Origin of the sequence: Candidatus Acidulodesulfobacterium ferriphilum (assembly GCA_004195035.1) — a bacterium.
In the GTDB taxonomy this organism is placed as follows: domain Bacteria; phylum SZUA-79; class SZUA-79; order Acidulodesulfobacterales; family Acidulodesulfobacteraceae; genus Acidulodesulfobacterium; species Acidulodesulfobacterium ferriphilum.
Genome location: SGBD01000001.1, coordinates 634076 through 690517, shown reverse-complemented (window position 1 = coordinate 690517; position 56442 = coordinate 634076). Strand labels below are relative to the sequence as shown.

General features: G+C 38.9%; 63 protein-coding genes (2 of these 63 only partly in view). 39 read left to right on the top strand and 24 right to left on the bottom strand.

From position 1 onward, the window contains the following. From EVJ47_03540 to EVJ47_03530, 3 genes are all read left to right on the top strand, one after another. Positions 1 to 213, top strand: the 3' portion of a protein-coding gene (locus EVJ47_03540) for a hypothetical protein (protein RZD15357.1). Its footprint begins 246 nt before the window's first position; 213 of the gene's 459 nt are visible here — the last part of the coding sequence; its start codon lies beyond the left edge, outside the window; it ends in the stop codon at positions 211 to 213. A gap of 103 nt (positions 214 to 316) precedes the next feature. After that, positions 317 to 2017: a mercury(II) reductase gene (gene merA, locus EVJ47_03535; GenBank protein ID RZD15356.1), complete on the top strand. Its 1701-nt coding sequence runs from the start codon at positions 317 to 319 to the stop codon at positions 2015 to 2017. 26 nt (positions 2018 to 2043) lie between these two features. Beyond that, on the top strand, positions 2044 to 2307 hold the full coding sequence (locus tag EVJ47_03530; GenBank protein ID RZD15355.1) for a hypothetical protein: 264 nt from the start codon (positions 2044 to 2046) through the stop codon (positions 2305 to 2307). Positions 2308 to 2333: 26 nt separating this feature from the next. Here the strand turns inward: EVJ47_03530 and EVJ47_03525 are convergent, their stop codons facing one another. Continuing rightward, positions 2334 to 4535 carry a copper-translocating P-type ATPase gene (locus tag EVJ47_03525; protein ID RZD15554.1) on the bottom strand — a complete coding sequence of 734 codons (2202 nt, stop codon included), beginning with the start codon at positions 4533 to 4535 and terminating at the stop codon, positions 2334 to 2336. Positions 4536 to 4657: 122 nt separating this feature from the next. Beyond that, entirely contained in the window at positions 4658 to 5728 is a 1071-nt protein-coding gene (locus tag EVJ47_03520; GenBank protein ID RZD15354.1) for an NAD(P)/FAD-dependent oxidoreductase, read from the bottom strand. Positions 5729 to 6041: 313 nt separating this feature from the next. Here EVJ47_03520 and EVJ47_03515 point away from each other — a divergent pair, with 313 nt between their 5' ends. The 9 genes from EVJ47_03515 to EVJ47_03475 all read left to right on the top strand — a co-directional run bounded on the left by EVJ47_03515 (position 6042) and on the right by EVJ47_03475 (position 13568). Next, on the top strand, positions 6042 to 6572 hold the full coding sequence (locus tag EVJ47_03515; protein ID RZD15353.1) for a type 1 glutamine amidotransferase: 531 nt from the start codon (positions 6042 to 6044) through the stop codon (positions 6570 to 6572). A gap of 159 nt (positions 6573 to 6731) precedes the next feature. Then, the gene (locus EVJ47_03510) at positions 6732 to 7064 is read left to right on the top strand and encodes a transcriptional regulator (GenBank protein RZD15352.1); all 333 of its coding nucleotides are present in this window, start codon (positions 6732 to 6734) and stop codon (positions 7062 to 7064) included. Between the two features lie 41 nt (positions 7065 to 7105). Then, a complete protein-coding gene (gene arsD / locus EVJ47_03505; protein ID RZD15351.1) occupies positions 7106 to 7432 on the top strand; it encodes an arsenite efflux transporter metallochaperone ArsD in 327 nt (108 codons plus the stop codon). Between the two features lie 38 nt (positions 7433 to 7470). Beyond that, complete coding sequence (locus tag EVJ47_03500) at positions 7471 to 9225, top strand: hypothetical protein (protein ID RZD15350.1); 1755 nt, start codon at positions 7471 to 7473, stop codon at positions 9223 to 9225. 87 nt (positions 9226 to 9312) lie between these two features. Beyond that, on the top strand, positions 9313 to 10602 hold the full coding sequence (locus EVJ47_03495; protein ID RZD15553.1) for an arsenic transporter: 1290 nt from the start codon (positions 9313 to 9315) through the stop codon (positions 10600 to 10602). A gap of 11 nt (positions 10603 to 10613) precedes the next feature. Continuing rightward, entirely contained in the window at positions 10614 to 11039 is a 426-nt protein-coding gene (locus tag EVJ47_03490; protein RZD15349.1) for an arsenate reductase ArsC, read from the top strand. Positions 11040 to 11100: 61 nt separating this feature from the next. Beyond that, entirely contained in the window at positions 11101 to 12168 is a 1068-nt protein-coding gene (locus EVJ47_03485; GenBank protein RZD15348.1) for an acetyl-CoA synthase subunit gamma, read from the top strand. Continuing rightward, entirely contained in the window at positions 12165 to 12458 is a 294-nt protein-coding gene (locus EVJ47_03480; GenBank protein ID RZD15347.1) for a ferredoxin family protein, read from the top strand. Before EVJ47_03485 ends, EVJ47_03480 begins: the two co-directional genes overlap by 4 nt. Positions 12459 to 12539: 81 nt before the next feature. After that, positions 12540 to 13568 carry an alcohol dehydrogenase gene (locus EVJ47_03475; GenBank protein RZD15346.1) on the top strand — a complete coding sequence of 343 codons (1029 nt, stop codon included), beginning with the start codon at positions 12540 to 12542 and terminating at the stop codon, positions 13566 to 13568. A 37-nt stretch (positions 13569 to 13605) separates the two neighbouring features. Here the strand turns inward: EVJ47_03475 and EVJ47_03470 are convergent, their stop codons facing one another. The 9 genes from EVJ47_03470 to bfr all read right to left on the bottom strand — a co-directional run bounded on the left by EVJ47_03470 (position 13606) and on the right by bfr (position 20054). Then, entirely contained in the window at positions 13606 to 14010 is a 405-nt protein-coding gene (locus tag EVJ47_03470; GenBank protein ID RZD15345.1) for a DUF2784 family protein, read from the bottom strand. Positions 14011 to 14091: 81 nt separating this feature from the next. Then, entirely contained in the window at positions 14092 to 14487 is a 396-nt protein-coding gene (locus EVJ47_03465) for a YjbQ family protein (GenBank protein ID RZD15344.1), read from the bottom strand. Positions 14488 to 14518: 31 nt separating this feature from the next. Continuing rightward, positions 14519 to 15574 carry an aldo/keto reductase gene (locus EVJ47_03460; GenBank protein ID RZD15343.1) on the bottom strand — a complete coding sequence of 352 codons (1056 nt, stop codon included), beginning with the start codon at positions 15572 to 15574 and terminating at the stop codon, positions 14519 to 14521. 40 nt (positions 15575 to 15614) lie between these two features. Then, a complete protein-coding gene (locus EVJ47_03455; protein RZD15342.1) occupies positions 15615 to 16247 on the bottom strand; it encodes a cysteine hydrolase in 633 nt (210 codons plus the stop codon). Between the two features lie 168 nt (positions 16248 to 16415). Then, entirely contained in the window at positions 16416 to 17021 is a 606-nt protein-coding gene (locus EVJ47_03450; GenBank protein RZD15341.1) for a TetR/AcrR family transcriptional regulator, read from the bottom strand. A gap of 12 nt (positions 17022 to 17033) precedes the next feature. After that, positions 17034 to 17282: a sulfurtransferase TusA family protein gene (locus EVJ47_03445; GenBank protein RZD15340.1), complete on the bottom strand. Its 249-nt coding sequence runs from the start codon at positions 17280 to 17282 to the stop codon at positions 17034 to 17036. A gap of 54 nt (positions 17283 to 17336) precedes the next feature. Then, positions 17337 to 18008: a hypothetical protein gene (locus EVJ47_03440; GenBank protein ID RZD15339.1), complete on the bottom strand. Its 672-nt coding sequence runs from the start codon at positions 18006 to 18008 to the stop codon at positions 17337 to 17339. Between the two features lie 390 nt (positions 18009 to 18398). After that, positions 18399 to 19520, bottom strand: coding sequence for a radical SAM protein (locus tag EVJ47_03435; protein RZD15338.1), 1122 nt, complete (start codon positions 19518 to 19520; stop codon positions 18399 to 18401). Between the two features lie 66 nt (positions 19521 to 19586). Further along, complete coding sequence (gene bfr, locus EVJ47_03430) at positions 19587 to 20054, bottom strand: bacterioferritin (GenBank protein RZD15337.1); 468 nt, start codon at positions 20052 to 20054, stop codon at positions 19587 to 19589. Between the two features lie 104 nt (positions 20055 to 20158). Here bfr and EVJ47_03425 point away from each other — a divergent pair, with 104 nt between their 5' ends. Continuing rightward, on the top strand, positions 20159 to 21007 hold the full coding sequence (locus EVJ47_03425) for a deoxyribonuclease IV (protein ID RZD15336.1): 849 nt from the start codon (positions 20159 to 20161) through the stop codon (positions 21005 to 21007). 14 nt (positions 21008 to 21021) lie between these two features. On the opposite strand, the gene EVJ47_03420 is transcribed toward EVJ47_03425, so the two are convergent. The 5 genes from EVJ47_03420 to lexA form a co-directional block, all read right to left on the bottom strand. Next, positions 21022 to 21270, bottom strand: a complete 249-nt coding sequence (locus tag EVJ47_03420; GenBank protein ID RZD15335.1) for a hypothetical protein — start codon at positions 21268 to 21270, stop codon at positions 21022 to 21024. Between the two features lie 70 nt (positions 21271 to 21340). Beyond that, the gene (locus EVJ47_03415; protein ID RZD15334.1) at positions 21341 to 22309 is read right to left on the bottom strand and encodes an ADP-glyceromanno-heptose 6-epimerase; all 969 of its coding nucleotides are present in this window, start codon (positions 22307 to 22309) and stop codon (positions 21341 to 21343) included. Positions 22310 to 22499: 190 nt separating this feature from the next. Continuing rightward, positions 22500 to 23237: a hypothetical protein gene (locus EVJ47_03410; protein RZD15333.1), complete on the bottom strand. Its 738-nt coding sequence runs from the start codon at positions 23235 to 23237 to the stop codon at positions 22500 to 22502. Further along, the gene (locus EVJ47_03405; GenBank protein ID RZD15332.1) at positions 23234 to 24211 is read right to left on the bottom strand and encodes a site-specific DNA-methyltransferase; all 978 of its coding nucleotides are present in this window, start codon (positions 24209 to 24211) and stop codon (positions 23234 to 23236) included. Before EVJ47_03405 ends, EVJ47_03410 begins: the two co-directional genes overlap by 4 nt. A gap of 223 nt (positions 24212 to 24434) precedes the next feature. Then, positions 24435 to 25157, bottom strand: coding sequence for a transcriptional repressor LexA (gene lexA, locus EVJ47_03400; protein RZD15331.1), 723 nt, complete (start codon positions 25155 to 25157; stop codon positions 24435 to 24437). A 178-nt stretch (positions 25158 to 25335) separates the two neighbouring features. On the opposite strand from lexA, the gene EVJ47_03395 reads away from it, so the two are divergent. Continuing rightward, a complete protein-coding gene (locus tag EVJ47_03395) occupies positions 25336 to 25713 on the top strand; it encodes a hypothetical protein (GenBank protein ID RZD15330.1) in 378 nt (125 codons plus the stop codon). A 44-nt stretch (positions 25714 to 25757) separates the two neighbouring features. Here EVJ47_03395 and rsmG read toward each other — a convergent pair whose 3' ends face one another. After that, complete coding sequence (gene rsmG / locus EVJ47_03390) at positions 25758 to 26507, bottom strand: 16S rRNA (guanine(527)-N(7))-methyltransferase RsmG (protein ID RZD15329.1); 750 nt, start codon at positions 26505 to 26507, stop codon at positions 25758 to 25760. 128 nt (positions 26508 to 26635) lie between these two features. On the opposite strand from rsmG, the gene EVJ47_03385 reads away from it, so the two are divergent. Together EVJ47_03385 and EVJ47_03380 are read left to right on the top strand one after the other, a co-directional pair. After that, a complete protein-coding gene (locus EVJ47_03385; GenBank protein RZD15328.1) occupies positions 26636 to 27055 on the top strand; it encodes an archease in 420 nt (139 codons plus the stop codon). Positions 27056 to 27074: 19 nt separating this feature from the next. Next, positions 27075 to 28535, top strand: coding sequence for an RtcB family protein (locus tag EVJ47_03380; protein RZD15327.1), 1461 nt, complete (start codon positions 27075 to 27077; stop codon positions 28533 to 28535). Here EVJ47_03380 and thpR read toward each other — a convergent pair. Both thpR and EVJ47_03370 read right to left on the bottom strand, forming a co-directional pair. Continuing rightward, the gene (gene thpR, locus EVJ47_03375) at positions 28502 to 29137 is read right to left on the bottom strand and encodes an RNA 2',3'-cyclic phosphodiesterase (GenBank protein ID RZD15326.1); all 636 of its coding nucleotides are present in this window, start codon (positions 29135 to 29137) and stop codon (positions 28502 to 28504) included. The genes EVJ47_03380 and thpR overlap by 34 nt on opposite strands. Positions 29138 to 29205: 68 nt before the next feature. Next, the gene (locus EVJ47_03370) at positions 29206 to 29547 is read right to left on the bottom strand and encodes a hypothetical protein (GenBank protein ID RZD15325.1); all 342 of its coding nucleotides are present in this window, start codon (positions 29545 to 29547) and stop codon (positions 29206 to 29208) included. 238 nt (positions 29548 to 29785) lie between these two features. On the opposite strand from EVJ47_03370, the gene EVJ47_03365 reads away from it, so the two are divergent. Both EVJ47_03365 and EVJ47_03360 read left to right on the top strand, forming a co-directional pair. Then, a complete protein-coding gene (locus tag EVJ47_03365) occupies positions 29786 to 30553 on the top strand; it encodes a ParA family protein (GenBank protein ID RZD15324.1) in 768 nt (255 codons plus the stop codon). A gap of 102 nt (positions 30554 to 30655) precedes the next feature. Then, positions 30656 to 31561, top strand: a complete 906-nt coding sequence (locus tag EVJ47_03360; GenBank protein ID RZD15323.1) for a ParB/RepB/Spo0J family partition protein — start codon at positions 30656 to 30658, stop codon at positions 31559 to 31561. Between the two features lie 8 nt (positions 31562 to 31569). On the opposite strand, the gene EVJ47_03355 is transcribed toward EVJ47_03360, so the two are convergent. After that, on the bottom strand, positions 31570 to 32301 hold the full coding sequence (locus EVJ47_03355; protein ID RZD15322.1) for a PilZ domain-containing protein: 732 nt from the start codon (positions 32299 to 32301) through the stop codon (positions 31570 to 31572). A 208-nt stretch (positions 32302 to 32509) separates the two neighbouring features. Between EVJ47_03355 and EVJ47_03350 the strand changes: the two genes are divergently transcribed. The 15 genes from EVJ47_03350 to EVJ47_03280 all read left to right on the top strand — a co-directional run bounded on the left by EVJ47_03350 (position 32510) and on the right by EVJ47_03280 (position 46358). Then, positions 32510 to 32935: a hypothetical protein gene (locus EVJ47_03350; protein ID RZD15321.1), complete on the top strand. Its 426-nt coding sequence runs from the start codon at positions 32510 to 32512 to the stop codon at positions 32933 to 32935. A 28-nt stretch (positions 32936 to 32963) separates the two neighbouring features. Further along, entirely contained in the window at positions 32964 to 33440 is a 477-nt protein-coding gene (locus tag EVJ47_03345; protein ID RZD15320.1) for a hypothetical protein, read from the top strand. Positions 33441 to 33563: 123 nt separating this feature from the next. Next, positions 33564 to 34124, top strand: a complete 561-nt coding sequence (atpH, locus tag EVJ47_03340; protein RZD15319.1) for an ATP synthase F1 subunit delta — start codon at positions 33564 to 33566, stop codon at positions 34122 to 34124. Continuing rightward, positions 34114 to 35625, top strand: a complete 1512-nt coding sequence (locus EVJ47_03335; GenBank protein ID RZD15318.1) for a F0F1 ATP synthase subunit alpha — start codon at positions 34114 to 34116, stop codon at positions 35623 to 35625. The genes atpH and EVJ47_03335 overlap by 11 nt, the downstream gene beginning before the upstream one ends. A gap of 1 nt (position 35626) precedes the next feature. Then, the gene (atpG, locus tag EVJ47_03330) at positions 35627 to 36502 is read left to right on the top strand and encodes an ATP synthase F1 subunit gamma (protein ID RZD15317.1); all 876 of its coding nucleotides are present in this window, start codon (positions 35627 to 35629) and stop codon (positions 36500 to 36502) included. A 112-nt stretch (positions 36503 to 36614) separates the two neighbouring features. Next, positions 36615 to 38018, top strand: coding sequence for a F0F1 ATP synthase subunit beta (gene atpD / locus EVJ47_03325; protein ID RZD15316.1), 1404 nt, complete (start codon positions 36615 to 36617; stop codon positions 38016 to 38018). Between the two features lie 26 nt (positions 38019 to 38044). Next, positions 38045 to 38287, top strand: coding sequence for a F0F1 ATP synthase subunit epsilon (locus tag EVJ47_03320; protein RZD15315.1), 243 nt, complete (start codon positions 38045 to 38047; stop codon positions 38285 to 38287). A gap of 117 nt (positions 38288 to 38404) precedes the next feature. After that, positions 38405 to 39670 carry a serine--tRNA ligase gene (locus tag EVJ47_03315; GenBank protein RZD15314.1) on the top strand — a complete coding sequence of 422 codons (1266 nt, stop codon included), beginning with the start codon at positions 38405 to 38407 and terminating at the stop codon, positions 39668 to 39670. Between the two features lie 7 nt (positions 39671 to 39677). Further along, complete coding sequence (locus EVJ47_03310; protein RZD15313.1) at positions 39678 to 41900, top strand: DNA translocase FtsK; 2223 nt, start codon at positions 39678 to 39680, stop codon at positions 41898 to 41900. A gap of 2 nt (positions 41901 to 41902) precedes the next feature. Then, complete coding sequence (locus EVJ47_03305) at positions 41903 to 42727, top strand: outer membrane lipoprotein carrier protein LolA (GenBank protein ID RZD15312.1); 825 nt, start codon at positions 41903 to 41905, stop codon at positions 42725 to 42727. Positions 42728 to 42896: 169 nt separating this feature from the next. Beyond that, entirely contained in the window at positions 42897 to 43382 is a 486-nt protein-coding gene (locus EVJ47_03300; protein RZD15311.1) for a YajQ family cyclic di-GMP-binding protein, read from the top strand. Positions 43383 to 43785: 403 nt separating this feature from the next. Next, the gene (locus EVJ47_03295) at positions 43786 to 44124 is read left to right on the top strand and encodes a P-II family nitrogen regulator (GenBank protein ID RZD15310.1); all 339 of its coding nucleotides are present in this window, start codon (positions 43786 to 43788) and stop codon (positions 44122 to 44124) included. Between the two features lie 121 nt (positions 44125 to 44245). Then, positions 44246 to 45658, top strand: coding sequence for a type I glutamate--ammonia ligase (glnA, locus tag EVJ47_03290; protein RZD15309.1), 1413 nt, complete (start codon positions 44246 to 44248; stop codon positions 45656 to 45658). 198 nt (positions 45659 to 45856) lie between these two features. Then, the gene (locus tag EVJ47_03285; GenBank protein RZD15308.1) at positions 45857 to 46093 is read left to right on the top strand and encodes an antitoxin, RHH family protein; all 237 of its coding nucleotides are present in this window, start codon (positions 45857 to 45859) and stop codon (positions 46091 to 46093) included. After that, positions 46083 to 46358 carry a type II toxin-antitoxin system RelE/ParE family toxin gene (locus EVJ47_03280; GenBank protein RZD15307.1) on the top strand — a complete coding sequence of 92 codons (276 nt, stop codon included), beginning with the start codon at positions 46083 to 46085 and terminating at the stop codon, positions 46356 to 46358. Before EVJ47_03285 ends, EVJ47_03280 begins: the two co-directional genes overlap by 11 nt. A gap of 93 nt (positions 46359 to 46451) precedes the next feature. Here the strand turns inward: EVJ47_03280 and EVJ47_03275 are convergent, their stop codons facing one another. Beyond that, positions 46452 to 46811: a nucleotidyltransferase domain-containing protein gene (locus tag EVJ47_03275; protein RZD15306.1), complete on the bottom strand. Its 360-nt coding sequence runs from the start codon at positions 46809 to 46811 to the stop codon at positions 46452 to 46454. Between the two features lie 55 nt (positions 46812 to 46866). Continuing rightward, positions 46867 to 47082 (bottom strand): hypothetical protein, encoded by a 216-nt coding sequence (locus EVJ47_03270; protein RZD15305.1) that lies wholly within the window; start codon positions 47080 to 47082, stop codon positions 46867 to 46869. A 247-nt stretch (positions 47083 to 47329) separates the two neighbouring features. On the opposite strand from EVJ47_03270, the gene EVJ47_03265 reads away from it, so the two are divergent. Together EVJ47_03265 and EVJ47_03260 are read left to right on the top strand one after the other, a co-directional pair. Next, on the top strand, positions 47330 to 47545 hold the full coding sequence (locus tag EVJ47_03265; protein RZD15304.1) for an XRE family transcriptional regulator: 216 nt from the start codon (positions 47330 to 47332) through the stop codon (positions 47543 to 47545). Position 47546: 1 nt separating this feature from the next. Further along, complete coding sequence (locus EVJ47_03260; GenBank protein RZD15303.1) at positions 47547 to 48443, top strand: AccI family restriction endonuclease; 897 nt, start codon at positions 47547 to 47549, stop codon at positions 48441 to 48443. Here EVJ47_03260 and EVJ47_03255 read toward each other — a convergent pair. Next, positions 48427 to 50028: an SAM-dependent DNA methyltransferase gene (locus tag EVJ47_03255; protein ID RZD15302.1), complete on the bottom strand. Its 1602-nt coding sequence runs from the start codon at positions 50026 to 50028 to the stop codon at positions 48427 to 48429. The genes EVJ47_03260 and EVJ47_03255 overlap by 17 nt on opposite strands. A 218-nt stretch (positions 50029 to 50246) precedes the next feature. After that, complete coding sequence (gene ssb, locus EVJ47_03250; GenBank protein RZD15301.1) at positions 50247 to 50720, bottom strand: single-stranded DNA-binding protein; 474 nt, start codon at positions 50718 to 50720, stop codon at positions 50247 to 50249. A 327-nt stretch (positions 50721 to 51047) separates the two neighbouring features. Here ssb and EVJ47_03245 point away from each other — a divergent pair, with 327 nt between their 5' ends. The 4 genes in view from EVJ47_03245 to EVJ47_03230 are tightly spaced (at most 57 nt apart) and all read left to right on the top strand, a layout consistent with a single transcriptional unit that may run on beyond the window. Further along, a complete protein-coding gene (locus EVJ47_03245) occupies positions 51048 to 51575 on the top strand; it encodes a hypothetical protein (GenBank protein ID RZD15300.1) in 528 nt (175 codons plus the stop codon). A 57-nt stretch (positions 51576 to 51632) separates the two neighbouring features. Next, a complete protein-coding gene (locus tag EVJ47_03240) occupies positions 51633 to 52859 on the top strand; it encodes a hypothetical protein (GenBank protein RZD15299.1) in 1227 nt (408 codons plus the stop codon). A gap of 33 nt (positions 52860 to 52892) precedes the next feature. Continuing rightward, positions 52893 to 53510: a hypothetical protein gene (locus EVJ47_03235; GenBank protein RZD15298.1), complete on the top strand. Its 618-nt coding sequence runs from the start codon at positions 52893 to 52895 to the stop codon at positions 53508 to 53510. 29 nt (positions 53511 to 53539) lie between these two features. After that, on the top strand, positions 53540 to 56442 hold the 5' portion of the coding sequence (locus EVJ47_03230) for a hypothetical protein (GenBank protein RZD15297.1). The gene runs 1033 nt beyond the window's last position; 2903 of the gene's 3936 nt are visible here — the first part of the coding sequence; it begins with the start codon at positions 53540 to 53542; its stop codon lies off the right edge, out of view.

The window sequence follows — 56442 nt, the reverse complement described above, 5'->3', positions numbered from 1 at the left end:
TTTATTTATATAATGCCGAAAATATCTTTACAAAAAAGTGCATCTAATATCGGCGAAAGCGCAGGCGGAGAATCATGCGATTGCGAGGCATCGGCTGGTTCGCTTAATTTTAGCAAGATAGTTTTTTTCTCGTCTATATTGATTACGGCCTTGATATTCATATATTTATATGTCGATACCGGCCAGATTTTTATGGCGTGGCCGCAACTGTAAGGCGGGGAAGACAAACTGCCTGCCTGTCTTTGCGTAAATGTTTATTATTAATAACATATATTCGCAACATTTATTGCGAACATTATAAATACAGGAGAAAATCATGAAGAAAATAAAAATAAATGTTGAGGGTATGACCTGCGAACACTGCGTTACATCTGTAAATAAAGCGATAAATAGAGTAAAGGGGGTTATTAAAGTAGATACTTCTTTATCGAAAAAAGAAAGCACGATTTTGGCATTAGACGACATAAAAGTTGAAGATATAAAGAAAAATATAGAAAATGCCGGCTATACCCCCTTATCTCACGAAACCGCCTATGTTTCGGAAGCCGAAGAAAAAAAGACGGAGGCGGACAATAATAGTCAGACCGGCAAAAACCATAATTATGATTACGATTTAATAATAATAGGCAGCGGTTCTGCCGCTTTTTCCTCGGCTATTAAATTTGCCGACGAAGGCAAAAAAGTGTGCGTTATCGAAAACTGGGTTATAGGCGGCACATGCCTTAACAGGGGCTGTGTTCCTTCAAAACATCTTTTGGAAGCGGCTAGAATATACTACGAACCTTTGAGTAATAAATTTAAAGGCATAGAAACAAAGCAGGCGCGGATTGACATAAAAGAACTCATAAAAGTGAAAACCGAACTTCTTAACAGCCTTAGGGAAATGAAATATTATAATGTATTAAGGGGTTACGGCAATATTACATTTATAGAAGGCAGAGGAAGTTTTGCGTCAAAAAATTCGATTGAGGTTATCCCGAACGATAAAAACATAGACCCTTATAAAATTACCTCGGATAAATTTATTATTGCGACGGGTTCGACGAACCAGATAATAGATATTAAAGGATTGGGGGAGGCCGGCTATATTACAAACGAAGAGATATTAAACTTAAATTACCTGCCGGAAACACTTTTAATATTGGGCACAAGGGCAGTATCGCTTGAATTTGCCCAGATGTTTAGAAGATTCGGTTCAAAGGTGGTAGTGGTAGGGCGTTCAGGCAGGATTTTGCTTAATGAAGAGCCCGAAATCTCGGAGTCGCTTTTGCAAATCTTAAAAAACGAAGGAATAGAGTTTTTACTGAACTCCTCTATAAAACGCCTTTATAAAGAGGACGGCAAAAAATATGCCGAAATTGAAACGGGAGAAGGGCTGAAAACGGTCAAGTTCGATGAATTTTTAATGGCAACCGGCGTTGTAGGGAATACCGAAGATTTAAATTTGGAGGCTGTCGGCGTCGAAACCTATAAACAGGGTTTTATTAAAGTGGACGGCGAACTTAAGACTATGAATCCCGATATTTATGCTTGCGGCGATGTTACCGGTTTAATGAGGTTAGTTACGACTGCCGCGTATGACGGCAAGATAGCCGCAGGTAACATGCTTCACGGCAAACATATAAAAGCGGACTACTCTTCCGTTGCGCATACGACATTTACCGACCCTGAAGTATCTTCCGTCGGATTAACGGAGGAAGCGGCTATAAAAGAAGGCTATGATGTAATTAAGGTTGTTTTTCCGGTCGAATTCGTTCCTAAAGCCCAGGCTATTTTTAAAACGGAGGGGCTGATAAAGATGATAGCGGATAAAAAAACAAACAAGGTTATCGGAATTCATATGTTAGCGCACAACTCGTCGGAAACAATCCAGCAGGCAAGCGTTTATATTCAAAATAGTTATACAATTCAGCAAATCGGCGAAGAAATAGGCGTTTATCCTACTATGGCGGAAGGACTTAAGCTGGCTGCTCAAACATTTACCAAAGATGTCAGCAAACTCAGCTGCTGCGCATAATTTAATGATATAGGTGAGGTAAAACAATGGATAAAACGGAAAAAAATGAAGATTTTCAAGATACTATACAAAGTTTGTTGATAGAAATAGACAATATTAAAGACTACTTAGAAGAAATATATAGTTATGACGGAGATGTAAAAAAACTTTTTGTGAATAATGAAAATGAAACATATATTGAGCGTAAAGTCAATGAATTAAGCGACAAGGTCGAAGTTTTTAACTGGTGGTGGAAGGTAATAGTGAGAGATGTAAAAGAGATGAAAGATATCCTGAAGCCGGAAAGTTAAAAACTGAACCGCTAAAGCGGAACATTCTATGCGACCCTTCGCAGCCTCAGGGCGTTGCTTACCACCGATACCGAACTAAAGCTCATTGCCGCTGCTGCGATAGCCGGACTGAGTAAAATACCAAAAAAAGGGTAAAGAATGCCTGCGGCGATAGGAATGCCCACCGTATTGTAAATAAAAGCAAAAAAAAGGTTCTGTTTGATGTTGCGCATCGTTAATCTGCTTAAGCGCCTTGCCCGCACTATTCCTCTTAAGTCGCCTTTAACTAAAGTTACGCCGGCACTTTCCATTGCAACATCGGTACCTGTTCCCATGGCTATACCGACATGAGCCTGTGCGAGGGCAGGTGCGTCATTTACCCCGTCTCCCGCCATTGCAACGGTTCTTCCCTCATCCTGCAATTTTTTTACCATCAAAGCCTTCTGATCGGGCAACACCTCGCTAATCACCTCATCGAGGCCAAGTTTCTTAGAAACAGCCTCGGCGGTGGTGCGGTTATCCCCTGTAAGCATAACTATATGGATTCCTTCTTCATGGAGCTGTCTAACTGCCTCAAAAGTGGTATCTTTTATGGGGTCTGCCACGCCGATAAGTCCGGCGGCTTTTTCATCGACCGCCACGAACATTGCTGTTTTTCCGTCCCGCCTCATTTCCTCGGCTTTTAAGTCCAAATTTTTATGGTCTATTTTCAGGTCGTCTAAGAGTATATGGTTACCGAGCGCGATGCGGCGTCCTTCTATATTGCCTATAACCCCTTTACCCGTCAATGATTCAAAAGATTCGGTTTTTCCCTGCGTTATCCCTCTTTCGTCTGCCCCGGAAACGATAGCCGCCGCAAGCGGATGTTCGCTTCCCTTTTCGATGCCGGCCGCAAAAAACAATATTTTATTTTCGTCAAATCCTGCCGCCGGAACCACTGTGGCAAGTTTAGGTTTGCCTATCGTGAGTGTTCCCGTCTTATCCACCACAAGGGTATCCACTTTTTTCATAATCTCGATTGCCTCGGCATTTTTGAAAAGCACCCCCTCCGTAGCCCCCTTTCCCGTAGCTACCATTATCGACATAGGCGTTGCAAGCCCAAGGGCGCAGGGACATGCAATTATCAGCACTGCAACGGCATTGACAAGCGCAAGCGCCATTCTTGGTTCGGGGCCGAACAATGACCAGATAATAAAGGTTAAAACGGCAACAGCGACTACTATCTGAACAAAGTAACCGGCTACAATATCGGCGAGTTTCTGGATAGGAGCGCGGCTTCTTTGCGCTTCGGCAACCATTTGAACAATCCTGAAAAGCAGGGTATCGGCGCCTACTTTTTCGGCCTTCATTATAAGAGACCCCGTGCCGTTCAGGGTTGCGCCTATTATTTTGTCTCCTTTATGTTTTTCCACGGGGATGGATTCCCCCGTAATCATAGACTCGTCAACCGAACTTGTTCCCTCCGTTACTATGCCGTCAACTGGAATTTTTTCGCCCGGGCGGACGCGAAGCAAGTCGCCGGGGTTAACCTCGTCAAGAGGGATATCTTCCTCTTTTTCCCCCTTTATAAGCCTTGCCGTTTTAGGAGATAGACCGAGCAACGCTTTAATTGCCGCTCCCGTTTTACTGCGAGCCTTAAGTTCAAGCATCTGACCGAGAAGTACAAGCGTCGTAATAAAAGCGGCGGCTTCGAAATACGTATCTACCTGCCCGCCTTTACCCCGAAAAGACGCGGGGAATATCTGCGGCATAAGCGCAGCCATAAGGCTGTATAAATATGCGACTCCGACGCCTAAGCTTATCAGCGTAAACATGTTTAAGCTGCGGTTTTTTATAGAATTGACCCCCCTGACAAAAAACGGCCATCCTCCCCATAAAACTACAGGCGTGGCAAGTATAAGTTCAATCCATTCCGATATTTTAGGAGGGAGAAGGCTTTCAATAGATATTGCAGGAACATAAACGCTCATGGCAACCAACAGAAGCGGAACGGTTAGGACGAGACTAACCCAAAAGCGTCTTGTCATATTTAAAAGCTCGGCATTCTTTTCTTCTTCTAAAGAACCGGAGCGCGGTTCAAGAGCCATCCCGCATATTGGGCAAACTCCCGGCGCATTGCGAATAATCTGCGGATGCATGGGGCATACCCACTCTGTTTTAGGTTTGGGAGCGGGCGGGAACGCGGGTTCAAGAGCCATCCCGCATATAGGACAGAAGCCGGGTGCCGGCCGGCTTACTTCCGGATGCATTGGGCAGATATATGTATCATACCTTGTTTTTTCGGAACTTTGACCTTCTTCTTGAACTTTCATAGCCCCCCTTGTATTCACATCCGCATTGTACACACAGGCAGTTTTTGTACTCGCGGTTTTTATTTTACCCTGCTTTTATACCTGCTTTTTGCAACGGGCAAGAGAAGATTTTTTAAAAAAGATTGATTGTAATTGCGTTTAAGAAAATCGCACGGGTCGCCTTTTGCAAATTTCTTGGCGAGGTATCTATATCCCGTGTTGCCGAATTTTTCGAATAAATATCTGTTAACGAGGGATGTTTCCAGCATAGGTTTTAATTCCTTTTTCCAAAGTAAATCGTAATTCAAACCTGAAATTATACTATTTGCGGCCATATAACCGGATAGAATCGCATACCTCATTCCAAATCCCCAAAGGTAGTCCTGAAACCCTGCCGCTTCTCCTATATATATTTTGTTATGATATACCTGTGTATCCCCGATAAAAAAATTGCCGCGGCCGCCAAACCTTTTTTCATTTTTAATGTTAAAGGGCTTGTTATTTTTGAAAAACTCAAGCATATTGCCGAAATATTTTTTTTCATTTTTGCAATCGTCGTAAATTACGGTTGCCGCCGTTCCATAACCGTTATTGACAAGCAGGTACGCATATCCTTTCGGAGCTATTTCGTCATCGAAAACCACAGCCGCCCTGTCATTCATTTCCGTATCGAATGTTATGCCCGCCGCTATAAAATCCGCGGTTTTTGGACCCGTGCCTATTATTACGGCTTCTTCCGAAGACGATGCTATGCGGCGTTTAAAAAGTATTTCAATCCCAAGCGCAATAGCCTGTTTCTTTAGCCCCTCGTCAAGCGAACCGCCGCCCGCACCTCTTTTTACAAGATAGAAAATAGGTTTTCCGGATTTTATTTCCAGCGGGGCTATTCCGGGAGCGTATATATCGCCCCCGCAATAAGGGACGCATAAAAAATTAACATCTATGCCTATATCCTTTAACAGCGCGGTTATATCTTTTTCGGAGCTCCAGTTTTCCAGCCCTTGAAAGCCGACATTCATACGATGGCCGACATCGGGGGACATTTCGTAAACACGCACCTTATAGCCCTGTTTCGCAAGGACTATGGCGGCGGTCAAACCGGCAGGTCCTGCCCCGGCAATACTGATATGGCGTTCCTCTTTAAAGTTCAAAGTTTTGAAGTATAATCAAATAAAAATAAATGTATATTATATCCTTAATCCTGCATTAGAAAATATTTAAATGTTTCTATTTTACGTAAATTCTGGATTCCTGCTTTCGCAGGAATGACAACTGTTGGGTTAAAACCTCAATCCCGCACAGTCATTCCTGCGAAAGCAGGAATCCAGAAAATAAATTTCTAATGCAGGATTAAAGTATATATTTTTCTTATTTTGTTGATATAATTTAATATAGCACATAAAAACGGCAAATCAAGAGATAAACTAAAGATAAAGGAACTTTGGCAAAAGAAGGAGGGAAACCGTGGCAAAATTATTAAAAGCGTTAATCATTAGCGCGGACGATTTTGAAGATACCGAACTTTTGGTTCCGTATTACCGTTTAAAGGAGGAAGGCGTCCAAATCGATATTGCGGGGGTGAAAAAGGGCAGGATAAAAGGCAAGCACGGATACGAGGTAGAGGCGAACAAAGCTCTTGGCGAAATAAACCCCGACGATTACGATATGCTTATACTTCCCGGAGGGAAAGCTCCCGAAACCGTCAGAAAGGATAAAGACGCCGTTAGAATCGCCAAATCTTTTTTTGAAAAGGAAAAACCTGTTGCCGCAATATGCCACGGACCGCAGACCTTAATTACGGCAGGACTTTTAAAAGGCAGACAAGCGACATCCTACAAGACTGTTGCCCCCGAGCTTAAAGAAGCAGGCGCTTTATATATCGATAAAGATGTCGTGGTTGACGGCAACCTTGTAACATCGAGGCAGCCGTCCGATCTCCCCGCTTTTTTAAAGGAAACTATAAAAAAATTAAATGAAATCAAAAACCCTCTTTAACGCGTAAATTAAAAATAAGCTGAACATAAAATATAAAATATAAAATATAAAATTATTTATTGACAATATAAAATAAAAAGTTATATCATAAATATATGAATTATAATTCATATATTTAGATTTTTCATTATTCTTTAATTTTTAATATAGTGTAAATTTATGACAAAGGATGAGTTGGTACTCAAAAATTTTTTCAAACTGCTTGGCGACGAAAGCAAATTCAAAATCGTTTCCGAATTAAAAAACGGAGAAAAATGCGTATGCGTTATTTATAACGAACTTGGTATGGAACAGACATTAGTTTCGCATCATTTATCTGCATTAAAAAAGGCGGGGTTAATTAACGGAAGGAAAGCAGGGAAGTGGGTTTATTATTCTCTTAACGGGGAAGCATTTAAAGAAATCGAAAACCTTTATGATAATTCATTTGGAATTAAAAATTTAAAAGAAGCTAAAAGCAATGATTGCGATGACAAAATATGCGCTGTTTAAACCTGATTTATTAAATTTTTTAAAAGGAGGCAGGAGGCTATATGAATAAGATTGTTTTTGAGATTTTTGACCCGGCGCTTTGTTGTTCCACCGGCGTTTGCGGTCCAAATCCAGATGAAAAACTTATAAAAGCAAGGAATTTAATCGACAAATTGAAAGCGGATTTCGGCGAATATATTGAAATCAAAAGACAGACAATATCGCAGGAACCAAAGAAATTCCTTGAAAATCCTTCGGTTCAGCTCTTAATTAAAAATGAAGGCAAAGCCGCCCTGCCGGTTTGCATCTTAAACGGAAAGGTTATAACATACGGGAGATACCCCGAAGAAAAAGAGGTTTATAGTTATATTTCTTCGTTATCTTCGTAAATTTAACTTAATCTTAAGATAAACCGGAGAAATAAAACATGCATTATTATTTTTTTCACGGCAAGGGAGGCGTCGGCAAGACGACCATATCATCGGCATTTGCCGTGAGGTTCGCGCTTGAAGGGAAAAAAACATTGATTGTTTCGACCGACCCGGCTTCTAACCTGAGCGATGTTTTTGAACAAAAAATAGGAAGTACCGAAAAAAAGATTGAAGGATTTGAAAATCTTTACGCGGTAGAAATGGATTCGGATGCGGAGGTCTTAAAGTATAAACAAAAGGTTCTAGGGGACAGCGCAGAGTTCTTGCCTGAAGAGGTTCTAAATTCTATCGAAGAAGAATTTAAATCCCCATGCACCTCCGAGATAGCTTTTTTTAACAGTTTTACCGGGCTTTTTCTTAAGAAAGATTACGACATTATTATATTTGACACGGCTCCTTCCGCCCACACTTTAAGACTCCTTGAACTGCCTATGGAATGGACGGCATATATCGATGAAGTTAAAAAAGGCGCGGGACAGACCTGTATGGGTCCTGTAGTAAATATTGACGGATATTATAATCAATATAAAACTGCCCTGAACGGATTAAAAGACCCGGAACTTACAACTTTCGTATTTGTAATGCATCCAAAAGAACTCGATTTGCTCGAAATTAAAAATTCAACCGAAGAAGTAAAAAAGTTCGGCATAACAAATATTGAAATCATTGTAAATGCTATTTTACCGGATGAATTATATCGCAAGGCGGAATTTAAAGATATTATTGCAGACCAGAGGAAAATTTTAAAACAAATAGATTCAATGGGCTTTAAAACCTTAAAAATAAATTTAAAAAAGAATGAGGTAAAGGGATTAAGGTCGCTGACCGTCTTTTTTTTAAATTTGATTGAAAATTCCGATGAAGATAAAATTGCTTTTACGGACGAAATCGACATTAAACAAAAAAACAATGAACTTGTTCAAAATATAACGCCTCAAAAGGCGCCGTTTTACCTGTTTTTCACGGGTAAAGGGGGGACAGGTAAAACCGTGTCTTCGCTTTTGTTCGGGAAATATTTTGCGGACAAAGGAATGAAAACATTAGTGGTTTCCGCCGATTATTCAGGGCATATCGCAAAAATAACCGGATTAGAAATTATCGGCGGGATTCCCGTAAAGTCGGAGGATGACGATAATCTCTATTTTGCCGGAATTTCCCCCGATTCGGCTCTGGATGAATATAAGAAAAATACCGTCGAATATTTTAAATCTTATTCAAATAATGAACAATCGCTTAAGGTTTTGGAAGAGGAGTTAAACTCCCCCTGCACCGAAGAGGTTGCCGTTTTTAAAAAATTCAGCAGTTACTTTTTTGGGTATAAAGATTACGATGTTATAATTTTCGATGCCGCGCCCACCGGTCATGCCTTAAGGCTTTTATATATCAGTTTGGAATACGCAAAAATGGACAAGAAAGATGCAAGGCTTGAAGAATTTGTTAAAATACTTAAAAATACAAATAAAACCATATTTTCGCTCTGCCTTTATCCCGAATACAGTCCGATTGAGGAAGCCAAAAGGGCATACGACGATTTAAAAGCGGCAGGGATTAATACCTCCTTTCTGATTGTAAATTATATTCTCGGCGGTAATTTTAACGACAGTTTTTTTAACGGCAGGAAGAAAATGCAGGAGACTTATCTTGAATCTATAAAGCAAAAATTTGGCATTCCTCTTTTTACGATACCGCAATATTCAGGCGGGATTAATAATCAAAAAACTTTGGACGCGCTTTATTCCAGCGTATTTTAACTAAATATATTTCCGTAATATTTATTTTAATCTTTACAATAAAGGTGCATATATACTATGGATTTACTATTATCTCATGAATATAAAATTATTTTTGCCATAGCCATTTTTCTATTCACGCTTTTTCTTGTTATAAAAAAGCCCTACAATATAGGAATAGGTTACAGCGCCGTAATAGGCGCGGTTTTAGCCTTTATTTTCGGCATAATACAATATATCGATATTTTCAAAGTTATTGATATTGTATGGGATGCGACATTTACTTTCGTGGCCACGATAATTATATCTTTAATACTTGACGAAGTCGGTTTTTTTGAATGGGCGGCACTGCATATTGCAAGATTTGCGGGGGGAAGCGGCAGAAAATTATTTATATACGTTATACTTCTTGGAGCATTAGTTGCCGCTTTATTTGCTAATGACGGAGCCGCGCTTATTATCACGCCTATAGTATATGAAAAGATGAAGGCGCTTAAATTTAACAGGAAAAATATGCTTCCGTTTATTATAGCGGGAGGATTTATTGCCGATACGGCATCGCTTCCGTTAAAAACTTCAAACCTTGTAAATATTGTATCAACGGATTATTTCAATATAGGTTTTTTTACATATTTTATAAATATGTTTACACCCGATATCTTCTCTATTGTAATTTCGGCTTGCGCGCTTTATCTTTTTTTCAGGAAAGATATTCCCGCCCGTTATGATGTCGGTTCATTAAAAATACCTAAAGATGCCATAAAAGACGAAAAACTTTTTAAATATTCTTTTTTAATTCTGGTTTTGCTTTTAGGCGGTTATTTTGCAAGCGAGTTTCTTAACCTTCCCGTTTCGCTTTTTGCAATAATGTTTGCAATTATATTTTCTTTTATGGGTTTTAAGAGCCCGGCCGTTAATTTAAAAAGTGTGTTTAAAAACGCCCCGTGGAGCATAGTGATATTTTCAATCGGAATGTATCTTGTTGTTTTTGGTTTAAAGAATGTAGGCTTAACCGAGCTGCTCGGCAGGTCTATTTCTTATTTTTCCCGTTTCGGCGGTTTTGTTTTAACGATTTATACAGGGTATTTGGCTGCTTTTGTGTCTTCGATTATGAATAATATGCCGACGGTAATGATAAATTCCCTTGCGATTCATTCGGCAAATCTTAAAAGCATAATGCTGAAACCTGCCGTATATGCTAATGTTATAGGATGCGATTTGGGACCTAAAATTACGCCGATCGGTTCGCTGGCGACTTTATTATGGCTTAATGTATTGGAAAGAAAAGGAATTAAAATAAGCTGGGGTTATTACTTTAAAATAGGAATAATTTTAACAATCCCCGTATTATTTGTTACGCTTTTGGGTCTTTATTTGGGAATGCTGGTGAAATTTTAAATGGGGGGGCAATGAAAATCATATTTTTATGCGCGGGAAACTCTGCAAGAAGTCAAATGGCAGAAGGATTTACCAGAGATTTAAAGGAAAAGATTTACAAAGATAAAAATTTGATAATTTTGAGCGCAGGGGTATCCCCCAAGCCGGTAAATCCATTAACTGTAAAGGTTATGGCTGAAAAAGGCATCGACTTAACCGAATATAAATCAAAATCTTTGGACGATATAGATTTAACAAATGCCGATTATATAATTACTTTGTGCGGAGATGCTAAAGATAACTGTCCGTATGTAGGGGCAAAAACTAAAAATCTTCACTGGGATTTATTGGATCCTGCGAATGTCGAGGGAAGCGAAGAAGAAAAACTTGATTTTTTTAGAAAAATCAGGGATGAAATTGAAATTAGAGTAAAAGATTTTCTAAAAACTATTATTTAAAATATTTTATGTTTCACGTGAAACATAAAATATAAAATTTAAAATGAAAAATTTGTAAATAATGATTAATGAAAACATAAATATTTTAGAGTTTTGTAAAAAGCCGGACCAGTTTGAAAAGGTTAACAGGGTTTCTTCGGAGTGGTCGCGCCCGGATTATTCAGGCTCCATAAAATGCAGGATAAGTAATTCGTTCAGGATGAAATATAGGATTAAACCGGGGCTGTATGCTGTCGGCGAACCGGATGCGAATTCCGAGGTATTTGCAAGCGCAAATTATAAATTAAGCTTCGATATTCTTAGAAAAGCATTAAGCGGCTTGAGTGCGTGGATATTAGTATTAGATACAAAAGGAATAAATGTCTGGTGCGCCGCAGGAAAAGGGACATTCGGCACCGAAGAGCTTGTAAAGCGGATAGGCGGGGTTAAACTCGGAAATTTTTTAAATCACAGGCGGATAATACTTCCCCAGCTTGGAGCGGTCGGCGTTAATGCCGATTCCGTTTTTAAACGGACGGGGTTTAAAGTTTATTTCGGTCCCGTGTATGCAGAAGACATTAAAGCTTATTTAAATTCCGGCAGAAGAAAAACTCCGGAAATGAGAAAAATTAAATTTTCTATTTTAGACAGGCTTATTCTTACGCCGAGAGAAATTATTCCGGCAATGAATAAATTTATTATTTTTGCAGCTATTATACTTTTATTTTTCGGTATTCAGCCGACGGGCATTTTATTTAAAAGCGCATGGGTTTACGGAGAGCCTTTTCTGTTGCTTGGACTTGTTAGTATTATAGCAGGTTCGTTTATAACTCCCGCCGCCCTTCCTTTTATACCTTTTCGTTCATTTGCCTTAAAAGGCTGGATAACCGGAATGTTATTAACCGCCCCTGTAATTTTCCTGTTTAATTCACCAGAGCTAAAAAATATTCTAATTTTTATCTCGGCAATTCTTTTCTTTCCTATGGCAAGCTCGTATTTAGCATTGCAATTTACGGGTTCTACGACATTTACAAATATGTCCGGAGTAAAAAAGGAATTGAAAACAGCCCTGCCGGTTTATTTAATATCTACTGTTATATCTATTGTTTTGTTGATAATTTATAAACTTCATAAATTGGCGGTTATATGAAATATCTTAAGAATGTATCGAGCCTTAAATTTTTTGCCGAAAAATGCACTAACTGTTTTGTATGCATCGACGTATGTCCCCATGGAGTATTTCGACTAAAAAATAAAAAAGTCGGCGTTGCCGATAAGGACTTATGTATGGAATGCGGCGCCTGCGCCCTTAACTGCAAATATGGGGCAATTTCCGTAAATTCCGGAGTAGGATGCGCATCGGGCATAATAAACGGGATGATAAGCGGCGGCGCGCCTTCGTGCGACTGCGACAGCTCGTTGTCCAAGGAATGTTGTTAAAGGGAAGCTAAAAAAAATGAAAAAGTGTACGACACCTAAAACAAGCAAACGAACAACCCGCAATAAGGAGGTCTTTATGCTATGAAATCTATGGTATTAACTAAAATATCCGATTTTAAAATAAATCAAAATCCTTTAGATTATACAAACGCCAAAACGCCGGAAATTAACAAAAACGAGGTGTTAGTTAAGGTAAATGCCTGCGCCGTATGCCATACCGAATTAGATGAAATCGAAGGCAGGATTAAACCGATTAAGTTGCCTGTTATTCCCGGTCATCAAATTGTCGGAAGGGTAATTGAAATAGGAAGCGAGGTAAAAAAGCTGAAGAAAAACGACAGGGTAGGAATCGGCTGGATTAATTCCGCCTGCGGAAGGTGCGAATACTGCAAGAGCGGTTTTGAAAACTTGTGTCCCGATTTTGCCGCTACCGGAAAAGATGTGAACGGCGGTTATGCCGAATACACGAAAATAAGTGAGGATTATGCAGCTTTGATTCCTGAAAATTTCACCGATGAAGAGGCTTCGCCTTTGTTATGCGCAGGCGCAGTCGGATACAGGGCTTTAAAATTAACAAATATTAAAGATAAAACGAATTTAGGTTTTCTCGGATTCGGGGCTTCGAATCATTTGGTTTTGAAGATAGCAAAAGCAATTTATCCCGATTTAAAGCTGTTCGTTTTTGCAAGATCGGGAAGCGAAAGAAAACTCGCCGCGGAGCTTGGCGCGTACTGGAGTGGCGATATTCAGGAAACGCCGCCCGAAAAGCTAAACGCGATTATCGATACCACGCCGGTATGGAAGCCCGTTGTGGAGATTTTAAAAAATTTAAAGCCGAACGGGCGGCTCGTTATAAATAACATAAGAAAGGAAGATTTCGATAAAGATTATCTTATAAATATAGATTATTCAAGAGATTTATGGATGGAAAAGGAGATAAAATCGGTTGCAAATGTAACTTTTGACGACATCAAAGAGGTTTTAAAGATTGCGTCTAATCATGATATTAAACCGGAAATTCGGATTTTTAACTTAGAGGAAGCAAATATTGCTTTAAACGAGATAAAAAATAAAAAGATTTTCGGTGCCAAAGTTTTGAAAATTTCATAAATCATATTCCTAAAACCTAAAATTGTAGGTAGAAATTCTAATTATTTCTCGAAAGAACAGGCGGCATTATAAACCATGCAATAACAACGATCAGCCCAAATATTATATATATTGCATTAAATAACCAGATTGGAAAATTGTAATATAAAACCTTGTCCGCCATGCCCGCGATAAACGGCATGGAGCCATGCTTTATGTGGTCTAAGGACATCAGCTTATATTCAAGCCATGTTAGAGGGCATTCGACATTAAACATGGCTTCTACCGCAACAATTCCTATCATCGAGAGATGAATTAACCTGAAGGTAAAATTTCTAATCCAGCGCCAACCCGCAAAAAAGCCGATTATTATTAATATAAAGCCGATGACGATTACAAGCGCGTATAGCAGGTGGATAACATAAACGGTTGATATTGCAATGGAATACAGAGTGTTAATCATTATCCGCACCCCCGTTTTATTATTTTATTTTATTATTTTATCCATTTAATTAAGCGGCGATGTTTTTTTAATGCAAATTTTCTAAACGAAAGTTAAATTTATATTTCTTTGTCTTGGCCCGTCAAATTCGCAGAAAAAAATCCCTTCCCATCTTCCGAGATTCAGTTTATTGTCAGAATAGGGTATAATCCTTGAATTTCCTATTATCGACGATTTTATATGGGCATCCGAATTTCCTTCGCTATGGCGGTAAGGAAGATTTTTCGGCACTAAATTATCTAAAAAATAATTTATATCGAAAGCAACATCGGGGTCGTATGCCTCATTAATAATAATGCCCGTAGTCGTGTGGGGAGAATAAATCAGGCATAATCCTGCGGCATTTGAAGATTTTAAAACAAAACCTTCGATTGCTCCTGTAATATCGATTAGTTCGGTTCTTTTGCCGGTTTTTATCGAAAAATTATGCGTTTCCATTAATATCGATTAAAAATTTAAATATTTTTATTTAACTCATATTTAATTCATCGGGATTCAGCGATCTTCTTTCATTCTGCCATTCAATCATCCATTGCGGATATAATTTTTTGGGCTTCGTTGCATCTGAAAGTTTTTTAATTTCCTCATCCGTCAGGCTTATCTCCGTGGATTTAAGGTTATCCTCAAGCTGGGACATTTTGTTTGCGCCTATAATAACCGATGTAACGCCTTTTTGAGCCAAAAGCCATGCAAGCGACGCCTGAGGAATCGAGATACTTTTATGTTTAGCTATTTCGGACAATACATCTATTGCGTCATAACTCCTCTCGTCTATGGGCGGAAAACTAAACTCGCTTCTCCTCGCTCCGGCCGGTTTCGGGTTTTGGCGGGTATATTTGCCGGTCAAAAAGCCTCCCGATAACGGAGACCACGGAAGAACGCCGAGTCCTTCCTCGTTGCACAAAGGAAGAAGTTCGTGTTCCAAGTCTCTTCCCGCCAAAGAATAATATGCCTGAAGAGAAACAAAACGGCTGAAATTTTTGGCTTTGGCTAAATATAGGGCTTTCATTATGTGCCTTGCGCTCCAGTTTGAAACGCCCGGATACAATACTTTTCCCTGCCTTACCAAGTCGTTTAGCACCTCCAGCGTTTCTTCCATTTCGCAGGACGAGTCCCAGCCGTGCACCTGATAAAGGTCGATATAGTCCGTCTTTAATCTTTTTAAGCTGTTATTGCAGGCTTCCATTATGTGTTTTCTTGAAAGTCCGGCATTGTTTATATCACCTGTTCCTTTCATAGCTTCTTCGCTTAAAGGCGAACGAACCTTTGTGGCGATGACGAATTTTTCTCTCGGCGCGTTAAGCTCTTTTAATGCGTTTCCAAGGATTTCTTCCGATTGCCCGAATGAATACATATCCGCCGTGTCAAAAAAATTTATACCGGATTCATAGGCCTTTTTAACCATAATATTTGCGTCATCCTGTCCGACCGCGCCGATGTTTCTAAATTTGAACCCGAATGTCATAGCTCCAAGGCAGAGCCTTGAAACCTTAAGTCCCGTTTTGCCAAGCCTTGCATATTGCATAAAACCCCCATAAATTTAAAAGTTAATATTGTTCCGCACCTTAATTAAGGGCGGCTTCCACAATATCATGCGAATTTTCACAGATAAAAAACATGCTTTCCATATTCTTAAGTGACCTCTCATGGTTTTCTTTGCCCATTGACGAAACGCAATCGGAAACAATGACGGGATAAAAACCCTTGTTCGACGCATCTCTTGCGGAAGATTCTATGCCGATTTCAGTCGCTATCCCCGTAAATATTACCGTTGTTATCCCCCTATTCCTCAATAAATGCTCGAAATACGTCCCGACAAATAGGCTTGCGGTATATTTATCTATTACTATATCGCCTTCGAACGGTTTTACATCCCTGCATATTTCCATTGCTCCGGAAGAAAACGCAGTCTTGAACATATCGTCGGGATTGCTTACGTTAAACATTTTCATCCTCCAGTAATAAGACCAAGAAGATGCAAAGCCTTTGGGAAGGTCTGTGGCAATTTTACTGTAGATAAAAGGCATTTTGCCCCTTAATCTGCCAGTGAAGTTTTTAAGATTTTTTATAAATTCATCTTTATTGAATACGCGTTCGGCGGTCGCATTCTGCACATCCCAGATGACAAGGCAGCTGCGGGACGGATCTACTATTTCCCGCAGGGTCTCATATACCGGTATTCCGTCAATATTTTTCATAATTTTCCCCCTTTTAAATTTTTACAAATTTTTAATATCCGCAATCCGACTTATTTTTTGAAACAGTTCGGATAAAGATAAAGTTTTATTAGATACTGGATATCTTCCTTATCCATAACTATCCCCGTATAATGTTCGCTGACTGATTTATTATTTTTGTTATTTTTATTATAATTGCAACGACCTTATATAGTTTTTTAAGGTATCGAAGCACCCCTTTAACACTTCTTTGTTTTGTTTAGATTTGGAAAGCATAACGCAGCCTTCGACTCCTGCTATTATAAAATTACCGATATTAATTATATCGGCGTCTTTGCCGATAATCCCTTTTTCCTTTGCCTTAAGCAATGCCTTCTCTATATGGGTATGCCATACAATAAGAATTTCATTGGTCAGACGTGAAAGATATATATCTTTCGCAGATAATTCGAGTATCAGGTTTCCGAGGGGGCAGCCGGTCTTTGAAAATTCCCCTGCTTTTTTTTCATAAAGTTTATCAATGACGGCAATGATGTTTTCTAAAGGATTTTCACCGCCGCCGTACAGCTCGTTCCAAGTATGTCCCCAGAATTCGTTATAGGCGGGTTTTATCGCTTCTTCTATGACTGCGGCGGCAACATCTTTTTTAGAATCGAAATAGTGATAGATTAAGCCCTTAGTGGCGTTTATCTTATCGGTAATATCCTGAATGGACGTGCCTTCGTAACCTTTCGTAAGCATAAGCTCAAAGGATGCGTCTATTATCTCTTTTCTTTTAACCTCATTTTTTTTCATTCCTCTAATAAGTTATCCCTTTTTAATGTAAAATGCAATCGTGCCTTCAGGCAATTTTTGGTCTTGCTCGGAGGTTTCCAAGCCGAGAAGCTCATTTCCGGACTGCCTGCAAAAAGCTGGAATATCGTTTTCCATAGAAACTTTATCCGAAAGGGCTAACAAAATATCCCCGCTTTGCATATCCTTAAGCTCTCTGGATATCTTTATTATCGGAACGGAGCAACACATGCCCGTAATATCGATTTTACGGTTATTATCCATAATACACCCCCATTATTCATTATTAAAAAATATTTTAATTTTAAGAAAAATTCATCAATCGTAATATTTAACCGCATCTTTCAATTCAACTCTGGATGTTTTTATGTTATTGGCGGCGCTGTCTTTTTTATAAAAACCGATAGAGATGCCCAGAAGGAATTTTTTGCTTCCCGGCAGTTTAAATGCTTCCCTTAATACATCGGGATATCTAACTATATAAGCCTGCGGGCAGGCGCCGAGACCCGCGGCATGCGTGCCTAAGAGAATATTTTGAATGAGCATCCCCGAGTCGAGGGCAGACCAGATTCCCAATTTTTCATCCATATAAATATATATTGCCGTTTGAGAACCAAAAAAATCTTGATTATATAAAGCAAAATCTTTTCTCTTTGCGGCATCGTCCCGTAAAATACCCATAGATTCATATATTAATTTTCCGGTTTCAAACATATTGGCGTTTTGTTTGTCCAGCCACAATGCAGGGGACAGCGGAAACGGAAAATCGGGATTTCCGGGGTCATCCTCCGATGCGAGTTTATAAACGCTTTTCTTAATAAATTCGCTTGTTTTACCCGTTGAAACGGCTATTTCCCACGGCTGTGAATTTGCCCATGAAGGCGCCCTTAAAGAGGCGGATAAAATTTTATCGATTGTTTCTTTCGGCACGGGCTTATCTTCAAAATCTCTTTTAGACGTACGCGTAAGCAGGGCTTCAAACAGTTCCATAATTGATTGTCTCCTGTTTAAAGATTAGTTAATATTTAATAACAATAACAGTTCATTTATAAGCAGTTCAAACTTACATGCCTAAATTATATACTAAACGGTTAGTATGTATAATTATACAATTTATAAAATTTATGTCAAGGGAATTTTAACAGCGAATGGTCAGAGGTGGGTTTGCTATAAATAAAGATTAACCTGCGGTAAAATTAGTTTCAGGAATTGGCGTTCAGTAATTTCCGGAAACGCCGTCCAGTTAAAAACGGAATATATACTTCCTTAAATCACCGTTAGAAACTATTAAAGTTGTTTCAACATATTATAAATTCTGTATAAACGGCATGCGTTTATATCTACTTACGCAGGAATGACACCCGCCGTTTATTTTATTTTTTATTCTATAATCGCATACTTTTTTACATTCTCGAGCCTCTTGCCTTTTATGCCCAGGTCCTCAAGCCGCGTTATCTTTTCGTGAAGCCGCGTTTTAAGTATCATGTCCGCCGTGGATGGTCCAAGCCCCGGAACCCTGAGCAGCGATCCTTTATCCGCCTTATTAATCCTTACGGGGTAAAACTCAGGATGACGGTCAGCCCACATCTCTTTAGGGTCTTTATCCAGTTCTAAATTGCCGGATTTATCAAGGATAATGTCGCTGCCGGAGAATCCGTATTTTCTTATAAGATAATCGACCTGATAAAGACGGTGTTCGCGCATAAAGGTTTGTTCGGGGGAGGAGTCCTGTTTTTGTTCTCCGGGTATGGTATGATGACCGAGGCCTTTCTGGTATGCGGAAAAATAAACTCTCTGGAAATTAAGTTTTTTATATAGGCCGAACACATATTTTATGATTTCGGAATCCGTTTCATTTGAAGCACCCACGATAAACTGCGTCGTGGATTTTACCCTTGAAAACCGGCTGCCTTTAGATGTTAATCTGCTGATAAGTTTTATCGGACGGATTATATCGTTTATATAATTCTTTTTGCTCGAAAGCAAATCGAATCTTTCTTTGCCCGGCGTTTCGATATTCAACGATACGGCGCTTGCAAGGGCGATAGAATCCTCGATAGCCGCATCCGATGCACCGGGAATGATTTTCAAATGTATGTACCCTTTATAACGGTGTTTATACCTGAGCAAACGGGAAACGGCATTAATTCTGTCCATTGTATAATCCGGATTATTGATTATTCCCGAACTTAAAAAAAGACCGAAAACCTTTTTATTTTTAACATAATCCATAAACAGGTTTGCGGCTTCCTCGGGTTTAAGGGTGCATCTAAGTACATCGGCATCGGAACGGATAGGGCAGTATTTGCAGTCATTCGAGCAGGAATTAGAAAGGAGCGTTTTTAAGAGTATGGAATATCCGCCGTTTGGAAGGGTAACGGGATAGAGCCATTTTCCGTCCAGCCCCCTTTTTCTGCGGTCATCATTGTTCGAACCGCAGGCGCATGCCATATCGTAGCGGGAATCTTTCGAAAGGATTCTTAATTTTTCTATTGTATCCATAATCTTACCGGCTTATTCCGTCAAAGGCTGCAAAGGTTGTATTTTTCTTATCAATTCTCCCTATTTTTACTTTCTATATGTAGAAAGATAAATTTGAAGTCCCATTTGCCCAATTTGATCCAGATATTCTTCAAGTTTGTCGATATGCGCCTCTTCCTCGTCAAGTATGGATTGGATTAAATCCTTTGTTCCGTTGTCTTTAATCTCGGCGGCAAACTTTATATCTTCGTTGTATGCTTTAATGGCATTCTCTTCGGCATTTCTGTCGTTTTTATGCATTAATTCGACCGTTGAACCTATATACATTTTGTTGTAATTTGAAACTGTAGGTATGCCTTCAAGAAATAATATCCTGCCGATTAATTTTTCGGCATGTTTCATTTCGTCTATCGCCCGCTTTTCGATTTCTTTATGAAGCTCGCCATAACCCCAGTTATCGCACATTTCGGAGTGAACCATGTATTGATTGATAGCGGTTAATTCCTCGGCTAATCTTAGATTAAGCCTTTTAAGAATTTCTTCGTTTCCTTTCATAAGCACCTCAGCTTTTAAAATATTATATAAAAAATCAGGAGATAATAAAATATTTTGATAAATATTGCAACGCGGCAAAAAATTAAATTATAATTAATTATACCATGAAAATATTATTAGGTGCACATGTTTCTATTGCAGGGGGACTAAAAAATGTCTGTGCGCATGCAAAAATTACGGGGTCCAATGCCGTTCAGATATTTACAAAAAACCAGTTGCAATGGTCGGCGAAGGAGCTTGATTCTAACGAAATCTCTTCTTTTAAAAAATGCGCAGTTGGCGAAAGTTTAACAGTTGCGGCCCACCTTTCATATTTAGTTAATCTCGGAAGCACGGATGAAACAATAAAAGAAAAATCTACCTTCGGTATTATAAATGAAATTAAAAGATGCAGTCTGCTTGGCATAAAATATTTGGTATTTCATCCCGGTTCAAATAAATATTTATCCGAAGAGGAAACAATAAAACAAATTGCATTAAATTTGAGCGGAATTATAAAGCAAACGGCGGAATTTAAAGATGTTATTTTAGTTCTTGAAACTACGGCAGGGCAGGGTAACCAGATAGGATACAGGCTGGAACATATCGCGGGGATTATTGGACTGGCTGGAAATAGCGAAAGATTAGGTGTTTGCATCGATACATGCCACATCTTTGCGGCAGGCTGTGATATAAGAACTTTGTCCGAATATAATAAATTTATGAAAGATTTTGAAGATATTATCGGCTTTAATAAGTTAAAGGTCGTGCATCTTAACGATTCCCTAAAGCCTCTCGGTTCCAAAGTAGATAGGCATGCTTCGATAGGGAAGGGATGTATCGGTCAGGATGCATTCGGATTTATCGTAAACGATAAAAGACTCGAAGACATACCGTTAATCATCGAAACACCCGGAAGCGACAGGGAACATAAAATCGATTTAGATGTTTTAAAGGGTATGATAAAAAAATAGCTTTTTGCCGCCGACTATCGAGGATTATTTTGATTACTGTCCCCTGCCGGCTTATTAACCTTTTGGTTTTTTCCGATCGTGAAATACAGTATTGCCCCTAAAAGCGGTAAAAAAACCACGACTAAAAGCCATACAATCTTATCGGATCCGCCCCTGAAATCGCTTTTAAGAATATCGATAAGCGCGCTAATCCATAACACTATCGAAGCAATCCAGAATAGAAACATAAAGAGCATTCCAAATCCAAACATACTTGCTATCATAATCAATCCCCCCTATTAACAAAAATCTATTATGTTTCATGTGAAACATAATAGATTTTAATATTGTTTTTCAGTGTGATAAACGGCTTTTATCGCCGTTATTCAGCCAGTCCAAATATTTCTTAACCCCTTCCTCGATTGATAGAAAAGGTTTTCCGTATCCTATGCCGCGTAAAGCGGCAATATCCGCTTCGGTAAAGCTCTGATATGCGCCTTTAAGGTGGTCGGGGAAGGGTATATATTCAATCTTTCCTGAGCCATGCCATTTTATTACGGCGTTTGCGACATCGTTAAATGACCTTGCTTTTCCCGTTCCGAGATTAAATATTCCTGATTTACCCGGATGGTCTAAAAACCATAAATTAACATCTGCGCAGTCTTCGACATAAATAAAATCACGCCTTTGCTCGCCGTTTCCATAACCGCCGGTCCCCTCGAAGAGTTTCGCCTTGCTATTTGCAAGTATCTGGTTATTAAAGTGAAACGCAACGCTCGACATAGTTCCTTTATGAGTTTCCCTCGGCCCATAGACATTAAAATATCTGAAGCCTGCTATCTGATATTTTGTCTTTTTTATAATACTTCTCACATATTGGTCAAATTGAAACTTAGAGTAGGCATACATATTAATAGGGTGTTCACAAAGCCTATCCTCCTTAAATCCATTTTGGCCGCCGCCGTAAACGGAAGCGGATGATGCATATATATATTGCGTCCCCGTTCCCTGACACCATTTTAATAACTCTTTTGAGTATTCAAAGTTGTTTCTCATTATAAACTTTCCGTCCCATTCGGTTGTGGAAGAGCATGCGCCTTCATGAAAAATAGCCTTAACGGTTCCAAAGTCATATCCTGATTTGATGTTCGTCAAAAAATCATCCTTGTCCATGTAGTCCAAAATATCGAGGTCTGCAAGATTGCGCATTTTTCGGCCGTCGGTAAGATTATCGACAACTAAAATATTTGTTTCACCCTTTTTGTTAAGAGCTTCTACAATATTAGACCCTATAAAACCTGCCCCGCCAGTAACTATTATCATAATTAACGACCGTCGCTCCAAATCTAAAAATCTGTAAATTTTTATAGATTTTTGGTTGAACGCCTCCATAATTAAAAGTTAAATTATTAAACTTACCTGACACATCTTTACCGCAGCAGTAACATAAACTTGCGGCTATATTTTATTTTTTTAATTTTACAATTTTAAAAATATCATAGGGTTGCTTCATTCAAGGAACATTTCTTTCTTGTAATTCTTGTAATTCTTTGAATATTTCATCTTGTATTTCTTTTTCGGCTTTTAAAACAGGTTTTACGGAAGCAACGGCAACAACTCTTCCTTTTATGTCAAAAACAAAATCATCTTGGTATGCTTGATTGCAAATTTGGCATTGAGGGATTAGGTTATCAAGCGTAATTGGTTTACTTGGATTCATATGTCCTTGCTGCAATTGCGTTTTTTTATCAGGCTCAAGAAAATGCGGTTCCCCTTCTTTAGATCCGCATGAGGCACAACGAAATCCGTATACGGCTTTTAACTCATTAAAATTTTTTGCGGCGATCCTTCCGGCTCGTTTTAATGAGTTAAAAAGAAATGTAGGCTTTGGACTTTCGGTAGTAATAAGAACATGATAGCCGCTTGGCACCGTGCTTTTTTTGTCAGGAATTTTATCTCCTTTGTTAAGAATATACCATCCATCGCTTGCTAAATGTCTAACCTGTTGATCTTTGCCTGCGTTAGGCTTTATACTTGCAACGAAAGAAGAAATAGTGTCTTTATGAACTAGTGTACCTTTATTTTTTCGTAAGAAAATAAGCCATAGAGCTTTTATACTGTTTCTTTTAGGTAATTTAACCCCGTATTTAGAAAGGTTTAAACTATATTCTTTGTTAAGTTGTTTATACCATTTCTCTATTTCGCTAAGCGGCATAGATGTATATTCGCCATGTTTATCCAATTTTTTCATAACAATTGCTCGCTTCGCTGCGCGTTAAACCGTTCAAGCCGTTTCTTTGCAATTTTAAAATATTCTTTTTCAATTTCAAAACCTATAAATTTTCTCATTTTTCTTAATGCCGCAACGCCTGTCGTTCCGCTTCCCATAAACGGATCAAGGACTACTTGTCCTTGAACGCTAAATATTTCAATTAATCTTTCCATTATCTCTACAGGTTTTATCGTCATATGTCCAATTTCTTTTCTCATATTTGGTTTTCTGTAGTTAAGGATGGTCGTTTGTTGAGTTTCAAAGTCCGTGCGAATAAGACCTGTACCCCATTTCAACCAATTTTCGACAAATGTTCCTTCTTTTGGTTTTTGTGCTAAGAGGATACTCTCAAATTTTGGTCTTAATTGAGGCGTTTTTCTATTTTGTAATTTCTTAATAATATTTTCTTTTTCATCATTGGAAATTTTCATTTTTCTAACGAAATGATCTTGGGTAAATGCCTTTCCCTGCCCGCCGTTATGTTCCCATATTAACATATCGCGTATTTCAAAACCTGCATTTTCCGATGCCGAGGCGATGCGATGAAAAAGCCGGCCTGACGAGAAGGAAGCCATGAAGCCGCCCGGCTTTAATACTCTAATTGCCTCTTTTGAAACATTATAAAAAAAAATTTCGAGTCGTTTCCCTTGTGAAGGATCGAATTTCATTCCTCTTGGGAGACCGCGAACAACGCCGGCTTTTGATTCTCTTTTCCTTAATTCAACATCCGACCATTCATCGCCCATACCGTCTAAAAAATAAGGAGGATCCGTAGCGATAAAATCTATGCTATTATCGGCTATCTTGCAAAATACATTCATACAGTCGGCAAGATATAAAAAGGCGTCTTTTATTTTTATTTCTTTTTTATCCTTATTTTGAACGGTTTTACGCGCAGCAGAGCGAGCAATATTAACATTATATTTTTCGTTTATTACATTTATATTATTCATATTTTTTTTGTCTTTTATTATATTTACTTATTTTAATATCGTCTTAAATTCGATTATTTTTAAAATCTTTTATCACCTAACTATTTTCCCCCTATTATTTTGGATTTGTAATGTTCTGGCCTAAATATTTCCGCTATATTTTATAATAACTTATAGACTTTATGACCGCATTATACATTTATACATTAGTTTTGCACAATTTATAATTTTTGACTGTTATAATTTAATATTTTCGTAACAATCCTACAAGTTTGCCTATTATCTTGACTTTGTCGTAATCGAGTATAATCGGCTTATAATTGGGATTGGAGGGCGTGAGCTTAACCCTGCCGTCCTTGAGCCTGTAATATCTTTTTAAAGTAGCCTCGTAACCGTCTATCATTGCCGCAATTATTTTGCCGTTAGGAACCTCGCTGCATTTTTTCAATATTATTATATCCCCGTCCATAATCATATCTTCTATCATAGACTCGCCTCTAACCTTAAGCGCGAATATGTTTTTAGATTCGCCGCCCGCCAAACTATTCGGTACCTCGATAAACTCGTCGATTTGTACGGCTTCGATGGGATAACCCGCGGCTATATATCCGTATAAATGGATGGATGCCGTATTGCTTATTGAGTCCAAATCGATATTATGACCGGCATTTTTTATATCCGCGGCGTTAAAACTCTTTGCATCTTTCACCAAAGAAACCGGCGCCGCCGGAATTTGATTTTTGTTAAAAGCAGGTATAACCGGTATAACCGGATAAACAGACCTCTTTTTACCCGGAACGGTATCTATGACCCCTCTTTCTTTAAGCGATTTTATATGTTTAAATATCGTAGATTTAGAAGATAATCCGAGGGCGGCGCCTATCTCTTTATAGGAAGGGGAATAGCCTTTATCGTGAAAATATTTTTCTATAAAGTCCAAAACATTCTTTTGTTGTTTGCTAAGCATTGCAGGTTTGGGTAATTTTTTATTTTTTATTGCATTATAGCGAACAAACGGCGAACATGTCAAGTACTTAAATCGCGGAATTATAATTTACCTTTTCAAATAGTTTATATTATAATATATGAACATGATTATATGCAAAATAAATTACTGCGCTAAATTTAAAAAAGATATTAAAATTATGGAAGATAATAATTATATTGAAAAATTAAAAAAAGTCGTTACTTATTATGATAAGGAAAAAACAAGAATAAAATCTATATCCCGTTATAATATAAATGGGAAATTACATGGAAAAACAGAAGGATTTTATAGAAATGGCAAAAAACATTATGAGCGAAATTATTGCGAGGGTAAATTGCATGGAAAGCAGTTTATAAATTGGGTTAACCAGAGGACGTTTCTCGAATTTAATTATTATCACGGAAAACCTGAAGGTTTGCAGGTTGAATACAGCGTAAGCGGATCGGTGCAATGGAAAGTATTTTGCGTTGAGAGCAATAAAGATAAAAAAGCCGGTGAAATTTTAACCCGGCTGCCCTTTCTAATACCTGCTTAACTTAATATAAAACCTTGGCGGAAAGCGGAGCTTAATCCCGCGGCTTATTCCTGAATTGGCACGGATGCGGGTTGCGGCATTGCGATAAAGTTTGCGATAAGCTTAAAATCGCTATTTTTACCCGCATCGTAGTCCGTTTTATAAAATAAGATTCTATCCAAGCGAACCCGTTTGGATTTATATTTAAAGTTTTCGATTTTTTTTACCTCATCCGTTTTCGATAAGAATAAATATAAATCGACGCCATTTTTTAAGTTCAATTTTTCTATTAAGTTAATAAGTTCGTCCGCGTTAAAAGCCGCTCGCGTGGTTATAGCAAAGATGTTGCTAAAATCTTTATATGCGAATATGTTTGCATTTAAACACCGAAAATTTAAAAGATTTAGTTTTCTTGCCGCCGCCTTTTGAAAATTGCACTTTTTAAATATAGATTCCACCGAAATAACATTTAACTCAGGCCTTAATATACTTAGAATAATTCCTGGCAATCCCGCGCCTGAGCCGATATCCATAATAGATTTGATTCCGTCCTGCCCCCCGTTCGTTTCCCGCGCCCCCGTTCGTAAAATTTTTAATAGGAAGGCGCTGTCTATAATATGTCTTTTGATAAATTCGTCCGCATCCGTTATCGTCGTAAGATTTATTTTTTTATTCCATTCCAAAAGTTCCTCATAAAATATGTAAAATTTTTCAATTAGCCGCCTTAGTTCAATATCATTGAATATAATTTCATAATTTATCAAATAATTATAGGCTTCATCGGTAAATTTTTCTTTTAAGGTTTTACGGACCATGATTTTAGATTTTACCCGATAATTTAAAGATATGGTTTTTTTATTTTTTTTATAAAAATATATTATAATATATAATAATTTTAGAATTTTAGCAGTAAGAAGTCGGCAAATTTTATAAATAATACATAATGGATGAAATTCAAAATTATTCTTATTTCGAACATGGAGCGGATATTGGCATTATAGGAAAGGGGGAAACCCTTGAAAAATCGTTCGAAGCCGCGGCGGTTGCGATGTTTGCGATAATCACGGATATTTCGAAGGTAAATCCGGTTAAACGGATAAAATTTAATTTTACCGAGCCGGACATCGAATTTGCTTTTATATCGTGGCTTAATAATTTACTGAACGAATCTCATCTGTCGAATATGGTGTTTAGCCGTTTTCATGTCGAAAGGGATAAAGATGTCTGGATGTGCGAAGCTTTCGGGGAATCATGGTATAGCGGTCTGGAAAGGGGAACTGAGGTAAAAGGGGCGACTTTAACGAAATTATCCGTAATAAATGAAAACGGAATATGGATTGCAAGCTGCGTCGTGGATGTTTAGGTAGTTCACGATTACTATTATGAATTTAGAAAATTTCGTTCAAATCGAACCGAACTGCTGGGCGGTCCGGTTAAAAGAAGAAGGCGGAGGGTTGGGAGCCGGCAAGGAAGGCGCGAGCCTTCCGGTGCGTTTCTATGCCGATAAGGAGCTGCTTGCGGCAATGGACGAAAAGGTAAAGGAGCAGATAATCAATGTTTCGCGGCTCCCGGGACTTAAAGGCTATGCCTTTGCGATGCCGGATGCCCACTGGGGATACGGATTCCCTATCGGCGGGGTTGCCGCATATGACCCCGAAGAAGGCGGGATTATTTCTGCGGGGGGTGTGGGCTTTGACATATCGTGCGGGATCAGGTGCCTTAAAACCGATTTAACAGTAGAAGATATATCTCCTTATGTGAAAGAATTATCGGATTTGCTTTTTAGAAATATTCCTGCGGGGGTAGGCGCGGAAGGAAATATCACGCTTAATGAGGCGGAGCTTGACGAGATTATGCTTAACGGCGCTCACTATGCAACCTCCAAAGGATACGGAACGAAAGAGGATATTTTATACATAGAGGATAGCGGAAAGGTTAGCGGCGCCGACCCTTCTATGGTTTCCATATCCGCAAAAAGAAGGCAAAAGTCAGAGATGGGGACGCTGGGCTCCGGCAACCATTATCTGGAAGTTCAGGCAGTAAAACAGATATTCGATGAAAATACCGCAGAAGTTTTCGGTCTTAAAAAAAATCAGATAGTTATTTCGATCCACTGCGGCTCAAGAGGACTCGGACATCAGGTTGGAACCGATTATTTAATAACTTTAGCAAAAGCCGCCGCAAAATACGGGATAAATCTTCCCGACAGGGAACTGGCCTGCGCGCCGATTAAGTCCGTAGAAGGCGGGATGTATTTGGGCGCAATGAACGCCGCTATTAATGTAGCGCTGTGCAACAGGCAGATGCTGGCGCAATTAACGAGAGACGCGTTCGAAAAAATATTTCCGAAAGCTGATATTAAAACCCTTTTCGATGTATCGCACAATACCTGCAAAGCCGAAAAGCACACGGTAAACGGCAAAGAACTCTTATTATATGTTCACAGAAAGGGGGCAACGAGAGCTTTTGGCCCGTTTCATCCCTCGCTGCCGGATCTTTTTAAAGAAACCGGTCAGCCGGTCATTATCGGCGGAAGTATGGGAACGGGTTCGTATGTTCTTGCAGGGACAAAAGAAAGCGAAGAAAGGTCTTTTTCTTCGGCAAGCCACGGAGCCGGAAGGGCGATGAGCAGAAATCAGGCTTTAAAATTATGGAGAGGCAGGGAAGTCATAGACGAACTAAAAGAAAAAGGCATAATTATAAGAAGCAGGTCAATGAGGGGCGTTGCGGAAGAAGCCCCTGACGCATATAAAAATGTCGATGCCGTGGCGGAAGCTACCGAAAAGGCGGGGCTGGCAAAAAGGGTTTGTTACCTGTCTCCCGTAATTTGCATAAAAGGGTGAGAGTGGTAAATATTTTTATAAACCGGCGAACCGTCCTCGGTAATGCTCTGTTTAAGTATAATTTTTTTACAGTTAAATTCACGGAATTTCAATCCGTCAGGTGATAGCGGCGCATTATTCGGATTGAACGGTTTTAACAAATTAAGAATATCGTTTTTATTTTTATTGTTAGAGCCGTCCTTTATCCTTGCAAGGGTGATATGCGGCATAAACGGCCTTTTATCTATTTTAATATTAATTCCCGAATTAAGCACGCCTTTTAATAAATTTTCATATATAAGTTTTAACTCGCGCGCCCCCTTTTTGATTTTTAAATAAACTATTCCCGAACTGTTTCCTAAAGAAAAAAATAAGTTATTGCCGACCGATATATCGAAGTTTTTAATTTCTATTTCCGATAAAAGCTTTTTTATAACCGCTTCTTGATTTAATTCGATGTTGCCGAGGAACAGTATCGTTATATGCAAGTTTTTTTGCGGGACAGGCCTGAAATATTTAGTGTCTGCAAGGCGGGCGGATTTAACGAATTGTGTTACCCTTTTTTTAATAGCGGAGGGCAAATCTACGGCAATAAAGAGTCTTTTTGTTTCCGGTTTTTCCATAAAAATTAAAAATTATTTATTCGGATATTTTTGCATGGACGGAAAATTATGTCAAGAGTGGTCCCCCATTAAAATTTGAAAGAAATTTTTATCGGTTGATTACATTTAGTGCATTTTTTGACAAACCTTTCGTAAATTTTTTCAACATCTTTTTCGGTTACCAAAACATTCATATCATATTCATCGCATCCGCATTTTAAGTTCATTACGGCTTCTTTTCTGTCGGAGGATGCGATGTCCCTTTTAATAATATTCATATATTTCGACCTAACGATAACGGCGTTTTGAGAGGCTTTTTCAAGCACTTTTTCTATAAATGATTCAGGTTTTTTCACGGGGGCCGGATTCCGCAGGGCATCGTTTTGATTCGGCAAATCGGGTAATTTTCGATTATTAAAAAATTTTTCCATGTTTAACCCCGCTTATCTTAAAAAAGTTTGCATTTCGAAATTAATTTAATTATATATTTTTATTGTTACAATTTTATGAAGGTTTTGTTAAATTTTTGTTACAAAAAAGATATAATGTTTCATGTGAAACATCGATTAAAAAATTTATCTTTACTTTAATAAAATTTTGGTTTATAAATTAAAAGAGTCATTGTTTTTAAATTTTGTCTGCTAAATAATTTATATAAACTAAACGATAATGGCAAAGGTAATCTGTGTTTCCAATCAAAAGGGCGGGGTAGGAAAAACCACTACGGCAATCAATATTGCCGCCTGTCTTTCGGCGTACGAGAAGAAAATCCTCTTAATCGATGCCGACCCGCAGGCTAACGCGACGAGCGGTTTAAATACCCTTGTCGATAAGTCAAGACCGACCGTTTATGAATGCCTGATTGACGAATCCGCGGTTGAAGGCGCCATATACCCGACGCAGATGAAAAATCTCGACATAATTCCAGCGACCTCCGACCTTGCGGGCATAGAGGTGGAATTAGTAAGTATGGATGAAAGAGAATATTTTCTTAAAAGGAATATTATCGATAAAATAAGCAGTGATTATGATTATATTTTTATCGATACTCCGCCGTCTTTAGGGCTGCTGACGATAAACGCGTTAACCGCTTCCAACAGCGTCTTAATCCCTATGCAGTGCGAGTATTATTCATTGGAAGGAATATCGAGACTGATGCAGACGATCAGGCTTGTTAATCAAAGACTTAACAAGGATTTGCATATCGAAGGAGTTTTGTTTACAATGTTTGACGGAAGGGCAAATCTTACAAATCAGATAGTCAGCGAGGTTAAAAAATATTTTGGGCAGAAGATATATGAAAATGTTATACCGAGGAATGTCAAACTTCCGGAAAGTTCGAGTTTTGGTAAGCCTATAATACTGTACGATATAAATTCCAAGGGAGCGATTTATTATATCGAATTAACAAAAGAATTTTTGTCCAAGGTTGCGTAAAAACCGGCATTTTTGCCCACATCAAAGACTTGCTTTGATAAGCATGGACAAAAATATCGCATACGCGGGAATGACAAGCGGGTTGGGACAGGCGGGTTATTTATGGAAGAAAAAGAAAAATCGTCAAAAAGGGTCGTATTAGGCAGGGGATTAGGCGCGCTTTTAACGGATGCCTATGTTCAGGACGGCATCCATGCGGACGCGGACGGAAAGCTTTCGGTTTTTGAAATCGAAATAGATAAGATAAATACCGGGGTTTACCAGCCAAGGCAGTATTTTGACGAGGATAAGCTTACCGAATTAAAAAACTCTATCAAAGAAAACGGCATCATCCAACCTTTAATAGTTTCTAAATCCCGGGACGGCGGCGGCTATGATTTAATCGCGGGCGAAAGGAGATACAGGGCTGCCAAAGAGCTGAAATTTAATAAGGTTCCCGCTATAATCAAAGACATTTCGGGCGTCTTAGCCCTCGAAATTGCCCTTATCGAAAATATCCAGAGACAGGATTTAAATGTTATCGAAGAAGCAAACTGTTATGTGAGATTAATCGAGGAATATAAATTAACGCACGAAGAACTTTCGGTCAAAGTGGGCAAAGATAGGGCCACAATTACAAACATGATAAGGATGCTTTCTTTGCCGGATGAAATTAAAAATGATCTTGTCTATGGAAAAATTACCCCGTCCCATGCAAGAAACCTTATCGGTCTTTCAGGCGGCGAGATAAACATGCTTCTAAATAAAATTTCCAATGAAAAACTAACCGTAAGAGAGACGGAGCGCGCGGCTAAAGCAATTAAATCCGGAAAACAGAAGCATAAACCCAAAAAGGATTTTTCGATATTTTCTCAGATTAAAAACTATGAAGGCGCGCTTTTTGAAAGACTTCAGGCTCAAGTCAGGATAGACTATAAAAATAAGGGCAATGAACTAAAAGGAAAGATTGAAATCAACTTTTCTTCCGCAGAAGAACTCGAAAGGCTTATCAAATTAATAAAAAAATAAAGATTGGACTAATCTAATCCGAGGTTAGAATTAATATCCTGCCTTTCGATCGTTAAAATAAAATTAATCAGCTTATCTCTATCGTTATCCGAAATATTTATAATCATGCATCCAACCCGGTATCGGCCGCTTAAGTATGTGGAATGCGCAATTTTTAAATCGGCGTTAATAGATTTTTCCGAAAGTTTTATTAACGCATGTTTTATAACATATCCCGTTTCTATTTTAAATTCGGAATTAAATGACATGCCGTTCCACGATAAGTCATGAACAGGCATAAAATAATTTTGGCCGTTATGCGAGAAATTAATAAAAGCCATATTTGACTGGCTTGTCGAAACCCTTAAAGCTATCCTCTTTTCAATTAAAACAACCTCTATAGGCTTAAAAATTAAAAAATTAATATCTTCGCCGTTAATTATTTCTTCCTTAAATTTAGTTAAAAAATATCGTTCGATATTGTTGTTTCCTGAGTCCACGCCAACTTTTATAAACTCCGATTTGGAAATTATTTTATTTCCGTAAAAGGGCATAAGGCTGTCTATAAGCAAAAATTTTGGCTTTATTTCTAATAAATAGGATTTAAAATATCCCTTTGACGGATAAAGCGTAATGCCGAGTTCTTTTTTTGAAATTAAAATATTGTTAATTATTTGCTCTATTGCCTCGGCGTTCTTTATTCGAACATCGTTAACAGCGGAATCGCTATATTTGTCTTGTTCCCGTTCCTGTCCGTCCATTAAATGACAAGCCCCCGTTTAATTATTCGATGTATTAGTTATATAAATATTACCATATAATCTATAAAAATTATAATCAAAAAACACAAAAATATTTATATATAAATAAATATATAAATAAATTGATATTTAATTTATTTTTGATATAATTCGATAATATAGACTTATATCTTGTTTACTTTATTTATAATATATTATAAATTATAATATGACCGAATTAATCATAACATGGCAGGGACTTTTATTTGAAGCCGCGGCATTTCTGATTTTTACTTACCTTTTAAATCTGTTTCTATTAAAGCCTTTGCGGGCTATTTTAAAAAAACGGGAGGAAATTATCGGCTTAAACGAGGATAAGCAAAATAACCTCGAAAAATTAGCGGAAGCGTTAAACGAAGAAGCGGGCAACGAAAGAAAAAATTTAAGATTCGAAATAAACGAAATAAAAGAAAGGTTTCGCAAGGAAGCCCAAACCGAAGCAAATAACCTTTTATCCGATACTAAAATCAGCGCGGCCGCCAAGTTCGAAAGCGCTGTAAAAGAATTTAACGCAGAAAAAACCGCGGTATTAAGTTCTATTAAAGAAAAATCCGAAGAATTATCGATTTTAATTTTTAAAAAAATTATAGAATAGAATAAAATAAATAAAATAGAATGGAATTATGGAACTTTTTTGGCGGATATTCGATACCGCATTGCTTCTGGCAGGGCTTGCGTATATATTTATAAGATATATAAACCCATTTTTCGATAAAAGAAAGAAGGATATTAATCTTTCGATAGAAAAAGCTATAGAGGCCGAAAAGCGGGCGGAGGAACTTTACAAAGATGCTCAAAATAGGCTTAAAGAAGTCAAAAAGGAAATAGAAGAAATAAAAAAAGAAGCGGTAAAAGAGGCGGAAGTAGAAAAAATCCGCATTATAGAAGATGCGAAAGCCTCTGCCGAAAAAATTTTGGGGAATTATTTAACCCTTGCGAAATCGGAAATAGACAAACAAAAAAGAGAGCTTTATCAAGAGGCTCTCGATATGTCCTTTAAGATTGCCAAAGATATTACAAATAGGGAACTGACGGAGGAGGTCTTAGATAAAGTAAACGATAATATCCTTAAGCTTAACGATGAAGCAATTATTAAATAACAAAACAGCAAAGAGGTATTCCACAACTCTTTTTGGCTGGATTACCGCTTCGCTCTCGACCTTTGGTCTCGTGAAGTTTATCCTAAACTTTACCGCCTACGCGGGAATGACAATTTATATTTTATGTTAGATAGCAAAATAGCAAAGAGATACGCGGGAGCCCTTTTTAAAATAGCCCATGATTTGGACAGGATAGAAGGGATTTTTGAAGAAATTAACAGTTTTATCGATTTTTGCAATAACGTGCTATGTCTCAAAGAATTTTTATCGCAAACCTTTATAGATAAAAAAGAAAGAAAAGAAGTAATTAATCTTTTAGGCAAAGAACTGTCATTGAGCCGGGAATTTATAAGTTTTATACATTTATTGATAGAAAATGAAAGAGCAAGATATTTGCCGAAAATTTTACAGGAATTTTCGAGACTCAGAAATGATTTTCTCGGCATAGCAATAGTCAATGTTGTTTCCGCCAAAAAGTTAAAAGATGAAGAAGCCCTTCAAATCAAAAATATGATTGAAAAGGCTTTAAGTAAAAAAATTGTTATAAACGAGAAGGTTGCGCCCGAAATAATCGGCGGATATATTATAAATTTGGAAGGCAGGTTATATGACAGCAGTATAAAGACTCAATTAGAAAACTTCTATAATTATTTAAAACAGGGAGCATTTGTTTATGGCGGTTAAGGCATCGGAAAATACCGAGATTATTAAAAAAAGAATCGAAACATATACAAAAAATATAGATATAAGCGAAGTAGGGGTCGTTTTATCCGTGGGCGACAATGTGGCGAAAATATACGGCCTCAAGAATGTTATGATAGGAGAAATGTTAGAGATTACCCCGGATGTGTACGGCTATGTATTAAACCTTGAAGAGGATAATGTCGGCGTCGCGATTCTTGGAGAGGAATCTTATGTTAAAGAAGGGGACGCCGTAAAAAGAACGGGAAAAATTGCCGAAGTTCCCGTCGGAAAAGAGGTCATAGGAAGGGTTCTTGACGGGCTTGGAAGGCCTATCGACGGCAAAAACCCCATTAAAACCGATAAATACTCTTATATCGAAAAAAAGGCGGTCGGCATAGTTCATAGAAAAAAGGTTAATGAGCCTTTATACACCGGTTTAAAGGTTATAGACGCGCTGATTCCTATCGGCAGGGGGCAAAGGGAACTTATAATCGGCGACAGGCAGACCGGAAAGACCGCCATAGCGATAGATACGATACTAAACCAAAAGAATTCGGGCGTTTATTGCATTTATGTGGCAATCGGACAAAAACAGTCAAGCGTATCTTTTATTTACGACCGCCTTATGAGGGAAGGGGCAATGGAATATACTACGATAATCGCGGCTAACGCGAGCGACCCCGCAACCCTTCAATATTTTGCTCCTTATACGGGGGTTACGATGGGGGAATACTTCAGGGATAACGGCATGCATTGCCTTATAATATACGACGATTTATCGAAACACGCCGTTGCTTACAGGGAGTTGTCGCTGCTTTTAAGGAGGCCGCCAGGCAGAGAAGCGTATCCCGGGGATGTTTTTTACCTGCATTCTAGGCTTTTGGAAAGAGCGGCCAAGCTGAACGATGCCCACGGCGGAGGGTCGCTCACGGCGCTCCCTATAATCGAAACTCAGGCGGGGGATGTTTCGGCATATATTCCGACCAATGTCATATCTATTACGGACGGACAGATATTTCTCGAAACCGATCTTTTTTATGCGGGCGTCAGGCCCGCGGTAAACGCGGGCCTTTCGGTATCCAGAGTCGGCGGCGATGCGCAGATAAAAGCGATGAAACAGGTTTCGGGGGGATTAAGACTTTCTTTGGCGCAATACAGGGAATTAGCCGCGTTTGCACAGTTCGGGGCAGACCTCGATAAAACAACGCAGGAGATGCTTGCCCGCGGAAGGATGATGTCGGAGCTTCTTAAACAGGGCCAATATGAGCCGATGCCTATCGAGAAAGAGGTCGTAATATTATTTGCGGCAAATAACGGGTATTTGACGGATTATAAGCTTGCCTCTATAAAAGAATATGAAAGGGAGCTTCTATTATATATCGAAAATAATAATCCTGAAATATACAACGATATAAGGGAAAAAAAGGCAATAGACGAATCTATTAAATCTAATCTTATCGCCTCTTTGGATAAATTTAAAAATATATTCGTGGAAGGTTAATATGCCGAATTTAAAATCTATAAAAAGAAAAATCGCCAGCATCAAAAATACAAGGCAAATAACAAAGGCTATGAAAATGGTGGCGGGGGCAAAATTTAAAAAAAATCAGGCGGCTATGAATGCCCTCAGGCCTTATTCGGAAATCTACAGCGGCGTCATAAAAAATATTTCAAGAAATACGGTCCTGTACAGCCATCCGTTTTTTAAAAAAAATTCGGGTAGCAGCAATGGCAGCGGTGCAGGCATTCTTATAATTTCCACGGACAGGGGTCTTTGCGGCTCTTTTAATATGAATCTTTTTAAACTTTTTTTTGAGGAGCTTAAAGCCAAGTGGTTGGATGAAAGCCGGATAAAGCTATATATACTCGGCAAGAAGGGAGCGGATTTTTTTAAAAGGCATAACTATTCCGTTGAATTTACCGCCAATTTCTCCGAAAATAACATAACGGAAAATTTATCCGAAACACTGGCGGTTAAAATGTCCGCCGATTTTATAAATGGAGAAGCGGGCGAGTTTTATATAATATCTAATAATTATATTTCAACGCTTCACCAGAGGGCGGTAATAGAAAAGATTTTACCGTTCGATTCCTCCTTTGAAAGCAAAGATAGCGGCGGTTATTTAGTGGAGCCCGTATCTTACGAAGACGGGATAATAGATAAAATTTTCAAGGACTATATTCAAACCAAAATTTATTTTAAAATAGTAGAGTCTTTTGCCGGGGAGCAGGCTTCAAGAATGAATGCAATGGATAACGCGACGAGGAATGCGGGAAAACTTATAAATAAATTAACTATCGTCTATAACAAGGCAAGGCAAGCCGCGGTTACGCTTGAAATTCTCGATATAATAAACGGCGTAAGCGCGCTAAAATAAATTTTTCATCCCACTTCCACATAAAAAGGGGAGGGCTATTACGAAAATAAATAATTTCTAACGCAGGATTAAAGTAAATATTGGAAGTTACGAAAAATTACGGAGGTTATAAATGAATGAGGGCGTTGTCGCGCAGGTAATAGGTCCCGTTGTTGATGTTAAATTTGAAAGCGGCTTCCTGCCGCCGATTTACAACGCTTTATCGCTGACGAATCCCAGAATAAGCAATAAGGAAAATAATCTGGTTCTCGAGGCAGCGCAACATCTCGGCGAAGATACCGTCAGGTGTATTGCTTTAGACGCTACGGACGGATTATACAGAGGAATGAAGGTAATAGATACCGGCAATAAAATAACCGTTCCCGTCGGAAAGGATGTTCTCGGAAGGATTTTTAATGTTATCGGCGAACCCGTCGATGAATTAGGCGACATCGAATTTAAAGCAAGGCTTCCTATCCACAGGCCTGCTCCGTCATTCGAGGAACAGTCCACGACCGTGGAGATATTAGAGACGGGCATTAAGGTTATAGACCTTTTAGAGCCTTACCTGAAGGGCGGAAAGGCGGGATTATTCGGCGGCGCGGGTGTCGGCAAAACGGTGCTCGTTATGGAACTGATTCATAATATCGCAATAGAGCATGGCGGCTATTCGGTTTTTGCGGGTGTAGGCGAAAGGACAAGGGAGGGAACCGACCTCTGGACGGAAATGAAAGAGTCCAAGGTTTTAGACAAAGCGGTTTTGGTATATGGACAGATGAACGAACCGCCGGGAGCAAGAGCAAGGGTTGCCCTTTCGGCTTTAGCTATGGCGGAATATTTTAGAGACGAAGAAAGGCAGGATGTCCTGCTTTTTATCGATAATATTTTTAGATTTGCGCAGGCAAATTCCGAAGTCAGCGCCCTTTTGGGAAGGATACCGTCCGCCGTAGGTTATCAGCCGACCCTTGCAACCGATATGGGCGAGCTTCAAGAAAGAATAACCAGCACAAAAAAGGGTTCCATTACTTCCGTTCAGGCAGTTTATGTTCCCGCAGACGACTTAACCGACCCGGCGCCTGCAACGACCTTTGCCCACTTGGATGCTACTACGGTGCTTTCAAGGCAGATTGTCGATATAGGGATTTACCCGGCAGTGGATCCGCTTGATTCAACCTCAAGAGCATTGGATGCCAATATTATAGGCAAAGAACATTACGATATAGCAAGAAAGGTTCAGGCCGTACTTCAAAAATACAAGGAATTACAGGATATAATCGCTATTTTAGGAATGGATGAACTTTCGGAGGACGATAAGCTGATAGTGAACCGCGCAAGAAGGATTCAAAGGTTTCTTTCTCAGCCCTTTTTTGTTGCCGAGGTTTTTACCGGCTTTCCGGGAAGGTATGTTCCGTTAAGCGAGACAATAAGAGGATTTAAAGAGATACTGGAAGGCAAGCACGATGATTTGCCTGAACAGGCTTTTTATATGGTCGGGACAATAGATGAGGCGGCAGAAAAGGCAAAGTCGTTAAAATAAAGAAAGTAAAAGAGGTTGTATCGGGAATGCCGCTTAAACTTAAAATTGTCGGCCGCGGCGGTTTGATTGCCGAAGAAATCGTGGATTTTTGCGAAATTCCCGCCGAATCGGGTATAGAGGGGATATTGCCTGGGCATATCAACTTTATTTCTAATGTGAATAAGGGTGTCGTAAAATACAAAATCGGCGAGACCGTTCGGGAAATCAATATCGACGGCGGATTTGTGGAAATAAGCAATGATTTTATCAATATTTTGGTAAACGATTAATATTGATATTGCCTGCCAAAAATATTATTATATTACTGTCCGTTTTAAGAATAAAAATTATAAATCTATAAATATACATATATAAATCGTAAATAAAAGGCATATCGGAATATTATTATGATAGACATTAAGCTTATCAGGGAACAAAGAGAGTTTGTTAAAAAAGAAATGGAAAAACTTTTTATTCCCGTTCAAATCGACGAGATTTACGAACTTGACGAGTCAAAAAGAAGACTCTTATATGATACCGAGTGTCTTAGAAATACCAGAAAAGTTCTTTCAAAAGAAATAGCCGCGGAAAAAGAAGAAGCGGCAATTTTAGCGAAAAAAAACGAGGTAAAAAGAATAAACGAGATGATAAAAGCGCAGGAAGACGAGCTTGGCGCCATAGAACAGAGGCTTAACGAGCTGATGTTAAATGTGCCGAATCTTCCGGACAGCGATGTGCCCGTCGGCAGGGACGAAACGGAAAATGTCGTCGTTTCTTATTTCAATGCAAAGAAAAAATTTGATTTTAAGCTAAAAACCCATTTTGAAATCGGAGAAAAAAGAGATTTAATCGATTTTGAAAGGGGGGTAAAGATTTCCGGGACCCGTTTTTATGTGCTGAAAAGGGGGTTTGCTAAGCTCCAGAGGGCGCTTATTAATTTTATGCTCGATACCCATATAACTTATCACGATTACGAAGAAGTATATCCTCCTTATATGGTTAACGAAGCCTGTTTAATCGGGACGGGGCAGCTGCCGAAATTTTCCGACACTTTGTATAAAGACGACGATTCGGGCTTATGGTTTATCCCGACCGCCGAGGTCCCGGTTACGAATATGTACAGGGACGAGATAATAGATATTAAGATGCTTCCCATAAAACATGTGGCATATACCGCATGTTTCAGAAAAGAAAAGATGTCTGCCGGCAAGGATACAAGGGGCATAAAAAGAGGGCATCAGTTCGACAAGGTAGAACTTGTAAAAATTACTACTCCTGAAACAGCCAAAGATGAATTATTTAATCTTATTAACGATGTTCAGGATATTTTAAACAGGCTGGATATTCCCCATAGATTAGTTAAAATTTGCACCGGGGATTTAAGTTTTTCGGCAAAAGAAAAATACGATATAGAGGTTTACGCCCCCGGGATGGACGAATGGCTTGAGGTCAGCTCTTGTTCGAATTTCGGTTCTTTTCAAGCTATAAGAGCAAATATTAAATTTAAAAGGGAAAAAAACGCAAAATCCGAGTTTGTCAATACTTTGAACGGTTCAGGACTTGCCCTTCCAAGGGTTATGATAGCGATAATCGAAAATTATCAGACAAAGGACGGATATGTCAGGATTCCTAATTCGTTAAAACCGTACTTTGGAACGGAAGAATTTATTTAATTCAATTATGCATGGTCATAAAAGGATAATCGGGGCGCTTCTAATCATTTTTTTTTCGATATATTCTTTCTTATCGCTTTTCTCATTTTCCATATTTCAAGAAACCTCCAATTCGTACTCTATTTCGAGCGTCCATAAAATAAACTGGGGCGGCTTTGCCGGCGGAATTCTTTCGAACCTGCTTTTAACGATAGCAGGTATCGGCTCTTTCCTGCTGATTTTTTTTATATTATCAATAGGGATATTATTGATATTTAACAAAATTACCCGGTCAAGATTAAGATTTTATGCGGGAATATTTATTTTCCTCGCCGCCCTTTTAATATTTCTTAGCGCCTTGTTTCCCAAGTTTTCATACCGCGGGTTTATAATTTCGGGCGGAGGGTTAATAGGAAGCGGAATTTATTACTACCTTTTCAGGTTTTTTGGCGAAGCGGGAAGCATAATTATAATTGTTATGTTATTTCTAACCTCTTTTTATCTTGTCTTTAAAAATATAGGAGTGGAAAACCTGACCGCCTCGGTTTACGACATTTATAATCTGATTAAAAGAGGCATAGAAGAGATAAAGCGGTTAGATACAGGTATAATAAGTATAATAACGAATAAATTGAGTTCTATCGTTTCCTTAATAACATTAAGGATTGAAAAGAGAAAAGGATTAAAAAAAAGAAAGAGAAGTTTTATCGTAAATAAAGAGCTGTTCGGGGGTTCAAGAGAGGATTTAATAAAGGATCTGGATGAAAAAGACGATCTTACAGGGATTAATAAAAAGACGGGAATAGATTATAGAGTAATTAGAGAAAAGGACGGCTCTTTTGATTTTGTTGGAGACAGGGAAACAAAAATCCCCCCGATTTCCTTAATTGACTTTGAAGGGATTAAAGACGCCCAAAAGCCGGATAAACTTTCTCTTCTGGGGAATGCAACTTTAATAGAAAAAAAACTTTTAGATTTCGGTGTGAAAGGAAAGGTTACGGGGATAAACCCGGGACCCATTATAACAATGTATGAGTTCGAACCGGCAAGCGGCGTTAAAATCGGAAGAATTTTATCTCTTTCGGAAGACCTTACGATGGCTTTAAAGTCAAAGCCCGTCAGGATAACAGGGGTTATAGAGGGAAAATCGGCTGTGGGCATCGAAGTTCCAAATAATAAAAGGGAAACGGTTTATTTTTCGGAAGGATTAAACTCAAAAGAGTTTATAGAGTCAAAGTCTTTACTTACGATAATTCTTGGCAAAAACACCACGGGGGGAAATGTCCTCTTTGATATTGCAAAATGCCCGCACTTGCTAATAGCAGGGGCGACGGGGGCGGGGAAAAGCGTGTTTATTAACACGCTTGTCGTAAGCCTTCTTTTTAAAGCGAGTTACGAGGAGCTTAATTTTTTAATGATAGACCCTAAAAGATTGGAACTAACGCCATTTGAAGAATTACCCCATCTTATTTGCGATGTCGTTTACGATGCAAAAAAGGCAAGCATTGCGCTTAAATGGGCTGTTTCCGAAATGGAAAGGAGATATAGAGAATTACAGAAGGCGGGCGTTAAAAATATAGAGCAGCATAATGAACGATTAAAAAAACAGAATCAGAAACCGATGCCGTACCTTGTCATTATAATAGATGAATTAAGCGATTTAATGCTGACAAGCCCGAAAGACATAGAAACATCCATAATCAGGCTTTCCCAGATGGCCCGCGCCTGCGGAATACATCTTGTAATAGCGACTCAAAGACCGTCTGTAAATGTGGTTACGGGGGTTATAAAAGCCAATATGCCGTCCCGTATAGCCTTCTTAGTCTCTTCCAAGGTTGATTCGAGGACGATATTGGATGCCAACGGCGCGGAAGAGCTTTTGGGAAACGGGGATATGCTGTTTATGCCGCCGGGACAGGGCAGGCTTGCGAGAATTCACGGCTCTTACATATCGGAAGACGAGATTAAAAAAGTTTTAGAATTTATAAAAGAAAAGAATTTTCCGCCCTCAAAAAACGAGTTATTAATAAATGAGTTTGACAATGCAGGCAATTTTGATAGAATGATTACGGACGACCCTGATGATGAAATATACGGCGAGGTGTTAAATATGGTTGCATCTCTGGATGACAATAATAATATATCCATATCGTATATTCAGCGAAGGTTCAGGATAGGTTTTAACAGGGCCGCAAGAATTATGGAAAAACTTCAAAACGACGGCATACTGACAAAAAAAGGGAGAACATAAAAATGAAGAAAAAATTGTCCATTCCCGTCTGCGTAAACGGCATGCGTTTACAAGCATACGGACAGAAATATCCGCAAAGTATGGAATCCTGTTTTCCGTCATTCCCGCAAAGAGAGGAATCAGGTCTTTCGTCATTCCCGCGAAAGCGGGAATCCATTAGCGCTAAATTAACTAAATTAGCCGTACCGTTTTTCATTTTATCCGTGTTTTTTTTAACGGGTTTTATACCGAAATCTTACGGCAAGTCGGATAATACAAGCAATATAATCGGGAAAATCGAAGCAAAATATAAAACCGTTCGTTCCATAAGCGCATATTTTGGGCAAAAGGAGATTATTCCGGGGTATTCGCAGAATATGGCCTTTAAGGGTTATTTTTATTATAAATATCCGGGCAATATGGCATGGGTTTATACCTATCCCATACATAAAAGGCAGGTTTTAAAAGGCGATAATCTTTATATTGTCGATAGCGGCATTAAAAAGGTTACGGTTATTAATGTAGGCAAAGAAAAAGGAGGATTCCCCCCTAATATCGTTGCCGTAATCGGAAGTTTGACCAAGTATTTCAGGGTTGAAAGCGTAAAGAAAGACGCCGGAAAAGGAATTATAGATGTGGGATTAAAACCCTTAAGCCTGCAAAGGGCAAAGGAGATTTATATCGATTTCGCAATAAACAGCCTTAAGATAACTTCATTAAAAATTTTAACATATCAGGGTCAAAGTATAATATTTCATTATTCTAATGTCCGGTTTAACAGGCATATAAATAACAATATTTTTAGCGTTAATTTTCCGTCAAGCTATACGATAATAAAGGAAAACTAATACCTTAAATCACAGTTAGAAACTATTAAAATTGTTTTAATAAGTTATAAATACTGGATTCCTGCCTTCGCGGGAATGACAATGCCGGATTTAACTTTTCACCCAACGGATGTCATTCCCGCGAAGGCGGGAATCCAGAAAAACTAATATTAAAAAGGTGGAGGCTTAAATGCCGTCTTTCGATGTAGTTTCAAAGGCAGACCTTCAGGAAGTCGATAACGCAATAAACCAGACCGTTAAAGAAATAACGGGGCGGTATGATTTTAAAGGCACAAAAAGCGAAATTAAAAGACAGGAAAATATCGTTACCGTCTTAGGCGACGACGATTATAAACTTACCGCCGTCATCGACATATTCAAGGGAAAACTTATAAAAAGGGGTGTTTCGGTAAAATTCTTAGATTTTAAAAAGAAGGAAGAAGCTCACAAGGGAATGGTGCGTCAGGAGGTCGAGATCAAGGAAGGGATAGATAAAGAGGCTTCAAAAAAAATAATTCAGGAAATAAAAAAGATAGCCCCAAAGGCGGCGGTCGAAAACCTTAAAGACCATTTACGGGTGGGTTCAAAATCCAAAGACGAGCTTCAGGGCATAATTTCGCATTTACGAGCTTTCCCTTTAACTATAGAATTGTCCTTTATAAATTTCAGGGATTAGTGTCAATAGCATAAATTTTAAGCAAATTTTTTATTATTGCATAAATTTTAAGCGCATTTTAATTTAATACCCAAATCCAGATTTAGAAAATATTTAAGATATTCCAATATTAAGTGATTCTGGATTCCCGCTTTCGCGGGAATGACACCCGTTGGGTGAAGGCCTAAAAACCTACAAAGTCATTCCTGCGTACGCAGGAATCCAGATTATAACATTCTAAATCTGGATTTGGGTAATAAATTATTATTGCATTTTTATTTAAATTAATGTTATTTTATCGCAATTAAGCTAAAATTTAATATAAATTTGATATATTTGTCATGAAAAACCTAAATTTTATGATAATTTTAAGTTCATTTTTACGATATGGCATATTTATTGCTCAAATTAATCTGGAGGCATCATGAAAAAGGTGGAGGCAATATTTAAACCGTTTAAACTCGACGATGTAAAAGAAGCCCTTAACAATATCGGTATTCACGGCTTAACGGTTACGGAGGTTAAGGGCTACGGCAGGCAGAAAGGACATACCGAATTATACAGGGGAGCCGAATATGTGGTCGATTTCATACCAAAGGTAAAAATCGAGGTGGTGGTTTCCGACGAACAAGTCGGCTTAGTGACGGAAGCGATATTGTCGAGCGCAAAAACCGGCAGGATAGGGGACGGCAAAATTTTTGTTTTGCCGGTGGAAGAGGCCGTAAGAATAAGAACGGGGGAAAAGGGCGAGGAAGCTCTTTAAAAAACTGTTATTCCGCGTAGGCCGTCAGGTGCGGGAGCGAAGCGTTAATCCAGAAACCATTGAGCACTTTTTTATTTATAAATTCAATAAATCTTAATTTTTTAAATTTTACGGAGGGAAAATGACGGAAAACGAAGTTGTGCAGTATATCAAAGAGCAGGAGATCCAGTTCGTGGATGTAAAGTTCTGCGACCTGCTTGGAACGTGGCAGCATTTTACGGTGCCCGTTAGCGAAGTGTCAAAAGATACTTTTAAGGATGGATTCGGGTTCGACGGTTCAAGCATAAGGGGGTGGCAGGCAATAGATGCTTCCGATATGCTTATTATACCGGATGCTTCCACTGCCGTTATAGATAATTTTATCGAGGCTAAAACTTTATCTTTAACATGCAATATTAAAGACCCTATAACCGGTAATTTTTATGATAGAGACCCGCGTTACATAGCGCAGAAGGCCGAAAAGTATTTAAAATCCACGGGCATCGCCGATACGGCTTATTTTGGACCGGAAGCGGAGTTTTTTATATTCGACGATATAAGATACGACCAGACTTCCAATAGCGGCTATTATTACATTGATTCCGAAGAAGGCATATGGAACACGGGAAGGGACGAGATGCCTAATCTCGGGCACAAGCCGAGAAACAAAGAAGGTTATTTTCCGGCCGCGCCTATAGATTCCCAGACCGACATCAGAAACGAAATGGCGTTAGAACTTCAAAATGTCGGGATAAGAGTCGAAGCCGCTCATCACGAGGTTGCCACCGGCGGCCAGGCCGAAATCGATATGAGGTTTGATTCTTTAACCGCTATGGGCGACAATTTTATGTGGTTTAAATACATAATTAAAAATGTTGCAAGAAGATATGACAAGACCGCTACTTTTATGCCGAAACCGCTTTTCGGCGATAACGGTTCCGGCATGCATGTCCATCAATCCTTGTGGAAAAACGGACAGCCGCTGTTCGCGGGCAAAGAATATGCAGGATTGTCGGAAATGGGGCTTTATTATATCGGCGGGATATTAAAACACGCAAAGGCTTTATGCGCTTTTACCAATTCAACGACAAACTCCTACAAAAGATTAGTCCCCGGCTTCGAGGCGCCCGTTAATTTTGTCTATTCCTCAAGAAACAGAAGCGCCGCGGTCAGGATCCCGATGTATTCAAATTCGCCGAAAGCAAAAAGAATAGAATACAGAACCCCCGACCCTACCTCAAATTGCTACATCGCTTTTTCCGCCTTGCTTTTAGCCGGTTTAGACGGCATCCAAAATAAAATTCACCCGGGCAAGCCCGTTGATAAAGATTTATTTACATTATCCAAAAAGGAGCTTAAGAATATTCCCGTTGCGCCGGGTTCTCTCGAAGAGGCGTTGAAAGAACTTGAAAAAGACCATAAATTCCTGCTTCAGGGCGGAGTGTTTACGGAAGATGTGATACAGACATGGATCGAACGCAAAATGGAAAACGATGTCCAGCCCGTTCGCATGAGACCCGTTCCTTACGAGTTTGCGTTGTATTACGATATATAAATCTTTTTGTTTTTATATAATCGAAGAAAATAGAAGTAAATAAAATAATTAAGATGCGCCGGTAAATTAAAACCTGTAATGGGCTTTTAAAACCGGCGTTTTTTGTTTCATAAAATAGAAAAATAGAAAATATTCATTGACATAGTTCATCATAAATGATACACTAATTGTATCCTAAGAATATAAGAGGTGAAAAAAATGCCTACAAAGAATCCAAGGCTTAATGTCGTTCTGGATAAAAGAACTGCAGAGCTTGTCGATATTTTATCAAAAAAAAGAGACATATCGAAATCGGCGCTCGCCAAAGAACTCATAGAAAAAGCTATAGAGCTTGAAGAAGACTTTTATCTTGCCGAGATTGCGGAAACCAGAAATAAAACCCTTAAGGGTAATCCGATTTCGGAAGAAAAATTTTGGAAACCTTATGGAATTTGAAATATTCTTTCATAACGATGTTCATAACGACCTTAAGGAAATACCTAAAAAATATCTTATAAAAATCAAAGAAGCTATAAACAATAAAGTGAAAGAGAAGCCGGAATTTTACGGAATACCCTTAAGGGGTTCGCTTAAGCCGTATAGAAAGTTCAGAATCGGGGATTATAGGATAGTTTTTAAAGTCGAGGATAACAAAATATATATACTTGCAATATTGCACAGAAAAAAAGTATATAAGATTGCCGAAAATAGGAAAACATGATGCATCCTTTAACTATTGAGCAAAATATACTTTATTCCCCTTTTACCTAAAAAAATCATTTCAAAATTTTTTTTGGGCTTCATATTATTTTATTTATATCTCTGGCTTCCATTTTATTCCTTCTTTTTTGATTTTTTCGGCAAATCTGAATCCTTCGAGTTGAATAACATCGACCTCCCTGCCAATTTCACTTGATATAAATGAAGCGGCTTTAAAAAAATCTCTATCCTTAAGGCCGGAAAAGGCAATATCAATATCGGAATTTATGCCAAATTTAAAAGGTTTTGTCAAAGAGCCGAATATGAAAGCATCTTTAAAGCTAACCGTTCGTCTTAATTCCGCAATAGCCGTAACGGCGTTTTTAAGCAAACTCTGCCTCAGCCTTTCCATCTCCAGCTTTTTGCGCTTAATAGCCTCATCCCTGATATGCGTCGAAAAATATTTATCTATCATGATTTAATTATAAATTATTTTTCGCAATTATCAAATCCAAATAAAAATCAAATTTTTAGTTTTCGGCATGACTCTCTTTTGTCATATTAATAAACCTTTCTTTATATTTAAAATCCGTATTCGTATCGACCGAAACCAATCCTTCTTTTATAAGATGAGCGTTAATGAATGTTTTATTTTGCAAATAAAGATAGCAGAGAAGATTGTTTTTATTATCGTACTTCAAGCTGTCGTATCTTAAAAACACCTTTTGTCCTCTTAATTTTTCCATAAGATAATCCAGAGCCTTGCATTAATAATTTCCGTTCTAATCGGGATTACCTTATATTTTCCGTAATAAACAGCTCTTGCAAAACACCGGTAATTTAATATTAAATAAGTAATTTCCAGCAGTCATACTGATTTTTTGTCAACCACTAATCAAAACAAGATTGTATATGCTAATTATAGTATGTAGAACTAAAATTAGCAAGAGCATATACTGATAATCAGTTTAAAGTTATAAATCTTATAAGTTTATGAGCAAAACAATATTAGAAAAATTTGGCGAAAAAGTGCGCAAGGAAAGACATCAGAAGGGTCTTTCCCAAGAAGAACTTGCCGCAAGAGCGGGTGTTCATCGTACTTATATCGGCATGATTGAAAGAGCGGAAAAGAATATCACGCTTGAAAATATTGAAAAAATCACAAAAGCTCTCGGTTTAAAAATATCAGATTTTTTTAAAGATTTTTAATATGAATTATAAAGATTTCATTCAGAAAACAAGTCAAGAAATAGGATCCAATATTGTAGATTTAAGTATTAAGCGTAAAAGAGGAAATGCTCCAACGCAGGCATTTTCAGATTTTTTAACTCATAGTGAGCAGGGAGATTGGGCCGAAGTTTTATTTTTCAATGCTTTAAAAGAATCTGATTTAACATACATTCCTGTGCGATATGGAAGATCGGACAAAATTATTGCCGGCGACCCAAACTTTAAAGAATTTTATAACTCTTATCAACACGAGCTTGATTTAATTGGAAAGCGGCCTGATATTTTATTGTTTAAATCTGATGACTATCGAAATGAATGGGGCGGCGACATTAGCCATTTGCCGATAGAGACTTTAAAATCCATTGTTCCAAAAGCAATTGCTGGATTTGAAGTTAGATCAAGCGCATATCTAACAAAAAAATTTGTTCCTAAAAAAAATAGACCTTATTTGAGTTTTACTCCAAAAGTTGAAGATTTATTGGTAGTTTTAAAATGGATTGAAACATACGGCGTTCCGCATTTTTATGTTCAAATCTTTTTTGACGCGATTTATATCATATCGTTTAAAGATATTTTATTATTATTAAAAAATGCTCAAATTGATGAGCGGGGAATCAAAAATAAAAAAATATTGGGGAAAATAGACAGTAGTCCAGCCTTTGTTATTGAAAAAAATCCTAAGAATCAATATAAAGAAACCATTCATATCTATATAGACAGAGGAAAAATTTTAAGCGACAAAATCGAATATCCAAAATTGGTGGGTAGTAAAAAAGAATTAGAGGGCGGACGACTGCTTCATTATGTAAGTTTTGAAGGCGGCAAAACTGCAATTAAAAAGGACGAATTACTTAAGCTTATCACAGATATTTTCTAAGTATTAAATCGGCATTATTAATAATTTCAAGTCTATCTTTTTTATTGTTTTTAAAGATTTCTATCTGTAATCTTCGCAATTCATCCATATCTTCTTTTTTTATAATTTCAAAGTCTAAAATCAGCGATTTGTTTATGTCGTTTGGTTCAAATTTCTCTAACCCATTTCCGTATTCTCTTTTCTCTTGATCAAAAAGTTTTCTGGCAAATTCGGTATTGAGATAAACAAATAAAATATCTAAATAATGTTTCCCAAGTTCAGAAGGATAAAATGAATGAAAGCAGGTGAGATTTTTACAATCGCTGTCGTTCCAAATAAATTTTAAACCATTTCGGCTGAAAACGGAAACCCATATTTTCGATACATCTCGTTTTTCTAAAGCGTACCAAGGATGTCTATTTTTTGTTAAATATTTTTTGTGAATATTTTCTGATTCACCTTTTTTAATATATCGTTTACAGATTTCATGCTCCGATTTTTGGCCGTCAAAAAGGTAAGTTTTTTTATCTTGTTCTATTAATTGATTAAAATCATTTTTTGAAAATAATATATCTTTTATAAAATTTGCTTTTGTTATACAAGGGTATAGGCACTCATTGGGGATATTAAATTCTTCAACTTCTTTCGGCGTTAAAGTAAAATATTCATTTGAGCCTGTTGCAATTCCTCTTGAGAATTTTCCAATTTTTAAAAAAGGGATTAGGTTTTCCTCCCCTTGTTTTTTATATTCATTAAAATAATTTCTCCATTTTATTTTTGGATTTAAGTCATGATTGTTCATCCGTTTCATCGGATATTCTTTTAAAAAATTAGATAGATTATTGAGTTGTTTAATATCCGAAATATTAAAAAAATTGACTGCAGAGCTTTTTTCGCGGTTCTTTTCGGCTAATATAATTAAAGATGTGGTAAGCGCATTATCAAAAACATTTTCTGTAAAATTAATATTTATTAAGTGTAACGTTATTCCGGAGGTAATCAGATATTCCTTAATTTTTTCTCCATAATTTGCATTTAAAAATTCACTTGGAATAATAAACGCCAACTTTCCGCCATAATTTAGAAGATTGATTGATTTAATCAAAAACCAGCTATAAATATTGTTTTGAATACTGAACTTAAAAAATGCTTTTGAACAAATTTTTTGGAAGATTTCCTCTTTATTTTTGATAAAATGATGCTTATAATATGGAGGGTTTGCAATTATTCCGTCATATTTTTTATCCCATGGGCTTGTAAGAAAATCTGATTCATTGATATTGACATTTATTTTTAATTCGGAAACTATATTTTTTAATTCGGAAACTATATTTTTATCAATTTCCCAAAGGTCAAAATAAATATTTTTGCTTTTATTTCGGTATTTTATTGTCCTTTCGAATATTCCTAATCCTGCAGCCGGATCAAGTATTGTTAAATTATCTTTTTTGGTATTCAAAATCCAATCGGCCATAAAACAGGCAATATTAAAAGGTGTAAAAAATTGTCCAAAAGAACGACGATATTTAATATCCGTTTTTGACAAATAGTTGTTTTCTAATTCGTTATCATAATTCGTTATCATAAAATCGTAATATTTTTCCATTTATTCCGTCCTTTCCTGTCAATTATAGGCAAAGGTTCGTTTAATTGATGTTTTTTGACGCGGTGCTTATAAGCATTATACTGCCAAATGACGAATTTTTCCATCAATTCGGCGTTCTTAATTCTTTACACTTTTTTAATTAATGGTTATTAATAAAAAAGCCCTTAAAATTTAAGGGCTTATAAACTAATTCTTTACAATTTAATATTAGGTACATGTCAAAACGGTATATCGTCGTCGTCCTGACTTCCAGCCCCGCCGTAGCCGCTTTCGGCATTTCCGCCCTGATGGGCATAGTTATTGCTCCCGGCTCCGGCTGCGCCGCCCTCTTCGGCGGCTTCCGCCCCGCTCCCCCCACCGCCTTTGGCGCCAAGCAGGACAATATTGGTCGCGACTATTTCCGTAATGTATTTTTTGTTTCCTTCCTTATCGTCGTAAGAACGGTTGTTAATTTTTCCCTCGATAAAAACCTGTTTTCCTTTATTTAAATAATTGGCGATGCTCTGCCCCATTTTTCCGAACACGACTATGTTGTGCCATGTCGTCCTCTCATTTTTAGAACCCGATTTATCGTTAAAATATTCCGTCGTCGCTATAGAAAACCTGAGAATCGCCAATCCGTCGGGGGTGTAACGAAGTTCGGGGTCCTTGCCCAGATTTCCGATTAATAATACCTTATTAAGACTGCCCATAATACCTCCAAAGTTTTATTATTTTTATTAATTGATTTTTGTGAATAATAAAATCTATAATAATTTAAGTAAACCCTTTTGGCAAGTTAAAATTATTTTAAATTTTTGTTACGGCAATGTTACGATTTTGTTAAGTTTAGGTTAAGTTTTAAGCGCAACTAAGCGTAATTAATAAAAAAATAGATATGCCTGATATAACGATATATAACAATAACATAATAATTTTACTTGACCTTTTTGAATAATGGGCTATAATAAAATCATAAAGTTGTCTGATAAAAGAATAAATACAGATAATAATCTCATTATTAAAATGATATTAAGCATATGAAAATATGTATTTTTAAAGCTGGCAATAAAGGCGCTTCCTTACTGGAAGTGTTAATCGCTATGGTAATACTTACCGTTGCTTTTTTGGGGGTAATGGCATTGTCTATTTCGCTTCTTAATAATAATGCGCTTGCCACTAAAATCAATACCGCTACAAGTATTGCGCAGGCGCAGGTCAGCCAGTTAAACTGTCTGGGGATTAGCGGCCTCGCCCTCGCGCCGCCAAACGGCTTCGGTTACGGCGGTGTGCCGTTGAATTATACTTATACGGTTTCTCCGACAGTTTTAAATCCCGATACGAGAACTACGGTAACCACTTGCATTAATCCCGTATTGACTAAAGGCGATGCCTATGTCCCCGGCGAATTTCCGACTAACGGCGGTATCGGCATTACCGTTCCTTATACCGTAACAATAACATTTGCACCTAATCCAATTCAGCCTGCCGCTGTTAATGCGCAGGTCAATGTTAGCTGGCAAGGGGTAAGGCAGCATGTTATAACACAGTATGATATAATTTCATAAATTTATATTTTATCTATTTTTATTTATGTTAAAATTTTAAAAATTTGTTAATTTAAAATGAATAAATCGTTGAATAAAAGACATGCCTTGGGCAATAAGGGGCTGACGATTGTTGAACTCATTATAGCCCTTGTTATATCGCTGTTAGTCGTTGGAGCGGCGAGTTTTATTCTTTTATCCCAATCAGGAGTATTCAGGGTAAGCAGGTCCGTTTCGACCGAACAGCAAAGGCTTAATACGGCATTTAATACCGTAAAATATTCTTTAAGGATGGCGGGTTTCGATTACGGACAGGGCATTTTTATGTCGGCTTACGTTAACGCGGCAAAATCAGCCGCTCCGCCCCTGCTTCCGCCTGTTCAAATTGTGCAGGCGGCAGGGGTCGGTAATCCTTACGAGGTTTTGGTAATGTATGATACCGCCGTAAACCCTGCCGACCCATGCACTATAACCTCGGTTGCCGTCCCTAATGGCTCCGCAACATTCACGGTGTCAGGCGGTTGCAGCGCCGGCGATTTTACTCCCGGGCAGATTATTAATATTATTAACCCTGTTTTTGCCCCTAAAGCTGCGGCTTCGCCGCCGCCGGCGCCAATAACTTTATGCGTAACAAAGGTTACGGCGGCATCGAACCAGATTCAGGCAAATCCGGGTAACGGCGCCGGCGGCGTAGGAGCTGGAGCGGGAGCGGTATGTACCGCCAATCCTAATGCGGTGCCTCCCGATAGCGTCGCAGGAGGGAGCGTTTCCGTTCTCAAACAGGTTTTGTTCTATTGGGGAAATGTTGGAACGCCGGGGCAGCCCGCAACATATTATAATTTTAATGCGCCTTTTAACTACCCGGGCGCGTTATATGAATGTACGGTGGGACCAAATGCGGCCAATCCAAACGCTCCGTCTTATGTATTGGAGCCGCCATATTATTCTGTGCCGCCGGCAGCATATACTCCCCCGACCTGCCTGAACGGCAATGCGGTTAAACTTGATAGTTATGTGTCGTCTTTTAATATTATGCCTGTAGCGCCGCCCCCGGCGCTGGTAAATAACTGGCCGGTTGCGGCGGGCTTGGGCTTCTATGCCCCCACATACAGCGAGAGTTTATCTGTAATGGGAGAGTCCAATGTCGCCCTGTCCGATTCCCCCGCTTACAGCATTAATGTTCCGTATAACGGCGCTTTGAACGGGGTTAACGCTAAGGGAAATGCGGGGCAGACCATAGGAAACAATATATTAAAGTCGCTTAATTCAAATGTATTTTTAAGAAATATTTTTTATGGAAGTTAAGTTAATTTACTTATTGGACAAGAAGTCTATATTATGAATTTAAAAAATAAAGTTAAAAATATCAGATGTAATAACAGGCCGGTAAATAATAATGACGGCATTGCGCTTTTAACCGTCCTGTTAATAACCATAATACTCAGCCTGCTTGCCATAGTGGCTATAAGCACTACTGGAACCGATGTGTTAAACGCGGGCAGCAGTACGGCTGCCCAGTACACATTTAATATTGCAAATTCGGGGATGAATGTTGTTTTGTCCCAGATTACCACTAATGCGGGGACGCATGCGGGACCAGAATGTGCAGGCGTCCCGCTATCCGGCTGGTATTACTACTCGACAGGCGGCAATATTTGCAATGCGGGTTCTTCTCCTCCCGCCCCTTTTACGCCCGCCAATATTATAAATTCATATTTTAACAATTCAGTTTATAGCGGCGGCAATGGACCTTTCCCCGGAAATTTCAATCAGTCCGGATATGAATACAGCGGGGTTTACGGCCATCATGCCGGCTACAGCTGTCCGAATAGTAATCCGAACTGTTTTTATAACGGGAATTTAAATTTTTTAACCCAAAATTCCCACAGCGCCAACACAATTCAAACGGGGATGACATTCAGCTATGGACCTGTGATGAATGCGGGTTATCCATAATAAATTAAATTAGGATAAGGAGAAGGGAAATGTTAAAGCGTGTATTTTCAGCCCTGATAATTGTTTTCGGCGTATATATAGCCTTATTTGCATTTGCGGGTTCCGCCGCCGCGGCATCGGGCGTGAACGATGTCGATATACCGCCTAACATCAGCCAGAGCGCGCCTCCCAATGTTTTAATTTTTCTCGATACTTCGGGTTCTATGATGTGGAACGAACAGGTTAACTGGAGTAATCCGACCGCAACCCCGCCCACAAGCGGCACCGACGCCCCGGAAACATGGCTAAAAGCAACTTTTTTTTCGGCGGTTCAAGCCCCCGGCTCGAACAGCGTGTTTTCGAAGATATATAACGCGAAAATGGCGCTTCAGGACATCGTAACCAATCCGTCTTTTAATAATCTCAATTACGCTTTCGCGACCTTTCAGCCGCTGCTTCTTTCTACCGATGCCGATAACTGCATATACGCTAAAAACGCAGACGGCGGACTTGATTTTACGAATCCCGCAAGCGCGTTGCATTATCCCGGTAGTCCCGGGGGTTCGGGAACCCCTATCCAAAGCGGGGCGTATCCTCCGCCGACAGGCACTAATTATCCGTTTGAATCTTTAGCATGCACCGGCAACGGGAATTTGACGGCGGCAGATTTTGTATCCTATGATTACGGTCCGTATATTATCAATCAGGATTTAGGAACTACAACATCTCCTTGGGAATTGTGGGTTCCGCAAATTACCGGCGCTAACACCGTGCCTGCGGGAGACCAGTTTTTTGAACCTGCGGATACTGCAGGCGCCGCTATCGAGAATATTTTGTGGAACGATAAAGATTATAAAAACGGCGGCTTCGGTGACTTAAAAGACCCTGCAGACAGTGATGTAATAGGTTTGAAAGCCGGCGGCGGCACGCCGATGTGGTCTATGGTTACAAATATGACTCAATATTATACCAATTATATAAGTTCGCTTAGCACCGCAAGCACAGGCGCCACCTGTGCAAGAAATTATTCCATTATTATAACGGACGGCGAGGCAAACGGTTATAAACATACAGATACCCCTGTGGCAGTTTATGATTTATATTATCCTGCTACGACGGGAGCGCCTAATCCTATAGAGACATTCATAATAGGCTTCGGCTATACGGCGGGCATAGGAGGAAAGTCCTATCTTCAAGGAATGGCGGACGGAGGGGTGGGTATCGACCCTTCAAACTCTCCCGCCGGACTGGCAATTTCAGGGGCGGTGGCGGGCAGTTCGCCTACGACATTAAATCTATCCGGCGCAACCGTGAGCGGCACGGCCGCTAGCGGCACGCCGCCGCCCGGCGGCGCATATATAACTAACAGCGCAGGGGTGCTCGGCGTTGTTTTAGTCGGAGATACGATTTCGGACATTTCGGGCGAGGAGAGCGACACCTGTGAAACCAGCGCCACTAACAACTTCGCAACAGGCGACTGCGCAACCGTAACAGGCGTCGATACGAACAACGGTACTATCACCCTGTCAAATGCGTTAAACAGCATTACCTCGCTGACCGTTTCTGGGACGATTTATTTGCCTAATAACCTCGCAGCGCTTACAAGTTCTTTAACCGCTATTTTTAATCAGATAGAGTCGCAGACGGCGAGCTTTACCTCTCCTGTCGTCAATCAAACCAGCAGCACCAGCGGCTTTGTATATTACGCTAATTTTAAGGCTTTCTCGCTTAGCCAGCCTTTGTGGGGCGAGGGGAATATATTCCTTTTTCATCTTAATGCTTCGGGGCAGTTAAGCGGGCCGGGCGGTTCCGCTTTAACTTCTTCGGGAACTATAAATGTATGCGATTCATACTGGGATGAACCGCCTTCCTCAGGTCCAGCCTGTGCTCCCGGCAATAATTTAGGCGGCGCGGGAGGGCTTTTGCAGGCGGAGTCACCTTCTTCAAGAAATATTTTAACCTCAAATTATAATCCTTCAACAGGTGCGGTAGTTCCCGATACCGCAACCGGCGGGACAAGCGAAATACCGTTTAATACGGCAGACGATTCTACGCTTGCGCCTTTACTGGGGATAACCTCAACCAATTATTTAACTGTCTGTCCGAGCGCGGCGTCCGTTGATGCCTGCGCCGACGATGTCATAAATTTTGTTTTAAATCCCAACCCGAGCGATAACTGGAAGTTGGGCGCCATTTACCATTCCGACCCTGTTTTGGTGACCCCCCCGCCGTTTGCATATCCGAGCGCGTCATATCAGCAGTTTAAAATAAATAATGCGAGCAGGCAGAACGTTTTGGTTGCAGGGGCAAACGACGGCATGGTTCACGGCTTTAACGCGGCGGATTCGTGGGATACAACGACAAATTCATATACCTGCCTCACCGGAACATGTGGAGCAGAAATGTTTGGCTATATTCCGCCCGATTTACTGCCCGAACTTACTTCGTGGTATAATCCCGCGTTCAATCCGACTTCTGCCACGACGCCCGATAAAGAATATGAGTTCGTAGATTCTACGCCTGCCCTTTCAGATGTGTATTTTAACAATATCTTTTCCGTTAGCGGCGCGCCGGCGGCAAATACCGTAAATGCAAACAGCAGCGCAAATGCGCCGGATTGCGTGGGAACAACCGGAGCCGACTGCTGGCATACGATTGCGATTTCGGGAGAAAGAAACGGCGGACAGAGTTATTTTGCGCTCGGTTTAACTAACCCTGCAAATGTCGGCAAAACTACTACGCCGTATCCCGACCCGTTATGGGATTTTTCGGATGCCGCCAATTCTCCGGCTCCAGCCGCCACCGCACCTATGGGCAATACATGGTCCCAGCCTGTTATTTCTTATGTTTGCATGCTTAATCCTTTTTATTCTTCTTCAGACACGGGAGGAACCGGGATTTGCGGAAACAATCCCCAGCCTGCGGCTTCATCGGATACGCCGCAATTTGTCAA

Excerpts from the sequence above, each read along its gene's own strand:
- EVJ47_03410 (RZD15333.1), bottom strand. The coding sequence starts at position 23,237 with ATGAAAAAATTGGATAAACATGGCGAATATACATCTATGCCGCTTAGC.
- EVJ47_03305 (RZD15312.1), top strand. The coding sequence starts at position 41,903 with ATGAAGAAAAAATTGTCCATTCCCGTCTGCGTAAACGGCATGCGTTTA.
- rsmG (RZD15329.1), bottom strand. The coding sequence starts at position 26,507 with ATGGTCCGTAAAACCTTAAAAGAAAAATTTACCGATGAAGCCTATAAT.
- merA (RZD15356.1), top strand. The coding sequence starts at position 317 with ATGAAGAAAATAAAAATAAATGTTGAGGGTATGACCTGCGAACACTGC.
- EVJ47_03440 (RZD15339.1), bottom strand. The coding sequence starts at position 18,008 with ATGGAACTGTTTGAAGCCCTGCTTACGCGTACGTCTAAAAGAGATTTT.
- EVJ47_03235 (RZD15298.1), top strand. The coding sequence starts at position 52,893 with ATGAATTTAAAAAATAAAGTTAAAAATATCAGATGTAATAACAGGCCG.
- arsD (RZD15351.1), top strand. The coding sequence starts at position 7,106 with ATGAATAAGATTGTTTTTGAGATTTTTGACCCGGCGCTTTGTTGTTCC.
- EVJ47_03450 (RZD15341.1), bottom strand. The coding sequence starts at position 17,021 with ATGAAAAAAAATGAGGTTAAAAGAAAAGAGATAATAGACGCATCCTTT.
- EVJ47_03395 (RZD15330.1), top strand. The coding sequence starts at position 25,336 with ATGGAAGATAATAATTATATTGAAAAATTAAAAAAAGTCGTTACTTAT.
- bfr (RZD15337.1), bottom strand. The coding sequence starts at position 20,054 with ATGAAAGGAAACGAAGAAATTCTTAAAAGGCTTAATCTAAGATTAGCC.
- EVJ47_03470 (RZD15345.1), bottom strand. The coding sequence starts at position 14,010 with ATGATTAACACTCTGTATTCCATTGCAATATCAACCGTTTATGTTATC.
- EVJ47_03445 (RZD15340.1), bottom strand. The coding sequence starts at position 17,282 with ATGGATAATAACCGTAAAATCGATATTACGGGCATGTGTTGCTCCGTT.
- EVJ47_03425 (RZD15336.1), top strand. The coding sequence starts at position 20,159 with ATGAAAATATTATTAGGTGCACATGTTTCTATTGCAGGGGGACTAAAA.
- EVJ47_03455 (RZD15342.1), bottom strand. The coding sequence starts at position 16,247 with ATGAAAAATATTGACGGAATACCGGTATATGAGACCCTGCGGGAAATA.
- thpR (RZD15326.1), bottom strand. The coding sequence starts at position 29,137 with ATGGAAAAACCGGAAACAAAAAGACTCTTTATTGCCGTAGATTTGCCC.
- EVJ47_03245 (RZD15300.1), top strand. The coding sequence starts at position 51,048 with ATGAAAATATGTATTTTTAAAGCTGGCAATAAAGGCGCTTCCTTACTG.
- EVJ47_03510 (RZD15352.1), top strand. The coding sequence starts at position 6,732 with ATGACAAAGGATGAGTTGGTACTCAAAAATTTTTTCAAACTGCTTGGC.
- EVJ47_03350 (RZD15321.1), top strand. The coding sequence starts at position 32,510 with ATGACCGAATTAATCATAACATGGCAGGGACTTTTATTTGAAGCCGCG.
- EVJ47_03280 (RZD15307.1), top strand. The coding sequence starts at position 46,083 with ATGGAATTTGAAATATTCTTTCATAACGATGTTCATAACGACCTTAAG.
- EVJ47_03320 (RZD15315.1), top strand. The coding sequence starts at position 38,045 with ATGCCGCTTAAACTTAAAATTGTCGGCCGCGGCGGTTTGATTGCCGAA.
- ssb (RZD15301.1), bottom strand. The coding sequence starts at position 50,720 with ATGGGCAGTCTTAATAAGGTATTATTAATCGGAAATCTGGGCAAGGAC.
- atpG (RZD15317.1), top strand. The coding sequence starts at position 35,627 with ATGCCGAATTTAAAATCTATAAAAAGAAAAATCGCCAGCATCAAAAAT.
- glnA (RZD15309.1), top strand. The coding sequence starts at position 44,246 with ATGACGGAAAACGAAGTTGTGCAGTATATCAAAGAGCAGGAGATCCAG.
- EVJ47_03270 (RZD15305.1), bottom strand. The coding sequence starts at position 47,082 with ATGGAAAAATTAAGAGGACAAAAGGTGTTTTTAAGATACGACAGCTTG.
- EVJ47_03240 (RZD15299.1), top strand. The coding sequence starts at position 51,633 with ATGAATAAATCGTTGAATAAAAGACATGCCTTGGGCAATAAGGGGCTG.
- EVJ47_03255 (RZD15302.1), bottom strand. The coding sequence starts at position 50,028 with ATGGAAAAATATTACGATTTTATGATAACGAATTATGATAACGAATTA.
- EVJ47_03465 (RZD15344.1), bottom strand. The coding sequence starts at position 14,487 with ATGGAAACGCATAATTTTTCGATAAAAACCGGCAAAAGAACCGAACTA.
- EVJ47_03295 (RZD15310.1), top strand. The coding sequence starts at position 43,786 with ATGAAAAAGGTGGAGGCAATATTTAAACCGTTTAAACTCGACGATGTA.
- EVJ47_03415 (RZD15334.1), bottom strand. The coding sequence starts at position 22,309 with ATGATAATAGTTACTGGCGGGGCAGGTTTTATAGGGTCTAATATTGTA.
- EVJ47_03500 (RZD15350.1), top strand. The coding sequence starts at position 7,471 with ATGCATTATTATTTTTTTCACGGCAAGGGAGGCGTCGGCAAGACGACC.
- EVJ47_03315 (RZD15314.1), top strand. The coding sequence starts at position 38,405 with ATGATAGACATTAAGCTTATCAGGGAACAAAGAGAGTTTGTTAAAAAA.
- EVJ47_03405 (RZD15332.1), bottom strand. The coding sequence starts at position 24,211 with ATGAATAATATAAATGTAATAAACGAAAAATATAATGTTAATATTGCT.
- EVJ47_03435 (RZD15338.1), bottom strand. The coding sequence starts at position 19,520 with ATGGATACAATAGAAAAATTAAGAATCCTTTCGAAAGATTCCCGCTAC.
- EVJ47_03385 (RZD15328.1), top strand. The coding sequence starts at position 26,636 with ATGGATGAAATTCAAAATTATTCTTATTTCGAACATGGAGCGGATATT.
- EVJ47_03380 (RZD15327.1), top strand. The coding sequence starts at position 27,075 with ATGAATTTAGAAAATTTCGTTCAAATCGAACCGAACTGCTGGGCGGTC.
- EVJ47_03475 (RZD15346.1), top strand. The coding sequence starts at position 12,540 with ATGAAATCTATGGTATTAACTAAAATATCCGATTTTAAAATAAATCAA.
- EVJ47_03365 (RZD15324.1), top strand. The coding sequence starts at position 29,786 with ATGGCAAAGGTAATCTGTGTTTCCAATCAAAAGGGCGGGGTAGGAAAA.
- EVJ47_03355 (RZD15322.1), bottom strand. The coding sequence starts at position 32,301 with ATGGACGGACAGGAACGGGAACAAGACAAATATAGCGATTCCGCTGTT.
- EVJ47_03420 (RZD15335.1), bottom strand. The coding sequence starts at position 21,270 with ATGATAGCAAGTATGTTTGGATTTGGAATGCTCTTTATGTTTCTATTC.
- atpH (RZD15319.1), top strand. The coding sequence starts at position 33,564 with ATGTTAGATAGCAAAATAGCAAAGAGATACGCGGGAGCCCTTTTTAAA.
- EVJ47_03490 (RZD15349.1), top strand. The coding sequence starts at position 10,614 with ATGAAAATCATATTTTTATGCGCGGGAAACTCTGCAAGAAGTCAAATG.
- EVJ47_03480 (RZD15347.1), top strand. The coding sequence starts at position 12,165 with ATGAAATATCTTAAGAATGTATCGAGCCTTAAATTTTTTGCCGAAAAA.
- EVJ47_03300 (RZD15311.1), top strand. The coding sequence starts at position 42,897 with ATGCCGTCTTTCGATGTAGTTTCAAAGGCAGACCTTCAGGAAGTCGAT.
- EVJ47_03370 (RZD15325.1), bottom strand. The coding sequence starts at position 29,547 with ATGGAAAAATTTTTTAATAATCGAAAATTACCCGATTTGCCGAATCAA.
- EVJ47_03260 (RZD15303.1), top strand. The coding sequence starts at position 47,547 with ATGAATTATAAAGATTTCATTCAGAAAACAAGTCAAGAAATAGGATCC.
- EVJ47_03335 (RZD15318.1), top strand. The coding sequence starts at position 34,114 with ATGGCGGTTAAGGCATCGGAAAATACCGAGATTATTAAAAAAAGAATC.
- EVJ47_03345 (RZD15320.1), top strand. The coding sequence starts at position 32,964 with ATGGAACTTTTTTGGCGGATATTCGATACCGCATTGCTTCTGGCAGGG.
- EVJ47_03360 (RZD15323.1), top strand. The coding sequence starts at position 30,656 with ATGGAAGAAAAAGAAAAATCGTCAAAAAGGGTCGTATTAGGCAGGGGA.
- EVJ47_03310 (RZD15313.1), top strand. The coding sequence starts at position 39,678 with ATGCATGGTCATAAAAGGATAATCGGGGCGCTTCTAATCATTTTTTTT.
- atpD (RZD15316.1), top strand. The coding sequence starts at position 36,615 with ATGAATGAGGGCGTTGTCGCGCAGGTAATAGGTCCCGTTGTTGATGTT.
- EVJ47_03485 (RZD15348.1), top strand. The coding sequence starts at position 11,101 with ATGATTAATGAAAACATAAATATTTTAGAGTTTTGTAAAAAGCCGGAC.
- lexA (RZD15331.1), bottom strand. The coding sequence starts at position 25,157 with ATGCTTAGCAAACAACAAAAGAATGTTTTGGACTTTATAGAAAAATAT.
- EVJ47_03525 (RZD15554.1), bottom strand. The coding sequence starts at position 4,535 with ATGCATCCGGAAGTAAGCCGGCCGGCACCCGGCTTCTGTCCTATATGC.
- EVJ47_03530 (RZD15355.1), top strand. The coding sequence starts at position 2,044 with ATGGATAAAACGGAAAAAAATGAAGATTTTCAAGATACTATACAAAGT.
- EVJ47_03460 (RZD15343.1), bottom strand. The coding sequence starts at position 15,574 with ATGCAATATGCAAGGCTTGGCAAAACGGGACTTAAGGTTTCAAGGCTC.
- EVJ47_03265 (RZD15304.1), top strand. The coding sequence starts at position 47,330 with ATGAGCAAAACAATATTAGAAAAATTTGGCGAAAAAGTGCGCAAGGAA.
- EVJ47_03285 (RZD15308.1), top strand. The coding sequence starts at position 45,857 with ATGCCTACAAAGAATCCAAGGCTTAATGTCGTTCTGGATAAAAGAACT.
- EVJ47_03275 (RZD15306.1), bottom strand. The coding sequence starts at position 46,811 with ATGATAGATAAATATTTTTCGACGCATATCAGGGATGAGGCTATTAAG.